The 56,624-nt window shown below is 71.0% G+C and carries 51 protein-coding genes and 1 pseudogene; 22 read left to right on the forward strand and 30 right to left on the reverse strand.

Going from position 1 to position 56,624, the window contains the following annotated elements; all coding sequences use genetic code 11:
- Nucleotides 1–41 precede the first annotated feature (41 nt).
- The 9 genes and pseudogenes from IE265_RS26500 to IE265_RS26540 all read right to left on the reverse strand — a co-directional run bounded on the left by IE265_RS26500 (nt 42) and on the right by IE265_RS26540 (nt 7,358).
- Complete coding sequence (locus IE265_RS26500) at nt 42–518, reverse strand: helix-turn-helix domain-containing protein (RefSeq protein WP_190038210.1); 477 nt, start codon at nt 516–518, stop codon at nt 42–44.
- Nucleotides 519–536: 18 nt separating this feature from the next.
- A complete protein-coding gene (locus IE265_RS26505) occupies nt 537–1,607 on the reverse strand; it encodes a zinc-dependent alcohol dehydrogenase family protein (protein ID WP_190038211.1) in 1,071 nt (356 codons plus the stop codon).
- 323 nt (nt 1,608–1,930) lie between these two features.
- On the reverse strand, nt 1,931–2,491 hold the full coding sequence (locus tag IE265_RS26510; protein WP_373303022.1) for a glyceraldehyde 3-phosphate dehydrogenase NAD-binding domain-containing protein: 561 nt from the start codon (nt 2,489–2,491) through the stop codon (nt 1,931–1,933).
- Between the two features lie 295 nt (nt 2,492–2,786).
- Entirely contained in the window at nt 2,787–3,665 is an 879-nt protein-coding gene (locus IE265_RS26515; RefSeq protein ID WP_190038212.1) for a universal stress protein, read from the reverse strand.
- A 5-nt stretch (nt 3,666–3,670) separates the two neighbouring features.
- The gene (locus IE265_RS26520; protein ID WP_190038213.1) at nt 3,671–4,693 is read right to left on the reverse strand and encodes a zinc-dependent alcohol dehydrogenase; all 1,023 of its coding nucleotides are present in this window, start codon (nt 4,691–4,693) and stop codon (nt 3,671–3,673) included.
- Between the two features lie 45 nt (nt 4,694–4,738).
- On the reverse strand, nt 4,739–5,644 hold the full coding sequence (locus tag IE265_RS26525) for a universal stress protein (RefSeq protein ID WP_190038214.1): 906 nt from the start codon (nt 5,642–5,644) through the stop codon (nt 4,739–4,741).
- Nucleotides 5,645–5,801: 157 nt separating this feature from the next.
- On the reverse strand, nt 5,802–6,431 hold the full coding sequence (locus IE265_RS26530) for a DoxX family membrane protein (protein WP_190038329.1): 630 nt from the start codon (nt 6,429–6,431) through the stop codon (nt 5,802–5,804).
- 157 nt (nt 6,432–6,588) lie between these two features.
- Nucleotides 6,589–6,732, reverse strand: a pseudogene (locus IE265_RS38575) (pyruvate formate lyase family protein); the annotation flags it as partial.
- 107 nt (nt 6,733–6,839) lie between these two features.
- Nucleotides 6,840–7,358, reverse strand: a complete 519-nt coding sequence (locus IE265_RS26540) for a hypothetical protein (RefSeq protein ID WP_229916549.1) — start codon at nt 7,356–7,358, stop codon at nt 6,840–6,842.
- 742 nt (nt 7,359–8,100) lie between these two features.
- On the opposite strand from IE265_RS26540, the gene IE265_RS26545 reads away from it, so the two are divergent.
- The 3 genes from IE265_RS26545 to IE265_RS26555 all read left to right on the forward strand — a co-directional run bounded on the left by IE265_RS26545 (nt 8,101) and on the right by IE265_RS26555 (nt 10,051).
- Entirely contained in the window at nt 8,101–8,565 is a 465-nt protein-coding gene (locus tag IE265_RS26545) for a cyclic nucleotide-binding domain-containing protein (RefSeq protein WP_190038216.1), read from the forward strand.
- A 51-nt stretch (nt 8,566–8,616) separates the two neighbouring features.
- Entirely contained in the window at nt 8,617–9,255 is a 639-nt protein-coding gene (locus IE265_RS26550; protein WP_190038217.1) for a CBS domain-containing protein, read from the forward strand.
- Between the two features lie 94 nt (nt 9,256–9,349).
- Complete coding sequence (locus IE265_RS26555) at nt 9,350–10,051, forward strand: response regulator (protein ID WP_190038218.1); 702 nt, start codon at nt 9,350–9,352, stop codon at nt 10,049–10,051.
- A gap of 564 nt (nt 10,052–10,615) precedes the next feature.
- Here IE265_RS26555 and IE265_RS26560 read toward each other — a convergent pair.
- Together IE265_RS26560 and IE265_RS26565 are read right to left on the reverse strand one after the other, a co-directional pair.
- On the reverse strand, nt 10,616–11,380 hold the full coding sequence (locus IE265_RS26560; protein ID WP_190038219.1) for an SDR family NAD(P)-dependent oxidoreductase: 765 nt from the start codon (nt 11,378–11,380) through the stop codon (nt 10,616–10,618).
- Between the two features lie 677 nt (nt 11,381–12,057).
- The gene (locus IE265_RS26565; protein WP_190038220.1) at nt 12,058–12,531 is read right to left on the reverse strand and encodes a VOC family protein; all 474 of its coding nucleotides are present in this window, start codon (nt 12,529–12,531) and stop codon (nt 12,058–12,060) included.
- A 289-nt stretch (nt 12,532–12,820) separates the two neighbouring features.
- Here IE265_RS26565 and IE265_RS26570 point away from each other — a divergent pair, with 289 nt between their 5' ends.
- Entirely contained in the window at nt 12,821–13,741 is a 921-nt protein-coding gene (locus tag IE265_RS26570) for an NADP-dependent oxidoreductase (RefSeq protein WP_190038221.1), read from the forward strand.
- Between the two features lie 134 nt (nt 13,742–13,875).
- Here the strand turns inward: IE265_RS26570 and IE265_RS26575 are convergent, their stop codons facing one another.
- The 4 genes from IE265_RS26575 to IE265_RS26590 form a co-directional block, all read right to left on the reverse strand.
- Complete coding sequence (locus tag IE265_RS26575; RefSeq protein WP_190038222.1) at nt 13,876–15,429, reverse strand: PTS transporter subunit EIIC; 1,554 nt, start codon at nt 15,427–15,429, stop codon at nt 13,876–13,878.
- Nucleotides 15,430–15,463: 34 nt separating this feature from the next.
- Entirely contained in the window at nt 15,464–16,405 is a 942-nt protein-coding gene (gene murQ, locus IE265_RS26580; protein ID WP_190038223.1) for an N-acetylmuramic acid 6-phosphate etherase, read from the reverse strand.
- A gap of 198 nt (nt 16,406–16,603) precedes the next feature.
- Complete coding sequence (locus tag IE265_RS26585) at nt 16,604–19,489, reverse strand: FAD-binding and (Fe-S)-binding domain-containing protein (RefSeq protein ID WP_190038224.1); 2,886 nt, start codon at nt 19,487–19,489, stop codon at nt 16,604–16,606.
- A 292-nt stretch (nt 19,490–19,781) separates the two neighbouring features.
- Nucleotides 19,782–20,711 carry a MurR/RpiR family transcriptional regulator gene (locus IE265_RS26590; protein ID WP_190038225.1) on the reverse strand — a complete coding sequence of 310 codons (930 nt, stop codon included), beginning with the start codon at nt 20,709–20,711 and terminating at the stop codon, nt 19,782–19,784.
- Between the two features lie 280 nt (nt 20,712–20,991).
- Here IE265_RS26590 and IE265_RS26595 point away from each other — a divergent pair, with 280 nt between their 5' ends.
- Nucleotides 20,992–21,363, forward strand: coding sequence for a hypothetical protein (locus tag IE265_RS26595; RefSeq protein WP_229916551.1), 372 nt, complete (start codon nt 20,992–20,994; stop codon nt 21,361–21,363).
- A 283-nt stretch (nt 21,364–21,646) separates the two neighbouring features.
- A complete protein-coding gene (locus IE265_RS26600; RefSeq protein WP_190038226.1) occupies nt 21,647–22,684 on the forward strand; it encodes a porin PorA family protein in 1,038 nt (345 codons plus the stop codon).
- Between the two features lie 84 nt (nt 22,685–22,768).
- On the opposite strand, the gene IE265_RS26605 is transcribed toward IE265_RS26600, so the two are convergent.
- The 4 genes from IE265_RS26605 to IE265_RS26620 form a co-directional block, all read right to left on the reverse strand.
- Nucleotides 22,769–23,245 carry a (2Fe-2S)-binding protein gene (locus IE265_RS26605; RefSeq protein ID WP_229916553.1) on the reverse strand — a complete coding sequence of 159 codons (477 nt, stop codon included), beginning with the start codon at nt 23,243–23,245 and terminating at the stop codon, nt 22,769–22,771.
- A gap of 37 nt (nt 23,246–23,282) precedes the next feature.
- Nucleotides 23,283–25,613, reverse strand: coding sequence for a molybdopterin cofactor-binding domain-containing protein (locus IE265_RS26610; protein WP_190038228.1), 2,331 nt, complete (start codon nt 25,611–25,613; stop codon nt 23,283–23,285).
- Between the two features lie 209 nt (nt 25,614–25,822).
- On the reverse strand, nt 25,823–27,046 hold the full coding sequence (locus IE265_RS26615; protein ID WP_190038229.1) for an oxygenase MpaB family protein: 1,224 nt from the start codon (nt 27,044–27,046) through the stop codon (nt 25,823–25,825).
- Nucleotides 27,047–27,161: 115 nt separating this feature from the next.
- Nucleotides 27,162–28,394, reverse strand: a complete 1,233-nt coding sequence (locus IE265_RS26620) for an oxygenase MpaB family protein (protein WP_190038230.1) — start codon at nt 28,392–28,394, stop codon at nt 27,162–27,164.
- Between the two features lie 328 nt (nt 28,395–28,722).
- Here IE265_RS26620 and IE265_RS26625 point away from each other — a divergent pair, with 328 nt between their 5' ends.
- The 5 genes from IE265_RS26625 (at nt 28,723) to IE265_RS26645 (ending at nt 34,840) form a co-directional block, all read left to right on the forward strand.
- Entirely contained in the window at nt 28,723–29,412 is a 690-nt protein-coding gene (locus tag IE265_RS26625) for a TetR/AcrR family transcriptional regulator (protein ID WP_229916555.1), read from the forward strand.
- 649 nt (nt 29,413–30,061) lie between these two features.
- Nucleotides 30,062–31,879, forward strand: a complete 1,818-nt coding sequence (locus IE265_RS26630; RefSeq protein WP_229916557.1) for an AMP-dependent synthetase/ligase — start codon at nt 30,062–30,064, stop codon at nt 31,877–31,879.
- A 124-nt stretch (nt 31,880–32,003) separates the two neighbouring features.
- The gene (locus IE265_RS26635) at nt 32,004–32,624 is read left to right on the forward strand and encodes a TetR/AcrR family transcriptional regulator (RefSeq protein WP_194687781.1); all 621 of its coding nucleotides are present in this window, start codon (nt 32,004–32,006) and stop codon (nt 32,622–32,624) included.
- An 86-nt stretch (nt 32,625–32,710) separates the two neighbouring features.
- Nucleotides 32,711–33,853, forward strand: a complete 1,143-nt coding sequence (locus IE265_RS26640) for an acyl-CoA dehydrogenase family protein (protein ID WP_190038232.1) — start codon at nt 32,711–32,713, stop codon at nt 33,851–33,853.
- A 9-nt stretch (nt 33,854–33,862) separates the two neighbouring features.
- The gene (locus IE265_RS26645) at nt 33,863–34,840 is read left to right on the forward strand and encodes an NAD(P)H-dependent flavin oxidoreductase (RefSeq protein ID WP_190038233.1); all 978 of its coding nucleotides are present in this window, start codon (nt 33,863–33,865) and stop codon (nt 34,838–34,840) included.
- 119 nt (nt 34,841–34,959) lie between these two features.
- Here the strand turns inward: IE265_RS26645 and IE265_RS26650 are convergent, their stop codons facing one another.
- Both IE265_RS26650 and IE265_RS26655 read right to left on the reverse strand, forming a co-directional pair.
- A complete protein-coding gene (locus IE265_RS26650) occupies nt 34,960–35,598 on the reverse strand; it encodes a transcriptional regulator (protein WP_190038234.1) in 639 nt (212 codons plus the stop codon).
- A 100-nt stretch (nt 35,599–35,698) separates the two neighbouring features.
- Nucleotides 35,699–36,160, reverse strand: a complete 462-nt coding sequence (locus IE265_RS26655) for a hypothetical protein (protein WP_190038235.1) — start codon at nt 36,158–36,160, stop codon at nt 35,699–35,701.
- A 370-nt stretch (nt 36,161–36,530) separates the two neighbouring features.
- Between IE265_RS26655 and IE265_RS26660 the strand changes: the two genes are divergently transcribed.
- Nucleotides 36,531–37,565 (forward strand): DUF6215 domain-containing protein, encoded by a 1,035-nt coding sequence (locus IE265_RS26660; protein WP_190038236.1) that lies wholly within the window; start codon nt 36,531–36,533, stop codon nt 37,563–37,565.
- A 244-nt stretch (nt 37,566–37,809) separates the two neighbouring features.
- Nucleotides 37,810–38,196: a hypothetical protein gene (locus tag IE265_RS26665; protein ID WP_190038237.1), complete on the forward strand. Its 387-nt coding sequence runs from the start codon at nt 37,810–37,812 to the stop codon at nt 38,194–38,196.
- 677 nt (nt 38,197–38,873) lie between these two features.
- Here IE265_RS26665 and IE265_RS26670 read toward each other — a convergent pair.
- The 3 genes from IE265_RS26670 to IE265_RS26680 form a co-directional block, all read right to left on the reverse strand.
- Complete coding sequence (locus tag IE265_RS26670; RefSeq protein WP_190038238.1) at nt 38,874–39,422, reverse strand: DUF1062 domain-containing protein; 549 nt, start codon at nt 39,420–39,422, stop codon at nt 38,874–38,876.
- A gap of 310 nt (nt 39,423–39,732) precedes the next feature.
- Nucleotides 39,733–40,329, reverse strand: coding sequence for a hypothetical protein (locus tag IE265_RS26675; RefSeq protein WP_190038239.1), 597 nt, complete (start codon nt 40,327–40,329; stop codon nt 39,733–39,735).
- Nucleotides 40,330–40,636: 307 nt separating this feature from the next.
- Nucleotides 40,637–41,221 (reverse strand): TerD family protein, encoded by a 585-nt coding sequence (locus tag IE265_RS26680; RefSeq protein ID WP_190038240.1) that lies wholly within the window; start codon nt 41,219–41,221, stop codon nt 40,637–40,639.
- Nucleotides 41,222–41,463: 242 nt separating this feature from the next.
- Between IE265_RS26680 and IE265_RS26685 the strand changes: the two genes are divergently transcribed.
- A complete protein-coding gene (locus IE265_RS26685) occupies nt 41,464–42,009 on the forward strand; it encodes a DUF4760 domain-containing protein (protein WP_190038241.1) in 546 nt (181 codons plus the stop codon).
- Nucleotides 42,010–42,075: 66 nt separating this feature from the next.
- Here IE265_RS26685 and IE265_RS26690 read toward each other — a convergent pair whose 3' ends face one another.
- Complete coding sequence (locus IE265_RS26690; RefSeq protein ID WP_190038242.1) at nt 42,076–43,185, reverse strand: FAD-dependent monooxygenase; 1,110 nt, start codon at nt 43,183–43,185, stop codon at nt 42,076–42,078.
- A 162-nt stretch (nt 43,186–43,347) separates the two neighbouring features.
- On the opposite strand from IE265_RS26690, the gene IE265_RS26695 reads away from it, so the two are divergent.
- The 3 genes from IE265_RS26695 (at nt 43,348) to IE265_RS26705 (ending at nt 45,546) form a co-directional block, all read left to right on the forward strand.
- Complete coding sequence (locus IE265_RS26695; protein WP_190038243.1) at nt 43,348–44,346, forward strand: TetR/AcrR family transcriptional regulator C-terminal domain-containing protein; 999 nt, start codon at nt 43,348–43,350, stop codon at nt 44,344–44,346.
- Between the two features lie 147 nt (nt 44,347–44,493).
- On the forward strand, nt 44,494–44,778 hold the full coding sequence (locus IE265_RS26700; RefSeq protein ID WP_229916559.1) for a hypothetical protein: 285 nt from the start codon (nt 44,494–44,496) through the stop codon (nt 44,776–44,778).
- 141 nt (nt 44,779–44,919) lie between these two features.
- Nucleotides 44,920–45,546, forward strand: coding sequence for a VOC family protein (locus tag IE265_RS26705; RefSeq protein WP_190038245.1), 627 nt, complete (start codon nt 44,920–44,922; stop codon nt 45,544–45,546).
- A 168-nt stretch (nt 45,547–45,714) separates the two neighbouring features.
- On the opposite strand, the gene IE265_RS26710 is transcribed toward IE265_RS26705, so the two are convergent.
- Nucleotides 45,715–46,905: an MFS transporter gene (locus IE265_RS26710; RefSeq protein WP_190038246.1), complete on the reverse strand. Its 1,191-nt coding sequence runs from the start codon at nt 46,903–46,905 to the stop codon at nt 45,715–45,717.
- Between the two features lie 170 nt (nt 46,906–47,075).
- Between IE265_RS26710 and IE265_RS26715 the strand changes: the two genes are divergently transcribed.
- Complete coding sequence (locus IE265_RS26715) at nt 47,076–48,689, forward strand: MFS transporter (RefSeq protein ID WP_190038247.1); 1,614 nt, start codon at nt 47,076–47,078, stop codon at nt 48,687–48,689.
- 73 nt (nt 48,690–48,762) lie between these two features.
- Nucleotides 48,763–49,431, forward strand: coding sequence for a 2'-5' RNA ligase family protein (locus IE265_RS26720; protein WP_229916560.1), 669 nt, complete (start codon nt 48,763–48,765; stop codon nt 49,429–49,431).
- A 59-nt stretch (nt 49,432–49,490) separates the two neighbouring features.
- Here the strand turns inward: IE265_RS26720 and IE265_RS26725 are convergent, their stop codons facing one another.
- Entirely contained in the window at nt 49,491–50,345 is an 855-nt protein-coding gene (locus IE265_RS26725) for a helix-turn-helix domain-containing protein (protein ID WP_190038248.1), read from the reverse strand.
- A gap of 148 nt (nt 50,346–50,493) precedes the next feature.
- Here IE265_RS26725 and IE265_RS26730 point away from each other — a divergent pair, with 148 nt between their 5' ends.
- The gene (locus IE265_RS26730; RefSeq protein WP_190038249.1) at nt 50,494–51,099 is read left to right on the forward strand and encodes an NADPH-dependent FMN reductase; all 606 of its coding nucleotides are present in this window, start codon (nt 50,494–50,496) and stop codon (nt 51,097–51,099) included.
- A gap of 106 nt (nt 51,100–51,205) precedes the next feature.
- On the opposite strand, the gene IE265_RS26735 is transcribed toward IE265_RS26730, so the two are convergent.
- Nucleotides 51,206–51,622, reverse strand: coding sequence for a universal stress protein (locus IE265_RS26735; RefSeq protein ID WP_190038250.1), 417 nt, complete (start codon nt 51,620–51,622; stop codon nt 51,206–51,208).
- Nucleotide 51,623: 1 nt separating this feature from the next.
- Entirely contained in the window at nt 51,624–53,117 is a 1,494-nt protein-coding gene (locus IE265_RS26740; protein WP_190038251.1) for an APC family permease, read from the reverse strand.
- A 366-nt stretch (nt 53,118–53,483) separates the two neighbouring features.
- Between IE265_RS26740 and IE265_RS26745 the strand changes: the two genes are divergently transcribed.
- Entirely contained in the window at nt 53,484–54,104 is a 621-nt protein-coding gene (locus tag IE265_RS26745) for a hypothetical protein (RefSeq protein WP_190038252.1), read from the forward strand.
- A gap of 162 nt (nt 54,105–54,266) precedes the next feature.
- Here the strand turns inward: IE265_RS26745 and IE265_RS26750 are convergent, their stop codons facing one another.
- Nucleotides 54,267–54,797 carry a lamin tail domain-containing protein gene (locus IE265_RS26750; protein WP_190038253.1) on the reverse strand — a complete coding sequence of 177 codons (531 nt, stop codon included), beginning with the start codon at nt 54,795–54,797 and terminating at the stop codon, nt 54,267–54,269.
- 721 nt (nt 54,798–55,518) lie between these two features.
- Between IE265_RS26750 and IE265_RS26755 the strand changes: the two genes are divergently transcribed.
- Nucleotides 55,519–56,490, forward strand: a complete 972-nt coding sequence (locus IE265_RS26755) for an STM4015 family protein (protein ID WP_190038254.1) — start codon at nt 55,519–55,521, stop codon at nt 56,488–56,490.
- Nucleotides 56,491–56,624: the final 134 nt, after the last annotated feature.

A 56,624-nucleotide genomic window follows, 5' to 3' on the forward strand; every position in this document is an offset into this window, starting at 1 on the left:
CCGCACACCAACTACGCTGGCACAAGCCGCATAACCCGTGTTCAGGATTCGGGGTCAAGGCCCGGCGTCGCGCCGGCGGCCGTCCGGAAGACGATCGCGCCGTCGATGACGTCGTAGTTGACGGGCACGACGAGCGGTCCGTCGTCGGCGGCCACCGCGATCCGCCCCACACCGTGGGTACCGAGCCGGGCCTGGCACTCGCCGGCGTCAAGCTCCGTGAACTCAGGTGCGCGGGCGGCCTGTTCGCGGCCGGGCGGAAGCTCGGCCGTGCCGCCGGCGAGCTCCGCCACCGTGGTCTCCAGTGCCGCGGCGAGGCTTCTCAGCGTGCCGCGGTCCGGTGCGGCGTCAGGATGTTCCTCCAGGTGGCTCAGGTAGCTGAGTGCCACGCCGGCCCGGTCGGCCGTCTCGCGCCGGCTCAGGCCCAGTCGTGCGCGGCGCGCTGAGACACGGCGGCCCAGGTCGCCCCGAGGGCGCTCCTCCACCGTTGCCCCCGCATCGGCCGGAGTCCGTTCGGACATGGTCGTCGCCTCCCTCCGTCAGGTCGTGCCCACTGCCACGACGTCGTGCCGTTCTCCTCCGAGTACGACCTTCAGGGCGCCGGTGTCGGCGGCGCGGGCGAAGACGTCGTACGCCTCTTCCATGCGGTCGAGCGGGAAGGTGTGGGTGACCAGCCGCGAGGTGGGCAGCCGTCCGGCGGCGGCCATGCGCAGCAGGGTCGGGGTGGAGTGGGTGTCGACCAGGCCGGTGGTGATGGTGATGTTCTTGATCCACAGGTCTTCGAGGTGCAGGGTCGCCGGCTTGCCGTGCACGCCGACATTGGCGACGTGACCGCCGGGACGGACCATGCGGGTGCAGAGTTCGAAGCTCTCCGGAACCCCGACGGCCTCAATGACGACATCCGCCCCGAGCCCGTCGGTGAGGTCGGCGACCAGTTGCTCAGGGGCCTCACGGGCGTCGGCCACGGCGTCGGCTCCGAGCTCGCGGGCAGCCTCCAGCCGGGCCGGGACCAGGTCGACGGCGACGATCCGCTCGGGGGAGAACAGCCGGGCCGTGCTGATCGCGGCGAGCCCGATGGGCCCGGCGCCGACCACGACGACGGTGTCCCCGGGCCGCACGTGGCCGTTGAGGACGCCCACCTCGTAGGAGGTGGGGAAGATGTCCGCCAGCAGGACGGCGTCGGCACTGTCCATGGCGGCCGGCAGCGCGTGCACCGACAGGTCCGCGTACGGCACGCGGACGTACTCGGCCTGGGTGCCGTCGATCAGATGGCCGAGGATCCAGCCCCCGCCGCCCCGGCACTGGCCGTAGGCGCCCTGACGGCAGTAGTCGCAGCGCCCGCAGGCGGTGATGCAGGAGACCAGGACCCGGTCCCCGGGACGCACCGTCCGAACGTCGCCGCCAACCTCGACGATCTCACCGACCGCCTCGTGGCCGAGCACGGTACCTGGGCGCACCTCGGGCACATCACCCTTGAGGATGTGCAGGTCAGTGCCGCAGATGGTGACCGAGTCGACGCGTACGACGGCGTCGGTGGGCTCTTTGACGGCCGGGTCCGGGACATCCTCCCAGGCGGACTGTCCGGCGCCGTGGAACACGAAGGCTTTCATGTCGCTCCTCACCCCAGTTCTCGTTCCTCTGCGGGGCCCGGGGACCGGCGGTGAGGTGTCGACGACCGGTCGGGGACCGGTGTCGCCCGCCCGCCGGAATCGCCCCGCATGTCAAGCCTGGCCCTCGTGCGCGGGTGCCGCTTGGGCCGGTTGGTCCCTGTTTTCCGGCCGGCCGGGATCGAGACGCCACCCGTCCCGAGGGGTGTCCCAGGACCGACCGGAAGGACCGAAGAGGGCCCGTTCGGCCCTTCCGGACGTGTGTCGAAGCGGCTTCCGACCGGACGAGGTCGGCGACGGCGGCACCCACTCCATCCGGACGGTGGTCAGCCATCGGCGACCAGGGCGGTGGGGTCGCGGAGGCGGTGCGTGTCACCCCATGCGTTGTCGTGCCGGCCGAAGACCTTCACGAGCGTGCCGTCGGCCTGGATGAGTGCCGGGTCGAGGACGCGTGAGGCGGGGTCGCCGATGACGTCACGGCTCGGGCGGCGCCCGAACTGGTCGGGACGATGCTCAGAACCGCCGAGCGGGCCCGGCGCAGTGCATGAGGCGGCGGACACGATCCGGCCGCCGTGACAGTTGTAGGTGTCGTCGTTGTCGTCGTTGACTCCCATGACGATGGTGGCGTCCGCGTTCTGGCCCGGGCGGACAGCAGCACCGCGCCGCCCGTCCACGGTGATTGAGTTGTCGTCGTGGGCGACGTCGCATCCGATGTGTCCGAACGTCGAGTCGTGCTCGAGCAGATGGGCGAGCGTGGCGGGCGAGGCGATGTCGTTGACCGCGACCACCCCGACGTCCTGGGTGCCCGCCTCGGCACGCTCCAGGGCGGCTCGCAGGTAGGTGCGGCCGAGCCGGCCGAAGCCGTTGATGCCGACGCGTACGGTCATGGCGGTGCCCCCCCTGCGGGGCAGGTGTCTCGGACATCGCCGGTTCATTCGGCTGCCTCGGGCTGGTCGGTACCGTGCGCGCGGGTCCGATTCGCGTGGCGGGTACGGGGTTCAACCATCCGTCGGCGTACGGCGGCGCGGACCGGGGGCCGTCTACGCGGTCGGTGACGACGTCCCACCTCAGACGATGGATTCTGCCGCGCCCTCCGTACCGCCTACCGTCGCGTGATCTGCAAGCCTGGCCATGTCTCCGACCGCACGGTGAGCGGCTGAGCTGAGCAGCCGGTCCTGCCGGTCACACCGGCTCGGGCACGATGACGACCGGGCAGGCGGAGTGGTGCAACACGCCGTGGGCGACCCGGCCCAGCTGGAGTCCGAAGTGGCGTTGCCGGCGGCGGGCCCCGAGGACCAGGAGGTCGGCGTCACGTGAGGCGTCCACCAGAACGGTCCGGGCGTGGTCCTCGACCGTACGACGGCGCACCTCGACCCCGGCCGGGACGTCCTCAAGCGCCTTCTCCAGGACCTCGACCGCCTGCAGCTCGTGCAGCCGGGCGGGTTCCCCGGCGAGCAGCGGATGGTCGGTGGTCTCGTGCGCGGGGCAGCGCCAGGCCCGCACGGCCTCCAGCTCGACCCCGCGCCGCCGTGCCTCCTCGGCGGCGAAGCGCACCGCCGCCGAGGCCACCGGCTGCTCACCCACGCCCACGACCACGCGGCCGTGGATGACGGGCAGTGCCCCGTTGTCGTGGCTGCCGCGCACGACGACCACGGGGCAGTGGGCATGCCCGGCCATCGTCAGGCTCACGGATCCCAGCAGCGCCTCGGCCATGCCACTGCGGCCTCGGGTGCCGGTCACCAGGAGGAAAGCGCTGCGGCTCTCTCGTACCAGCGCGTACTCCGGATCCTCGGGCTGCACGTCGGTGGAGACCCTCACCTCGGGCCGACGGTTCGTGGCCCGCCGGGCGGCATTTGCCACGACGTCCTCGGCCGCCACCTGCTCGGACGGCTTGCCCAGGTCCGCCGCCAGGTGGGCGCCCTCGTAGCGCTCCCACAGCGAGGCGTACACCAGCCGCAGCGGCAGCCCGCGTACGACTGCCTCGTCGGCCGCCCAGTCCACGGCCCGCAGAGCGGGCTCGGAGCCGTCGACGCCGACGACGATCGGCAGGTCCGTCATCATGGCTGTCACCGCCCCACGACCAGGTCGAGGACGATGCGCGCCCTGACCTCACCGCGCAGCACCTCGGCGATGCACTCGTTGACGGAGGTCAGCGGGCGGGTCTCGCTGATGACTCGGGTCCGGCCCGCCGCGTGCAGCTGGAAGACCTCTGCGAGATCCTGCTGGGTGCCGACGATCGAGCCGATCACGCTGGTGCCGTTGAGGACGGTGTCGAAGATCGGCACACGGACCGTGCCATGCGCGGGCAGCGCCACCATGACCAGCTTGCCACCGCGCCGCAGCCCGGCGTTCACGGCCTCGAACGCGGCGTCGTCGACGGCGAGCGCGATCGCGGCGTGTGCGCCGCCGTGCTGCTTCAGGACCGCGCCGACGTCGTCCTTTCGGGCGTCGATGAGGATGTCGGCACCCAGTTCGGCGGCGAGTTCGAGCTTCTCGTCGGTGACGTCGACGGCCGCGACGGTGGCCCCGGCGATCTTCGCGTACTGGACGGCCAGGTGACCGAGCCCGCCGATGCCGGAGACGGCCACGAGCTGCGCGGGCTTCACCTCGGCGACCTTGAGCGCCTTGTACGTCGTGACGCCGGCGCAGGTCAGTGGGGCGGCGTCGACGGCGCTGACGCCGTCCGGCACGGGCTGCGCGAAGTCGGCCCACGCGAGCATCCTCTCGGCGTAACCACCGTCGCAGCCGTAGCCGGTGTTGACCTGCTGCTCGCACAGCGTCTCCCAGCCCGACAGGCAGTGCTCGCACCGCCCGCAGGCCTTGCCGAGCCAGGGCACGGCCACCCGCTGCCCGACGCTGAGGTGGGTGACACCGTCGCCGAGCTTCTCGACCAGGCCGACGCCCTCGTGACCAGGCACGAAGGGCGGGGTCGGCTTGACGGGCCAGTCGCCCTGGGCGGCGTGGATGTCGGTGTGGCACAGCCCGGAGGCCTCGACGCGGATACGGACCTGGCCCGGGCCGGGCTCGAGGTCGGGGCGGTCCTCGATGACCAGGGGCTCGCCGAAGGCTCGTACGACCGCTGCCTTCATGGGGTTCAACTCCTCGGGTTCCAGGCGGTTTTCGGGGGCGGGGCGTCAGTCGTGGGGGACGACGGCGACGGGGGCGGTGGAGTGGTGCAGGACGGCGTGGGCGACCGGGCCGATGTGGGTGCCGAACGGGTTGCGGCGGATCCGGCGGCCCACGACGACCAGGCAGGCCTCGCGGGAGGCGTCGACGAGGTGGTTGCCGGGGGTGCCGTAGAGGGATTCCTCGATGACCTCGACGTCCGGGTGCTTCTCTCGCCACGGGTGCAGGAACTCGGTCAGGGCGACGGTCTCGCGGCGGGCGAGGGCGTTGTGGAGTTCGAGGTCGGTGGCGAGGCCGTAGGCGTAGTACGGGGGCGGGTTCCAGCCGTGCACGACCCGCAGGGACGTGCGGCGGCGGGCCGCTGCCGCGAAGGCGAACTCGATCAGGGTCTCGTCGGGGCTCTCGAGGTCGAGGCCGAGGACGACGGGCCGGAACGGGGTCGCGGCGGACGGGATGCCCACCTGGTCCATCTCGTGCTCGTCGGCGGCCTGTTCGCCGGCCCGGACAAGAACGACCGGCCGCTCCGCGCGCGCCACCGTCGACAGGCCGACCGAGCCGACCATGAAGCCGCCGAGGCCACTCATTCCCCGCGAGCCCAGCACCAGCAACTCGGCGTCCTTCACCGCGTGAGCCAGCACGTCGCCGGGGTGGCCGGACAGTTGTTCAGTGGTGACTTCCAGGCCGGGGTGACGCAGCCGGATGCCTGCGGCCGCCTCGCGCGGAACACGCTCGGTCCAGTGCTGTTGCGTCTCGGCGCCGAGCAGCGGTGCCTGCGCCGCGGGAGCCGGCACTGGCTCCCACACGTGCACGAGCTTCAGCGTGAGGCCCAGCAGCCCGGCCTCACGGGCCGCCCACTCGGCGGCGGCCAGGCTCTCCCTCGAACCGTCGAGGCCGACGGTGATGGTGCGGGTCATGATCTCCACCTCTTGTGTCGGGGCTCCGATTCGAGCCTCGTCCCCGGACGAGGCCCTCGGCAGGGGCCGCAGGTCCCCGCCAAGGGCCGACCGGCCCCATCGGCCGGTGTTGCGGTGCGGCGGATCCATGGGCCCGGTACGCCGCTCCTCTCGCGGATCAGCGCAGCCAGGGGCTGCGGCGGACGAGCGGGAGCTTCGCCCACAGCCGGCCGAGGCCGAGGGTGTCCCCGGCGGAAGCGGCGGCCAGGGCGATCAGAACGACGGCGTAGACGACGTGGTACTCGGCGAACGGGTTCGTCGACATGCTGGGCGAGCCGTCGGAGAGGTGCTGGGCGGGCGGCCACTCGGCGACCCACATCAGCGCCATCATCAACGTGCCGACGACGGCCGCGAAGCGCAGCGCCACACCGGCGATCAGCGCGACGCCGATCCCGAGCAGACCCAGCATGAACAGCCAGTCGGCCCACGCGGCCCCGGCCCAGTCGTGGAAGGTGGACTCCATCGGCCCGGCGGCGACACCGCTGAGGAAGCCCTTCGTGGGCGAGCCGCCGTCGATCCAGCCCTTGCCGGAGGAGGTGGCGTAGCCGAGGCCGAAGGTCTTGTCGAGGAACGCCCACAGGAAGACGAACCCGGTGAGCAGGCGCAGGGACGCGAGAACGTACGCCCGCGCGGTGTGCGTGTCGCTGAGTGTCGACGCGGCGGACTCGGAGGGGGAAGCGTTCCTGATCCTGCGGAAGGACAGCAGGTGGAGGCCCGAACTCCGGTGCGAGGGCTCGTGCACGGCCATGGCGGTGATCCCTTCGGTGAGGGTGGAGGTGGGGAGCGACTCGGTCACTGTCTGACGTCCCTCACTCTCGTCTTGTGACACCGCTGCCGCCGGATGCCGAAGGTCCGCGACCGTTGGGCCGAACGGCCCTGTCCTCCGGGCCCGTTGGGGTCCACGGCTCGGCCGCGGCCGAGTAGCCGAGGTGGAACCACTGCACGGCCTCGTGAGCGGTCGCGGCGGGACGGGAGACGTCACAGCCGTACGCGGCCGCCATCCGCGCCAGCTCGCCCAACGCTCGCGCCTGCTCCTTGAGTTCCTCCTGAACCCAGCACCTCCAACCCAGCCAGTACCCGGTTACACCCCGACATGACCGGGAGCCACCCACCGGCGGATTGCCAGGTCAGCCTCGCAAGGCCGGCACGCAGGAACTCAGCAGTCGTAGCGGTGGACCGTGGGCCAGTCGGGACAAGCACGGCAGACGAAGACGTAGACACCGCCCGCGTCGCCCATGTCCATCCCGTGGCTGTCGTCCCGCAGAGTGTCGGACACCTCCCAGCCGGAGCCAGGACGAGTCCGTTCCTCGACCGGGAGCCACCGCCCACACGACTCACTCGCCGAGATCGTCAGGAGGTGCTCCATTCGTTCGCCGCAGACACAGTGGGGCCAACTTGGAGCCTGGGTCCAGCCCGGATAGCCGCCGACCTTGCTCTGGTTGGTGGTGAACGCGTCGTAGTAGGAGATACCCGTGGTCTCCTCCAACTCGTCGCTCCACTCCCCGACGCGTTCGGACAGGTCCTCCGGCATGTCCCAGTTCGGGAACTCGGTGACCTCGGTGGGGTGCACCACGCAGGGCCGGGGCACGTACTCATCGTCGAACTCGTACGGCTGCGGCACCTCGTCCAGAAGCCGCCCGGACGCGACCTCGGCGGCGGAACGCCATCGGAGCACAGGCACAGGCGACCACTGATCGTGCTCAGAGTGAATCAGCGGGCACCAAAGCACCTGGAGTACTTCAGTGCCGGCTGGAAACGCCAGCGCCGGAACATCGCGAGCAAACAGCTGAAGCACCGGCACCATCGCCACGGGGTCCGGCCCCACCACCGCGCAGTCGCGCGCAGGGTTGTAGTGGTCGGGTGCGGCACGCGTCGGCCATGGTTCGTCAGCCGGCCACAGCAGCGGTCCCCCGAGCGAACTCTCCCGCCGGCCGGGAGAGCCGCCACGCGGGTACAGCAGAGTGGTGGACCGGGCATGCGAAAGAAGTTCCGGAAGGTGCTCCGCGATATCGAGCGGGGGTGGTGGAACGGTGAAACTCATGAGGCCTCCAAACCGCCGCATCGTAACGCGGGCCACAGACACCATCCGGGGGCCGCCCAGGAACAAGCCGAGCCTCAACACGCGCCCGATGAAGGCCAGCGGCACAGTTGGCATGAATGGCACACAAACAGGCCCTCAGGCTGGTCTCCACCATGCGCAGACCGCCGTTCGGATGATCGCGCGCTTGAGTGGGGCGTCGGTCTGCAGACCGACGATCAACTCCCTTCGTGGTCGATCCAGCCGGGGGCGTGCCTCGACCACGGCTCCTCGTGGGAGCCGAGCGGCCCGGCCGTAGGACCGAAAGGCCCATAGCCCCCCGCCGGGCATCGGACACACGCTGGTCATGTCAGTTCCACACCCATCAGGGAGGCCAGCCGTGATCCCCACTCCCACCCCCACCATGCTGCGAGCCCTGCCCGCGGAGCACCGGCAGCGGCTCATGCGCTTCGCCCGCGAGGTATCCGTCCCCCAGGGGACGCGCCTGTTCGAGGAGGGCGGAAAGGCCGACCGGTTCTGGATCATCCGCACCGGCACCGTCGAACTCGACATGCACGTGCCCGGGCGCCGCGCGGCCGTCGTCGAGACCCTCCGTCACAACGAACTCGTCGGCTGGTCCTGGCTGTTCGGGCCGCACGTCTGGCACATGGGCGCCGAGGCGACAACCCCGCTGCGGGCGTACGAGTTCGACGCCACGGCCGTACGGCTGATGTGCCAGGAGGATCCGGCCCTGGCCGGCACCATCACCCAGTGGGTCGGCGACGTGCTCGCCCACCGCCTGCGCTCCGCCCGGACGCGGCTCCTGGACCTGTACGCACCCTACGGCTCCGGCGCCCACGCCTGAGCCCGGCAGAGCACCGAGGACCGGAGACCGGGAGAGGCAGAGGGAACCACGATGCACGGCACCCCGCACGTCGTCGGCGACCCCATGACCCGACTGGTCACCGCGGTCGACCGCCGAACCACCTTCAAGGAGATCGTGCGGATGATGCAGGACTGGAAGGTCAGTGCCCTGCCCGTCCTGGAGGGTGAGGGGCGCGTCGTGGGACTCGTCTCCGAGGCCGACCTGCTGCCCAAGGAGGAATTCCGCGGCAGCGACCCCGACCGCCACACCCCACTGCGCCGACTGTCCGACCTCGCGAAGGCCGGCGCTGTCACGGCGGAAGAACTGATGACCGCCCCGGCGCTCACAACTCGCCCCGAAGCCACGCTCGCCGAGGAGGTCCGCCGCGAGGTCGTGTCCTACCTCTTCCCGCCACCGGAATCGGCGGTCCGCGTCCAGGTGCGCGACGGCGTGGTGAAGCTGACCGGCCGGGTCCGGGACACCTCCCTGGTCCCCGTGGCGGCCCGCCTGGTGCGCGCCGTCGAGGGCGTGGTGCACGGTTACCCCCGGTCACTTCGAGCCTGCCGCAGCCTCCGGCACCGTCGTGCGTCCGTCCCGGAAGAAGGCCGCTCGCGACCGGGCCCGGGTGCCGGACCGGGCCACGGGTCCGTGACCGCATGGGCGGCAGGGGTACGTCTCGAAACCCAGTAGGGCCGGTCGGCCCTAGCACATTCAGTTCCGGCGAGCGATGATCGTCGGCACGGGCGACCCGCAGCCCGTACGCCACCGGGGACGAGGGGCCGTCATGACCGAGACACGCACCTTCACGGAGCAGAGCCCGATCCGTGTCTTCCTGCTCGACGACCACGAGGTAGTACGACGCGGCATCACCGACCTGCTCGACGCCGAGCCGGACATCTCCGTGATCGGCGACGCCGACTCCGTCGAACGCACCCTGGTCCGCGCTCCGGCGCTGCGTCCGGATGTCGCCGTGCTCGACGTACGGCTCCCGGACGGCGACGGCATCACAGTCTGCCGGGAACTACGCAGCGCAATGCCGGAGCTGGCCTGTCTGATGCTGACCTCGTTCGACGACGAGGACGCCTTGCTGGACGCCATCATGGCCGGAGCCTCCGGCTATGTCCTCAAGCAGATCAGGGGGTCCGACCTGGTCTCGGCGGTCCGAACGGTCGCCTCGGGCCAGTCGATGCTGGACCCCGCGACAACCGCCCGGCTGATGCGATCGCTGCGCGCCGATCCCGCGGAGGCACCGGCGCTGGCGCCCGAGCTGGCGAGCCTGTCGCCCCGGGAGCGGGACATCCTGGCCCTGATCGGCGAGGGCCTCACGAACCGCGAGATCGGAAAGAAGCTCTACCTCTCCGAGAAGACCGTCAAGAACCACATCTCCCGCCTACTGGCCAAGCTCGGCGTCCAGCGCCGTGTCCAGGCCGCGGTCCTCGCCTCCCACCTGGAGCAGCCGGACACCGGCGGACACCCCAGTAGGTGAGTAGTCGGCGCAGGGACCGTCCGGAGCCGCGATCGGCAGTACGGCCCTGCTTCGTCTCCCACGCCGGTAGCCATCCTGAGAACGCCTCTCTCCGCGGACGTGACCGCTCCGCCGATCCGCCGATCCGCAACACCCGGCCTGGCGGCTGTGGCCCGCCCCGGTTGCATACGGATACCCCCCTCCCGCACCTCGGCCCGTCGGACCTCCTTGCCCGAGCTCCGGATCGCCGGCACCGCGACCCGGTCACTGAGGCGCGGCGTCGCCCTTTCGCACCTTGCCCGAACAAGGGCGCGGCATCGGTACCGGCACGGATGCCTGCGGCCCTCCGGCGGGCCTGTTGTTCGATGGCGATCCGGTGTGCGGCCAGGATGCTGATCGTGCGCGGCCCGGAGTGTGGGGCGCTCCGGAGCGTGCAGTCGGCGTGCCGGGGAGACGCATGGCGCACCCTGTGGCAGTCCGCAGTGGGGCAGACGACGGCTCAGATCCGGTCGGAACGACCGGCGGGTCCGTCAGGCTCCTCGGCTGCCGACAACAGGTGGAGGTGGGCACTGATGCGTGACGGGTTCACCAGGCACTCGCTCCGCCATCGACCGCGTAGTTGGCGCCGGTGATGAACGACGCCCGGTCGGACGCGAGGAAGGCGGCCAGTTCGACGATCTCCTCGGGCTGCGCGAAACGCTTGAGGAGCGTCTTGCTGGTGATGGCGTCCCTCATGGCCTGGTTGTCGCCCAGGTCGCGGTCGCTGGCGGGGGTCAGCACCGGGCCGGGGCTGATGGCGACAGCGCGGATTCCGTGGGCGGCGCCTTCGAGGGCGAGTTGCCGTGTCATCCCGATGACACCGGCGTTGGCCGCGGTGTGGGCGACCATCGGTGGCGTGGTGCCTGCGATCATGCCTGCCTCGGAGGCCACGTTGATGATGACTCCGCCGCCTCGGCGGACGAGGTGCGGCCAGGTGTACTTCGAGACGAAGAAGGGGATGTCGAGTTCGCCGGCCACTGTCGCCCGCCAGTCGTCGACGGAGAAGTCGGGCATGGGGCCGAAGCGCTGCAGCGCCGCGTTGTTGTAGACGACATCGAGCCCGTCGTACGCCGCGGCGGCGTCCTCGGCCATCCGGCGGACCTGGTCCGGGTCGGTCAGGTCGACCGGCGCGATGCTCGTCATGGCGCCGCCCGCCCGGCGCACGAGGCCGGCGGTCTCCTCATTGGCGTCGGCCTGGATCTCAACCCCGATGATCTTCGCGCCTTCCCGGGCGAAGACCTGCGCGGCGACGCGTCCCATGCCTCCTCCGGTGCCGGTGATGAGCACTACCTTGCTGTCGAGGATTCCCACGGTTCCCTCCTGCTTTCGGTACCTGTTCTGCGGGCCGGTGGATGTGAGACGCGTACGCGCCGGCAGCGGCCGACCGGAGCCACCGCCGGGCCGGGCCGTGAAGCGGAGCCACGTGGCGCCGGAAGCGGCAGGGCCGGGAGCCGGTGCGCCCCGGAGGTCTTCGAGGACCTGCCGAAGTACGGTCCGCGCCGCTCAGGTCCCGTGGACCGCCCCGTACGGACACCTTCCGGCCCGGCGAGTGACGGCTTCGGCGCCTTCCGCGGTTCGGTCGGGGACAGCCGTCCTGGAGGCCGTCGGACAGCGGCCCGCGATGCGTGCCTGGCCGGGCAGGTCGTGGTTGACGGTTCCGCGGGCGTGGTTGTGGAAGAGCACGCCCTTGTCGTCGTGGAAGGCCTCGCCGACCTCGACGCCCCGCTCCAGGAGCTCCCGGCGGGCCGCCTCGATGTCGGTGACGATGAGGTACCCCGGCTCGGCGGAGGTGAGGCCCTTGCCGAAGATGATCGACGCCTCGGATCCCGGCGGCGTGAGACGGACCGCGCTCCCGTCAGCGTCTTCGCGGCCTCGAACGGCACCTCAGCCGAACGCGGCCCCTCCCCGGTCACGGGCCCGCGCACACACCACCCGCACAGGGGCCGTACGCCATCTCTCACTCCGCCAGGCGGCGCCGGCGTGCGGGTTCAGCGGCCGGGGGCCCGCTGGGAGACCTCCTGCAGCACCCACCCGTTGCCGTCGGGGTCGCTGAAGGTGGCGAACGAGCCGTAGGAGGCCCGGTCGGGGTGCACGCCGGCCTGGCGTCCCTGCCCCGCCAGGTCGTGCACGATCTCGCCGCCCTCATGGCCGTGGAAGATCAGCCCGCCTCCGTCGTGGAACACCTCGCTCACCTCGATCCCGCGTTCCACGAGGTCCTTGCGCGAGGCCTCGATGTCGGGCACGACCAGGTACAGGCCCTGGCTGGAACCCGGCGCGGCCGCGGTGAGCCCCTTGCCGATCATGATCGCGCACTCGGATCCGGGCGGCGTGAGATGCACGGCCCTCCACTCGGCGGTGGCTTCGACGTCGAGGTCCAGACGGAACCCGACCTTCTCGTAGAACTCCTTCGCCCGGTCGACGTCAGAGACCGGCAGCACGAGGAGTTCGAGTTTGAGGTCCATACCTCCAGTCACTCTCCTGGCCCCGCTTCTCGCAACTGCAAGCACCTTCGATCCGACGGCCTCCCGCCTGCGGTTCGGTGCCGGCGTGCGGCGCCATGTCGGGTCCAGGTCCGGTGGACAGCGCTTGCGAGGAGCCAGGAGTGCCGGTAGACGCGGCAGCAGACCCCACTGCGGGCGGGCCCGTGCCGGGCATCCACGGGAGGCAGCGGGCCGACGCGATAAATAGGCTGGCGTGACAGGCGCGCGCATCCCTCGGACATTCATCGGACATTCGCGAAAAGGAACAGTTATGCAAGCCATCACCGCCTCGGACCGCGATGCCGGCGTCAGCGGGCTGGCCCTGACGGAGCTGCCGCATCCCCATGCCTCCGAGAACGACGTCGTCGTGCGGGTGCACGCCGCGGGATTCACGCGCGGTGAACTGGACTGGCCCGGGACGTGGTCCGACCGCGCGGGCCGCGACCGCGCTCCGAGCGTGCCGGGGCACGAGGTGTCGGGCGTCGTGACGGAACTCGGCTACGGGACCACCGGGCTCACAGTCGGCCAGCGGGTCTTCGGTCTCGCCGACTGGACCCGCAACGGCTCACTGGCCGAGTACGTCGCCGTGGAGGCCCGCAACCTCGCCCCGCTTCCGGCGGATGTCGACCACACGGCGGCGGCCGCGCTGTCGATCTCCGGACTGACCGCCTGGCAGGGACTGTTCGACCACGCGCGGATCGTGACCGGGCAGACCGTCCTGGTCCACGGCGCGGCGGGCGGTGTCGGCTCGGTGGCGGTGCAGCTCGCGGTGGAGGCGGGAGCACGTGTGATCGGCACCGGTCGGGCCGCCGACCGGGACTACGTCCTCTCGCTGGGCACGCACACGTTCCTGGACCTCTCGGGCGACTGGCCGGCGCGGACCGGTGAGGTCGACGTGGTGTTCGACGCGATCGGCGGTGACGTGCTGGACCGCTCGGCCGCCCTCGTTCGCGCCGGCGGCACCCTCGTCACGGTCGCCCAGCCGCCGACCGTCCGGCCCCGCGACGGACGGGCCCTGTTCTTCGTCGTGGAACCCGACCGTGCGCGCCTGCAGGACCTGGCGCAGCGGCTGCGGGACGGGCGGCTCACCGTGCGGGTGGGCGCGGTGCGCCCGCTTGCCGAGGCGGTCGCCGCCTTCACTCCCGGCCAGCGCGTCCCCGGACGGACGATCATCCGGGTCACCGAGGACTGAGGCGACCCCGGCACAGCGTCCCTGCGCCGGGGTCGGGGGCGGTCCCGATCCACCGGCGGTGGCCGTGCGAGGGGATACGGAAAGGAACACAGCTGCTGCCCCCGCCGTTACGGCGGGGGCAGCAGCTGTGTTGGTCAACCGGCCGAAGCACCTGCCGGCGCGGCCGGTGTCGTCGCCGGGGCCGTTCCGTCGACGGCCGGGGTGGAGGTGAGAACCGGCTCGGACGGTGCGGGCGCGACATTGAGTTCGGCGAGCATCGTCTTGGTGAAGCCGAAGTAGTACGTGGCGAGGAAGCCGCCGAGGTAGCCGACGAGGAGGCCCGCGGCGTAGACGGCAACCGTCCGGCCCAGGCCGTGGTCGCCGTCGAGCAGGGGGAAGAGCGCCCAGCCCGAGGGGCCGATCGCGGTGGAGCCGACGTCGGTGCCCAACTGGTTGAACAGTCCGACGAACGCGCCGCCGAGGGCTCCGCCGGTGCAGGCCGTGATGAACGGGCGGCCGAGCGGCAGCGAGACGCCGTAGATCAGCGGCTCGCCCACACCGAGGAACCCGGGCCACAGGGCCGACTTGATGGTGGTGCGGATCGAGGTGTTGCGGTGCAGGCGGAAGTACACGGCGATGGCCGCGCCGACCTGGCCCGCGCCGGCCATCGCGAGGATGGGCAGCAGCACGGTGTAGCCCTGCTGTTCGATCAGAGTCGTGTGGATCGGGATGAGCGCCTGGTGCAGGCCCAGCATGACCAGCGGCAGGAACAGGGCGCCCAGGATCAGTCCGGCGCCCGCGCCGCCGTGTGCGAGCAGCCAGTTGGCGCCTTCACCGATCTTCGCGGAGACCTCACCGGCGAGGAACATGAGCCCGAAGAGGGTGGCGAGGCCGGCCACGAGCACGGTGATCGTCGGGGTGACCAGGACGTCGATGGACACGGGGACCCAGCGACGGCACCACTTCTCGACCTGCACGGCGAGCCATGCCGCGCCCAGGGCGCCGAGGACTCCGCCCTGTCCCGGGGAGAGCTGCTGGCCGAAGGCTTCGACGTTGGCCACGCCCGCGTAGACGATGATGGCGGCGACGGCGCCGCCGAGGATGGGTGTGCCGCCGAACTCCTTGGCGGTGTTGTAGCCGACGAACACGGCGATCAGTGCCATGAATCCGGAGGCCATCGCGGCGAGGGCGGGGGTGATTCCGGGCAGCCAGCCGAGGTTCACCAGGAGGCCGTTGAGGCCCGCGATGATGCCGCAGCCGATGAGTGCGGGAATCAGCGGCACGAAGATGTTCGCGATCCGGCGCAGCAGCAGTTTGAAGGGGGTCGCGTTCTTCGCCTTGCGCTGGGCGCGCAGTGCCGCGCCCTGCGCGGCGAGTTCCTCGGCGGTCACGGGCTCGCCGCCGGCGTCGGGTGCGTTCCCGCCGCCGGGTGCGGGGGCCTCGGCGCGCTCCTGCTCGGCCAGGGCCTCGAACTCGGGGGTGACGCGGGCGACGGTGCCGGGTCCGAGGACGATCTGGTAGGTGTCGTCCTCGACGACGCCCATCACCGCGGGCAGTGCCTTGAGCTGTTCTTCCTGCACCAGGGACCGGTCGTGCAGGCCCAACCGGAGCCGGGTCATGCAGTGGGCCACCGACGCCACGTTCCGCGCACCTCCGACGAGGGGGAGGATGGCTGCCGCGGTGTCGCGGTACTTGTTCTCGTTCGCCATGAGATCGGCCTTGCTGTGAGTATCGGCTGGTGCGTCAGGCTGCTGCGGCTTCGAGGGCCTTGCGCAGATGTCCGTGCGCGTCCTCGAGAAGGTGCTCGGCCGTCCGTGCGTCGACAGCTCCGCGCAGGGTGAGGATGGCGTTCTTGACCTCGCCGCCGGTGGCGGTGAGGGCTTCGGCGATGGCCTCGTCGGAGGCGTCGGTGGCGAGGCCCACGATCCGGTGGGCCCGGGCCCGGAGCTTCTCGTTGGAGGCGCGCACGTCGACCATCAGGTTCCCGTAGGTCTTGCCGATCCGGATCATGGTGATCGTGGAGAACATGTTGAGCACCAGCTTCTGCGCGGTGCCCGCCTTGAGCCGGGTGGAGCCGGTCAGGGTCTCCGGGCCGACCACGATCTCGATGCCGTGCTCGGCGGCTGCGGCCAGCGCGCTGTCGGCGTTGCAGGACAGCCCCACCGTGAGCGCGCCGAGGGACCGTGCGTGGCGGACGGCCTCGACGGCGTACGGGGTGCGGCCGGAGGCCGAGATGCCGACGACGGTGTCCTCGGGGGACAGGCCGAGTGCGTCCAGGTCCTGGCGGGCCGCCTCCTCGGAGTCCTCGGCGCCCTCGACGGCCGTGACCATGGCGGCCGGCCCCCCGGCGATGAGGCCCACGACCTGTGAGGGGTCGGTGTTGAAGGTGGGCGGGCATTCGGAGGCGTCCAGGACTCCGAGCCGTCCGGCGGTGCCGGCGCCCGCGTAGATGAGGCGGCCGCCGCGGGCCATCCGCTCGGCGATGCCGTCGATCGCGGCGGCGATCTCGGGGAGTCGGCCTTCGACGGCGGTGGTGACGGTCGCGTCCTCGGCGTTCATGTGGCGGGCGAGGTCCAGCGTGGGGAGGCGGTCGATGTCCGCCAGTTCGGGGCGGTGTGCCTCGGTGGCCATGGTGGCCAGCTGGTCACGCAGTCGGCCGTTTCCCACGGCGTCTTGGGTGGACATGAACGTTCACGGCTCCTGTCGTGCGGACATTTCGGTGGCTTGGGTGGTTCTGTTGTGTTTCCGTCATACGTGACCGGGAGTGGTTCCGGCGGGCTCGTGTGACACGAGAGACAGTGACGAAACTTTCTTTCATCTTGCCCCGGCAAGATGAAACATATTTTCAGCCAGGTGGCTCGTCAAGCCCCCTTCGGCCGTGAATCAGTGCGCTTCGGCGCCCTCCCCGCCAGGAGAGGTCGCCTCGTCGAGGAGTTCGAGGATGTGCCGGTAGGGGCGCCCGGTGGCCCGGGTCATCCCGATCTCGCAGGTGCGGTTGCACGAGGCGTACGCGTCGTACGACCGTTCGTTGACCTCCGCGGCCTGGCGGGCCGTGGCCGCCGCGGTCACCTCCGGATGCAGCAGCCCCCGGTCCCCCGCGAAGGCGCAGCAGCCCCAGGAGTCGGGCACGACGACGTCCCCGCTGAGGGCGGCGGCCACCGTCCGCAGCGCGCCCTCGGCTCCCAGGTGGGTGGTCGAGCAGGTGGGATGCAGGGCCAGCGCTCCCAGTGGCCGCACGGCGGGCAGGGCGGGCAGCAGGCGTTCCGCGGTGAAGACCACACTGTCCACGAACCGCAGCGCCGCGTAGCGGGACCGTTCCGCCTCCGGCAGGACCTCGGCCAGCCGTTCCAGACCGTGCGTGCAGGAGGAGGCGTCGCAGACGACCGGCAGCCTCCCGTGCCCGGTCGCGTCCCACAGGGCGTCCAGCGTGCGGACCGCCATCGTCCGGTGGCCCTTCGTGTAGCCCTTGGACTGCCAGGGAGTACCGCAGCACAGGCCACCCAGCTCGTCCGGCACGGCCACGGGCACACCCGCCCGAGCGCACAGGCGCAGGAACGCGTTCGCCGATCCCGCGGTCCGGCCGGCGCCCTCCTCGGGTGCGAAGAGGCTGCCGACGCAGGCGGCGAAGAACACCGCCTCGGCCTCGGCGGGATGCCGCGGCGCGGGGCGGGCGGGGCCGCTGCGCGGCATGTCCTGGGTCCAGGACGGAACCAGTTCCCCGGCGCCCAGCCCGCGCACCGCCCGGGTCGCGGCGCGGGTGACGGGCAGCGGTAGGGCGTGGGCGGCGTCCAGCATCGTGCGCACGCCCGTGACCGCGCCCTGCCAGTGGCGTGCGACCCGGTCGGCGACGCCCTGCGCCACCTTGCCGTGCTGGTCGGCGCGCAGCCGTTTCATGACCTCGCCCGTGTCGATGTGGACGGGGCAGGCGGTGACGCACAGGCTGTCGACCGCGCAGCTGGCGACGGCCGCGTAGGCGTAGTCGTCCTCCAGGGCGCGCTGCCTGTCGGTGTCGCCCTCGGCCTCGGCGAGGGCGATCTCGCGCAGCAGCGCGATGCGCTGACGCGGTGTCGTGGTGGCGTCGGCCGTGGGGCATACGGGTTCGCAGTAGCCGCATTCGACGCACGCGTCCACGGCCGGGTCGACCTCCGGAACACTCTTGAGGTGACCGAGATGTGCCCGGGGGTCGTCGTCGAGCAGCACTCCGGGGCTCAGCACCTGGCCGGGGTCGCACAGCCGCTTCAGTTCGCGCATCACCCCGTAGAGCTCGTCGCCGTACTGGCGCCGGACGAAGGGCGCCATCGCGCGGCCCGTGCCGTGCTCGGCCTTGAGCGTCCCGCCGGCCTCCAGGACGAGGTCGACCATGTCGTCCGTGAAGCTCGCGTACCGGTCCAGTTCCCCGCCGGAGTCGAAGTCCTGGGTCAGCATGAAGTGCAGGTTCCCGTCGCGCGCGTGCCCGAAGATCACCGCGTCGTCGTAGCCGTGCCGGGCGAACAGGTCGATCAGGCCCTCGCTCGTGGTGGTGAGCCGTTCCATGGGCACGGCCACGTCCTCCAGCAGCGCCGTCGTACCGGGCCTGCGGGCTCCGGCGACCGCGGTGTAGAGCCCCTTGCGCAGCCGCCACAGCCGGCCGCGCTCGCCCGGGTCCCGCGTGAGCGCGGCGGGCGTCAGGGTGGGCAGGCGGCGCAGCGCCGGGAGGGCGGCGGCGACGGTGTGCTCGAGTTCCTCGGCACTGTCTTCCGCGAACTCGACGAGCAGCGCCGCGTGGCCGGTCACCGTGAGGCCGCGCAGGGCTTCCACCGGCTCGGCGGAGCGCTGTGCGACCCGCAGGGAAGCGGCGTCGAGGAGTTCCACGGTGCGGGCACCCGCGGCGACGAGCGCGGGCAGGGAGTCGGTGGCTTCGGCGAGCCCGGGCAGTACGAGGAGTCCCGTGGCGGTGTGCGGCAGGAGCGGGACAGTGCGGAAGACGGCCTCCGCGACGAAGCCGAGCGTGCCCTCGCTGCCGATCATGAGGTGGGCGAGGATGTCGGCCGGCGTGGAATGGTCGAGGAAGGAGTTCAGGCCGTACCCCATGGTGTTCTTCATCGCGAACAGCCGCTCCAACGTGGCCCGTGACGCGGCCGAACCGCGGACCTGCTCCCGCAGTCGCAGCAGCCCCGCGTGCAGGGCCGGCTCCCGCGCCCGCAGAGCCTGGTCGGCGTCGGCGTCCGCGGTGTCGACGACACTGCCGGAGGGCAGCACGAACCGCAGGGACTCGATGGTGCGGTAGGCGTTGTCCTGCGTGCCGCAGTTCATGCCGCTGGAGTTGTTGGCCACCAGGCCGCCGATGGTGCAGGCGCTCTCGCTCGCCGGGTCTGGGCCGATTCTGCGGCCGTACCGGGTGAGCCTGGCGTTGGCCTGGCGGACGGTCAGCCCCGGCCCGAGACGGATCCGGTGCCCGTCGTCGAGGATCTCCGCGGTGCGCCAGTGGGCGCGCACGTCGACCTGGATGCCGTCGCCTCCGGCCTGGCCCGCCAGGCTCGTGCCGCCCGAGCGCAGGGTCAGCGGGATGCCGGCCGCGCGGGCTCCGGCCATCAGCGCGCCGACCTCGCCCGCCGACGCGGCACGGACCACCGCGCGCGGGGTGAACAGGTAGGGGGACGCGTCGTGGGCGGCCGAGATCCGGCGGGGCAGCGCGGTCGACACCCGCGCCGGGTCGCTGACGCACGAGGCGAGCAGTTCGGCCAGGTCCTGGTCCGAGTCGGGTCGGTGAAGGGATGTGGGGTGGCTCATGGCTCCTCGGCGCCGCCGGTTCGGCGCGGGACGACGGTGATGGCGGGTCGCGGCGACGGGCTGCGCGACGGCACGGGGTTCCGGGGCCGCGCGGTCCGCGATCGGTGGTGCCGCGGCGTTCCGGGAGTATCCGGATCCGCGACACGGTATGTCAATAATTTACGCCTGAATACGTGAAGCGTAATTTAGTAACATTCACCGCTCGGACGTGCCCCGCCGAGGGCCGAGCAGGGAGCTGGGGACGGACCCGAGGACCGCTCGGCGCACGAACGGACCGCAGTCCCGAAGGGGACTAAGGGCGACGCCGACGGCGCCGCTGCACCGCCGTGTACGTCTCGTGGAGCGCCGCAGCGGAAGCCTCGTAGGAGCGCTGCGCCACCGCGACGAAAAGGCAGTCGACCAGCGCCAGCTGGGCGATCCGGCTGACCGTGGCGCCCGACCGCAGAGGGGTCTCTCGCGCCGAGGTGGTGAGGACGAGGTCGGCCGCCTCCGCCAGGGCGGACTGCGGGAAGTTCGTGAGCGCGACGGTCGTCGCTCCGCGGGCGGCTGCCGTCGCCAGCGGGTCGACCGTGTCCTCCGTCTCCCCCGAATGGGAGATGCCGATCGCCACGTCACCCGGACCGAGCAGCGCCGTCGCCGTCAGGGCGGCATGGACGTCCGTCCACACGAACGCGATCCGCCCGATCCGGTGCAGCTTCTGGTGAAGGTCCTGGCCCACGAAGGCGCTGGCCCCGACGCCGAAGATGTCGATGCGCCGGGCGGCGGCGATGGCGTCGACGGCTCTCCCGAGGACCGCGGGGTCCACGCTGCGCACCGTCTCCTCGAGTGCGCGAACCTCGTTGTAGATGACCTTCTCGACGACCTGGTCCAGCGTGTCGGCCGGATCGATGTCCGCCCCCAGTTCCGGCCGCCCTCCGCCGACAGCCCTGTCGTGCGCCACCGCGGCGGCCAGAGCGAGCCTCAGCTGGGGATAGCTGGCGAAACCGAGCGTTCGGCAGAAGCGCAGCACGGTGGCGGCCGAGGTCGACGCCCTGTCCGCCAGCACGCCGATCGACAGTTCGGAGCATCCGGCGGGGTCCGCGACCACGACCTCGGCGACCCGTCGCTCCGAGGGCGGCAGCGACGGCCGGGCAGCACGAATCCTGCTGAGGGCATCGATTCCCGCGCTGCCCGCCGGGTCCCGCTCGGGAGCTCGCCCCTCAAGTCCGGCCCTGCGGCTCATCGACCTACTCCTGCACGGCGCGAGAGGAAGGTGGGGCCGCCTGCGCCCGTCTTCCCGTCCATTGACAAGGGAACCATAAGGCACTTCCACGTCGTGGGGCCTGGCCGGGCAGGCCGTCGGGCCGTGGGCGGGAGCGGTCGCCTGCGGGTTCTGAGCACCATCGTCAGCCGGCAGCCCCGGGAGAGTCGGCGCGAAACAGGAACCGGCGGGTGGCCCCGCCTCGTGGGCCCGGTGCCGCTGTCCGGGACCACCCGGTCGGCCGAGGGGGGATGATCCCGCCATGGACAGGATGCTTGATCTTGACGAGGTGGCTGCGGTTCTGGCCGACCAAGCGGTGGGCTGGAGTGAGGCCGGCCTCGAAGTGGGCCGGGTGACCTGGAGGGACGGGAGGGCGCCGTGGCCCCAGCCCCTGGAGACCGACAGGGCCCGCGTCCATGACCCCGACTCGGTCGGCGTGGCCGTCTCCGGTCCGGGAGAGGCCGAGCTGTCGGTCGTGGTGTTCCGGGGCGGCTGGGCCGACGTGGACTTCATCGCCGACCTCGACGACGCGGGTTCCCTCCCCGCCTCGGACATCGCTTCGGCTTCGGATTTCGAGGCCAGGATGAGTCACTGGGTCGCTCGTGTCTTCGGGGTCCCCGGCGGCACTCGGTAGGTGCCGGCCGCCCGTCTCCGTTCGGCCGGCGGGCGGGCGAGTCAGCGCCGGTTCTCCGCGACTGCGGGTCACTTAGCGAGCGCTCGGTAACTGTCGGACACGCTGCCCCTGCAGGACGTCGGTCTCTGGCTCAATAGCCGTGAGAACAAAGGCTTTTGGAGTTCCCTTCCAGAGTATTGACCGTCCGTCACACTCCCTCTAACTTACTTAGCGTTCGCTAAGCAGAGGAGACCGGTCCCGGTCGAGCGGCAGCCCGTCAGCATCCCGCCCTGAGGAGAACGCCATGCGCAAGAGCAGCTGGATCCTGACCGGGACGGCCGTGGTCCTGGTGGCCGCGTCGGCGGTCACACGGTTCGGCGTCTATCCCGGCCTGCACCAGATACCGTCCGACGCGGACAGCACGTTCCACTACAAGGGCACCGCGTCCCTGCTCAACGCCCCCGCCCTTGAGGCCGGTGACCGCGCCGACGCCTTCCTCCGCGGGCTGCCGGTGACCCTGGACCGGCGCGTCGCCGTACGGGACACCAGCGGCCGGACGGCCGTCGTGCTCGACCACGCGGTGCTGCGGGGGCCGCAGGGCAAGCCGTTGAACAGCGCCAAGCACACCTGGGCGGTGGACCGGCGCACCCTCGTGGAGCGTCCGGCACCGGCCGGTTCCGGCGCGGAGAAGCACACGGGCCTGGTCGTCTCCTGGCCGCTGAACCCGGAGAAGCGCGAGTACCGCTTCTGGGACACCGGCATCCGCAAGGCGGTGCCCGCGCGGTACACGGGGCAGGAATCGGTGGCCGGCCGCGACGCCTACCGGTACGACGTCACAGCCACGGGCCCGCTCGCGGACCCCGCCACTGTCGAAGCACTGCCCGAGGTCCTCCCCCGCGGTGCGGTCGCGGCACTCACCGCGGCGCTGCCGGAGGCCCAGCGGCCCGACAAGGCCGCGCTGGCGGCCCTGCCGGATGCCGTGCCGCTCACGTACACCTCCACGACCGAGCGCACAGGCTGGGTCGACGCGAAGACCGGGCTGGCGCTGAACGGCTCGCTGCACCAGAGGGTGCTCGCGCAGACGAAGGGTGCGGACGGCCCGGTCACCCTCTTCCCCGTGACGGACATAGCCGTCAAGGGAGTTGCCGCCTCAGTGCGCGAACAGGCCCACGACGCCTCGGTCGCGCAACGCGCGTGGTGGTGGCTGAGCACCGGCGTCCCGCTCGGGCTGCTCGTCGTCGCGGCCCTGCTGACGGTCCTCTCGGTCCGGTTCGCCCGCCGCCCGGGCGGCGGCCGCCGTACGGCAGAGGACGAGCCCGAGGGCGCCCCGTCGGCCGCCTGAGAAGAAGGCAGGCCGGCGGACCCGTCCCGGTGACGGCTCCGCCGGCCTGCGTACGGCTTTCCCACAGGCCCCCTCCTCGCGGCCTCACATCCTCGTCGCGGCGTCCTTGACGGCTTGGCGGATACGAACGTAGGTGCCGCACCGGCAGATGTTGCGGATGCCGTCGAGGTCCTCCTCGGTCAGCTCGCGCCCTTCCCGCGCGACCCGACGCACGAGGGCGACGGCCGCCATGATCTGGCCCGGCTGGCAGTAGCCGCACTGGGACACGTCGTGGTCGAGCCACGCCTGCTGCATCGGGTGGAGGTCCGTGTCGACGGTGTCCGCGAGCCCCTCGATGGTGGTGACCTCGTCGGTCGGCTGCACGTCCCCCACGGGGATCGCGCAGGGGTTGACCGCCGTGCCGTTGAGATGGCTGGTGCACGCCTTGCAGACGTTGATGCCGCAGCCGTACTTGGGGCCGGTGACCCCCAGGATGTCGCGCAGGACCCACAGCAGCCGCATGTCGTCGGGGACGTCGACGGTGACCTGCTCGCCGTTGAGGCGGAATGTGCGCTCGGGCACGGAGACTCCTTGCATCGGTGGCCCGTCGGCAGACAGGTCAGTGGGCGTGGTCCAGGCCGTCCGTCGGCGACTGGGGAATCGGCGGCACGGTCGGCATGGGCACGAACGACAGCGTGCCGTGGTTGATGGGGAAGGCGGTGGGCATCGTGCCGGTGGCACGGCCGTACGCGCAGGCGACGGCTGCCATCGACGCGGCGACACCCAGTTCTCCGGCACCGCCGGGAGTGCCCGTGCTGGTCGGCATGACGAAGATCTCGAGTTCCGGTGGTGTGTTCCACTGCCGGGTGTAGAAGTAGTTGTCCCAACTGGCCTCCAGGAAGTACCCGTCGCGCAGGTGCAGGCTGGAGGTCAGGGTCTGGGCGATGCCGTCCATGAGGCAGCCCATCATCTGGGCCTCCAGGCCACGGGGGTTGACGGTGAGGCCCACGTCCACGGCGCAGACCGCTCGTGTGACCCGCGGTCCGGTCACACCGTCGCGGATGGGCCGGTTGACGGTCTCGGGCCGGCAGTCGATCTCCACCAGCACGGCGCTGACGGAGTGGTACTCGGAATGGAGGGCGATGCCCTGGGCGGTACCGCTCGGCATCGCCCGGCCCCACCGGCCTGCCGAGGCGACCTTGTCCAGCACGGCTCTGGTCCGCTCGTCCTTGAGGAAGGCGCGCCGGAACCTGTAGGGGTCCTTGCCCGTCTTCGACGCCAGTTTGTCGATGACGAGTTCACGGGCGCAGGTCACGTCGGGAGAGTAGACGTTGCGCATGCTGCCGGTGTTGAAGCCGCCGTCCGTCTCGTTGAGCAGCCGGCTGTCGGTCCCGAAGTCGTACGGCATCGACTGGGAGAGCACGAAGAAGGTCTCGGAGAAGCCGAGATCGGCCACCGGAAGCCTCGCGGCCAGGGCCGTCACGATCTCGCCGAAGCCGTGGCCGAGGTCGGTGGACACGCTGGTGTGCCGCTGGCGGTAGCCGAGGACGGCGTCTCCGAGGTGGTCGATGCGCACCCGGGAGGTGGCCATCGGATGGGCCCGCCCCTGGCGGGTGTCGTCGGCACGGTGCCACATGAGTTTGACCGGCTTGCCGGTCTTCCGGGAGATCTCGACGGCTTCCAGTGCGGCGTCGAAGAAGAGCTTGCGCCCGAAGGAACCACCGCCCTGGATGACATGCACGGTGACCGCGCCGAGCGGCAGGCCGAGCTTGGCGGCGATCGCCTGCTTGGCCACGATCGGGGATTTGAGGCTCGCCCAGATCTCGGCGCTGCCGGGCCGTACGTCGGCGATGGCGCAGTTGGTCTCCAGAGCGCTGTTGCCGCGGAAGTGGAAGGTGAATTTCGCCTCCACGCTCGGAGTCAGCGGCGGTGGCCCCATGGGAAGTTCCGCGGCTTCCAGCTCCTTGAGCACGGACTGGTCGGACTTGCCTTCCGCGGTGCCGGGCCTCCAGGACACCTTCAACGCGCGTACCGCGTCGATGCACTGGCCGAAGGTGCGGGCGCGCACCGCCACGCCGGTGGGGATCACCGTGACGTCGGTGACTCCGGGCATGGCGAGGACGGCGGCGGTGTTGGCCACCGAGCGGACCGTGCCGTTGAGGGTCGGCGGGCGGCACACCATGGTCGGGGCGGCGCCGGGGACGGCGAGGTCCATCGCGAACTTCTTGCGCCCGGTGACCGCGTCGAGGGCGTCGAGGCGGCTTCGGGGGGTGCCGATGACGGTGAACTGTCCGGGCGCCTTGAGGTCGGCGGTGACCCGCTGGGTGCGTACGGCCGCGGCTTTCACGGCCAGGTCGCCGAAGGCGACGTTCCTGCCCCCGGGTCCGGTGATGACACCGGCCTCTACGGCGAGTTCGTCGACGGCGGCGCCCAGTTCGGTCGCGGCGGCCGCCAGCAGGCGTGCCCGTGCGATGGCCGCGGCCACTCTGACCGGGGTGTATGTCGCAAGGGTCGTATTGGACGCGCCGGTGAGCTGGTTGAAGACGAGTTCCGGTCGCGCGTCGGCGAGTGTGATGCGTACCTGTTCGAGTGGTACGTCCAGCTCCTCGGCGATCAGCATGGCCGTCGAGGTGGTGATGCCCTGGCCGACCTCGGCCCGTGGCAGCGCGAAGGACACCGTGCCGTCCTGGTTGACCTGGACCGTGATGAGGCCGGCGGTCGGGGCCGTCGCCAGGGTCATCAGGTCGTTGAGGTCGACGATCTCGGTGAGGTCCGCCGAGGGCACGGCGGCCGTCGCGGTGTCGGCGGTGGCGGCGGAGGCCGGTGGGGCGGGCAGGAGTTCGGCGGCGGCCACCAGCGTGGGCGCCGCCAGTATGTAGCCGAGAAACCGCCGCCGGCCCGGGGTGGGGCCGTCGGCGGTCGGTTGGGGCTCACGGTGGGCGCCGTTCATCGGCGGCCTCCTCGGACGTTTTCCTGTGCCGGCGCTCTGGTCGGCGTCGTCGGTGTCTCCATGTGCGGGTCGGCTCCGGTGGTCGTGGCGTGTCGGAGGGGGGCTGCCAGGGGCGGCAGGGGATGGTCGCCCCTGGCAGCGGGGTCCGGCGCGATGTCGGCGCCGGTGGTCGGTGCGGTTTCAGGAGAGGGCGTCCGGGCGCGGGACGTTCAGGCGGGGCGGTTCATGTCCGGGATGGAGATGGAGATCGGTTGCGCCTCGTTGAGGAAGAGGAGGACGAACTGGCGCAGCGCCTCCTCCAGGGTCCAGGCGGCGGCCGGGATCACCGGCAGGGCGATCAGCCCTTCCCTGAAGGCCACCAGAAGGGGCCACGCGGCCGCGATCAGCGGTTCCAGGATCGGCTCCCGGGCGAGACCGATCATGTCGCCCACGCGGTCGCCGAGGGTGTACCTGGAGAACGCGCTGATCAGGGGCCGGGTCAGACCGAGGTCGAGCTCGGCCACGATGTCCAGGAGGACTTCGGTCAGCGCCCTGCCCTCGTAGGTGGAGGCCAGCACCGGGTCGAGGAGTTGCCTGGACTGGGCGTTGGCCGCGTCCCAGGTCGCCGGGATGTACTCGTCGCGCACCCCGAGCATGTGTGCGCTGACCTGCCACACGTGCAGGTACGCCTCCGCGTCGGCGGCGCTGACCCGGACACCCCACTCCCTCATCCTGCGCATGACGAACGTGGCGAGGCTGTGCCACGTGACGAGGATGTCCGCCTGGCTGATCGGCGACTTCTGGCCGCCGCTGGTCCGGGTCCAGTCCGGGGACTGCGGCAGCAGGTGGCGCACCGCCGCGTGCACCATGCGCGTCTTCACGCCGGTCACGATCATCGAGCCCTGCGGCAGATAGGCGTCCAGGGCCCCGATGTCGTAGCCGAGCTTCGCCGTCTTGGCGATGCGGTCCTTCATGTCCGCACCGCCCTTGGAGTAGTAGACGGCGCGTGACTCCCGGGGGATGGCGGTGCTCATGAGCCCGCTGCCCAGCCCGTAGAGCGCTCCGATGTAGATCCCCTTCTTCAGGTTGATCCGCGAGGCGCGGTCGAGTTTGTCCCTGTCCGCCCAGGACGGCATCCGGCGGGCGTGGTCCATGAACTCCCGCAGGTCTGCGGGGAGTCCTGCGGGCGGCGCCTGGTCGTTGCGGGTCCAGGTGGCCAGTTGGTCGTTGATCGCGCCGATTCCGCCGCGTTCGAGCACGGCCGCGAGTACGGGGTCGGCCTCCTCGTCCCACACCCACTGCGGGTCGATTCCCGCACCGGAGCCCGCCACCGAACTGCCCGGCGCCCACGTCCACAGGGACCGGGCGTTGGCCGGCGTGGCCAGGCCCAGCGCTCCGAGGGCCCCCAGGGCCCCGCCTGCCGTCAACACCTTGCGTCTGCTGAACCCGTCCATTGCTCCGAACTCCTCTGTGAGTCCTGTGTGAGGTGTGCTGCGGTCCCGTTCGCCGGGCCTCTCGAAGTGCTCGGCGGTGCGGGACGACCGGTGACGCATGCGGTGCCCCCACGCTTCAGCCGGTGCCGGGCCGGTTGGTGTCGGGGAGGCTGATCGTGGCGCCCCGGCCCTTGGTGAGGAACCACAGGATGTACTGGCGGATCGCCTCGTCGATCGTCCAGGCCAGGGGCGGCACCAGCGGCAGCGGCAGCAGCCCCTCGCGGAAGGCGACCAGTGGCGGCCACACGAGCTTGATCGTCTTCAGCCAGAACCGCTCTTCGGGGATGGCGTCGAGGTCGGCGACCCGGTCGCCGACCAGATAGCGGGCGAGCGCGTCGACGAGGGGGCGGTCGATGCCGCCGGGGCTGGTCTGCTCGGCGAGTTGGCCGAGGAGGATGTCGGTCAGTTCGACGCCTTCTCGCGTGGACGCCAGGACCGGGTCCAAGACCTGCTTGGACTGGGCCTCGGCCGCGTCCCAGGTGGCGGGGATGTACTCGTCGTGCGCCCCGAGCATGTGCACGCTGACCTGCCACACGTGGAGATACGCCGCCGACTCGGCCGGAGTCACGTTGATCTTCCACTCCAGCATCTTCTGCATCGCGTACGTGGCGAGACTGTGCCAGGTGACCATGATGTCGGCCTGGCTGATCGGTGTCTTCTGGCCGTCGCTGATCCGGGGCCAGGCCGGGGACTGCGGCAGCAGGTGCCGAACCGCCGCGTGCACCATGCGCGTCTTCACGGCCTGCACGATGACGTCGCCGTCGGGCCGGTAGGCGTCGAGCGCCCCGATGGCGAAGCCGAGCAGGCTCGTCTTGGCGACGCGGTCCTCCATGTCCGCGCCGCCCTTGGAGTGGTAGACGGAGCGCGCCTCCCGGGGGATGGCGGTACTGAGCATGCCGCCGCCGACGCCGTTGAGGAGGTTGAGGTAGAAGCCCCGGCCCTTGTTGAACGTGGCCGCAGCCTCCAGCTTGGCGCGGTCCGCCCACGGGGGCAGTTGGCGCGCGTGCTCCATGAAGTCCCGCAGTTCCGCGGGGAGTCCGGTCGGCACCGGCTGGTCGTTGCGGGTCCAGGTGGCCAGTCGTGCGTTGACCGCCGCGACCTCACCGCGCTCCAGCACGGCGGCGACCACCGGGTCGGCCTCCTCGTCCCACACCCATTGCGGGTCGATTCCCGCACCGGAGCCCGCCACCGAACTGCCCGGCGCCCACGTCCACAAGGACCGGGCGTTGGCGGGTGCGACGCCCAGCGCCGTGAAGGCGCCGAGAGCTCCGCCCGCCATCAACATCTTGCGCCTGCTGAGTCCGTCCATCGCGCTGAACTCCTCCTTGAGTCCTGTGGCTCGGGTCCCGGGCTCGTGACCCGGCGGCCGGGTGCGGCTCCGGCTCGTCGAATCCGGACGTGCGGGCTCTGTGGGCACTGTGGTTCCGGCCGTGCGGCCCTGTCGCTGAGGCCTCGTCGCCGCCGGCCCTGCGACCTCGTGACCCTGCGGTTCCGTCGGAGCGTCCGAGCCTGGATGCGCCAAGCCGGGATGCATCGCCCCCCTTGATACGATGAAACTGTTCGAGGCTCTCTGTATCACCAGGGGAGCACAGGCGGCGCGACAGCGCCAGAGTCTTCACCGAATCAGGGAGGCACTCGTGGAACCTGTGCCGCCGGGCCGCACAAGGCCTTCCGGCTCCCCCTCCATGCTCGAACTCGCCTTCAACGAAGCCGTATCGGGCAGCGAACCCGCCGACGGCGTGTCCGTGCGCCTGCTCGACGCCGCCCACGACCTGTTCTGCCGGATGGGGATCAAACGGACCACGATGGCGGACGTGGCACGGCTCGCGGGGGTCTCCCGGATCACCGTCTACCGACGCTTCGCCACCAAGGAGGCACTCGTCGAGCAGGTCGTGCGACGCGAGTTCCGGCGCTACTTCGACCAGTTCGTCGTCGAGATCCGGGCGGCCCGGACCGTGGCCGACCGCGTCGTCCTGGGATTCGTCGGCTCGCTGCGCGCCATCCGGCACAACCGGTTGATCGGCGGCCTGATGGCCGTCGAGCCCGATGCGCTCGTGCCGTCGATGACCGGCGACGACGGCCGCACCCTGCTCACGGTGCGGCAGTTCGTCGCCGAGCGGCTCCGCCGGGAGCAACTGGCCGGCCACGTGGCGGGCGGGGTGGACGTGGACCTGGTCGCCGAGATGATGGTCCGCGTCTCCGCGTCGTTCCTGGTCTTCCCGAGCCACCTCATCGACCTCGACGACGATGTGCGGATGAGCGCGGTGGCCCGGCAGTTCCTCGTCCCGATGCTCGGGCCGCCGCACTCGGTCCCGGCTCCCCCGTAGCGTTCACCCCTCTCCGCCTTCGCCGGCAGGGACGCGGGCGGTTCGAAGCACTGCCCGTACCGGACGGCCGGCTCACCTGTGCCGGCCACGAAGCGGGGCAGCCCGCCGGGGTGGCCGTTGACGTGCCGCAGGTCGCCGCCGGTCCACGGGGAACGCCGATGTCCGGGATCGGGCCGACGCCGACCTCCAGGCGTCCGGCGTCGCGGTGCGAACGGCGGCGCCGGTCGCCGACGAGCCCGGTCACCAGCGACGGCGGCTCGACGTGGTGCGGTGATCCGTTCCGGCCCCGTCCACGGGGAGTTCGGATCGCGTCGTGGATGAACGCTTCGGTCACTGCCTTCGCACTTCCTCTCCACCGGGGCGCGCACTGCCGAAGTCCCGCCCGCACCGGCAGCGAGGGCTCCAACCCGGCCGGCGCCGCGCTTCGGCGAGGACAGGTAAGAGCAGATATTGACTGCATGTCAATAGAACAACGCAGGCCTATTTCCTTGCAATGAACGGCAGTTGCGCGTCCACGACAGCGCAACGAGGCCCGCCACCGATCTACTGCGGGCCCCTTGCCCAACCTATTGACACTCCGCCAACAACGGGTTCAGTGTGGGGGCCGCTCAACCGGTCCGCACCTGGTTCGCGAGGGAGGGAGCCCGACGTGACCACAGCAGAGCCGCCGCACGACTACGTCGAGGGGCTGACGATCACAGAACTGCTGCGCCGCAACGCGCGGGAGTTCGCCGAGCGGCCCGCACTGACCACCGGCCCCGGCCCCCACGCGGGGACCCTGAACTGGACGCAGCTGCGCACCGAGGTCGCGGCCCTCACCCGGGGCCTGGCCGCGCTCGGCGTGACCCGGGGCGACCGCGTGCTCGTCGCCATGTCCCGGCGGGCCGAGCACTGGATCACGGACCTGGCCGCCGTACACCTGGGAGCCTTGTCGTGCAGCACGTACGACACGCTGAGCACCGAGCAGATCGGCGCCCTGGCCCGGCACAGTGCCGCCGGCCTCGTCGTCCTGGAGGGCGAGGAGCAACTGGCCCGCTGGCGACCGGTACTGGACGAGCTGCCGCACCTGCGCGTCGTCGTCCTCGACCCGGACGCCGTCCCGGCCGACGACCCGCGTTTCGTCGGCTACGCGACCGTACGCAACGCCGTGCCGCCCGACAACGACGCGTTCGAGGCGCTCACCGACGCCGCCACCCCCGACCGGCCGCTGGCCCTGGTGTACACCTCGGGCACCACCGGCGACCCCAAGGGCGTGGTGCTCTCCCACCGCAACGTGATCCACGAGTCCGCGATGCAGGAACGGCTCGTCCCCCTCCCTGACCATCCGCGCACGGTGGCCCATCTCCCGATGGGCCACATCGCCGAGCGGGTGCTCGGGATCTACATGCCCCTCTACACCGCCGGCCACGTCACCATCTGCCCGGACCCGGGCCAGTTCCTGCCCACGCTGCTCGCGGTGCGCCCGCAGGGGTTCTTCGGCGTCCCCCGTGTGTGGGAAAAGCTCGCCGCCGGCCTGCTGGCCCGGATCACCACCCTGCCGGCGGACCAGGCCGCGGCCGTCGCGCAGGCCCAGCAGACCGCTCTGGAGGTGTACCGCCTCCGCTCCGCGGGCAAGGAGGTCCCCACCGAAAAGGCCGCCGCGCTGGAGGAGTTCGACCGCCACGTGCTGCGGCCCGTGCGGACCACCGTCGGACTCGACTCGTGCCGGCGCGCATTCAGCGGAGCCGCGCCGCTCCCCACCGGCGTCCTGGAGTTCCTGGCGAGTGTGGGACTGCCGGTCTACGAGGTGTGGGGGCTGAGCGAGACCACCGGCGCCGCGACGGTCAGCACACCTGCGGCGTTCGCGCCCGGCTCCGTCGGGCAGCCCGGTCCGGGCATCGAGGTCAAGGAGGCCGAGGACGGCGAGCTCCTGGTCCGGGGCCCCGTCGTCTTCTCCGGCTACCTCCGGGCCGACGGACACGTGGAGCCCGCGACCGATGCGGAAGGCTGGCTGGCCACCGGGGACATCGGCACGGTCGACTCACGGGGCATCGTCACCGTCACCGACCGCAAGAAGGAGATCATCATCACCACCGGCGGCAAGAACATCGCCCCGGCGAGGATCGAGTCCCGGCTGCGGGCCCATCCCCTGGTCGCCCACGCCGTCGCGATCGGCGACCGGCGCCACCACGTCACCGCGCTCCTCGTCCTCGACGAGGAAACCGCCCCGCTCTGGGCCCGCACACACGGGATCGACGCCACCGACCTGGACGAACTGGCCCGCCACCCCAAGGTGCTGGCCGCCCTGGACACCGCGGTCGAGGAGACCAACGCGGCGCTCTCACGGCCGGAACAGGTCAAGCGCTACCGCGTCCTCGCGGGCCCGTGGACCGCGGAGTCCGGTGAGCTGACCCCGAAACTGAGTCTGCGTCGCAGGGCCATCGACGAGCGGCACGCCGCGACGATCGAGTCGATGTACGACACATAGGCGCCTGCCGCGGCCCCGCGCGGGACAGGCGGGCGGCAGGTCGTCGACGGAGCTGTCGGTGGCATCACGAGAGAACCCGGGACAGCCGAGACAGCCGAGAGAACCGAGAGAAGGCGAACGACGGATGGTCGGTCAGCGCCAGGCGCCACGACGCAGGATGGAGCCGGACGCCCGACGCGCGGAGATCCTCTCCGTCGCGCGCAGACTCTTCGGGGCGAACAGCTATGCCTCGGTGTCCACGTCGGACATCGCGGCCGAAGCCGGTGTGGCCCGCGCGCTGATCAACCACTACTTCGGCGGCAAGCGGCAGCTCTACCTGGAAGTGGTGCGCCAGATGATGGTCGTACCGGCCTCGGTGTCGGAGCGGCTGCCGCCGACCACGCCCGAGGAACGCCTGTCGATCTGCGTCGACCGCTGGCTCGAAGTCGTCGAACGCAACCGGGACATGTGGCTGTCCGCGATCGGTCTGGAATCCCTCGGCAACGACCCCGAGATCGACCAGATCATGCTCGAAGCCGATGAGATCGCGACCGACCGGATCCTCGAGGCAGCCATGATGACTGACATCACCGAGGGGCGGACCAAACTGCGGGCGATGATCCGTGCCCACAGCAGCATGCTCAAGGCCGCCTCCCGCGAGTGGCTGGTGCGCGGCACCCTCAGCCGCAGCGACCTGCACGTCATCCTCACCCGCACGGTGCTGCACCTGCTCAACACCGTCTTCCCGGCACTGCGGGAGAAGTGAGCACACTCCACGACCGAGCCGGCATCGAGCACGTCTCGGCGAAGGCGACACCGCGATCACGCCGAAGAGAGAGGAAGAGGGACACCATGCCCCGAGCCCTGTCGGACGAACGTCGCGACCTGGTCAAGGCGGTACGCGACTTCTGCCGCCGCGAGTGCGGCACGAAGGAACAGCGCGACAAGCTGACCGCCAACGGCCAGGAGCAGCACAACCAGCAGCTGTACGAGAAGATGGCGGGGCTGGGCTGGCTGGGCATCGCCGTACCGGAGACGTACGGCGGCGCGGGCCTCAGCATGGTCGACCTCTGCCTGTTCCTCCAGGAGACCTCCTACGGACAGGCACCCATCAGCGGCTTCGGGACCACCGTCATCGCCGCCGCCGCGTACGAGAGGTTCGGCACCGAGGAGCAGAAGCGCCTCGTCCTCGAAGGTGTGGCGAAGGGCCGGGTCGAGGCCATCTCGATGTCCGAACCGGGCGCCGGGTCGGACGTGGGCGCGCTCACCTGCCGAGCCGATCGCACCGACGGCGGATACCTCGTCAACGGCCAGAAGACCTGGTGCTCCAACGCGCACTTCGCCGACCACATCCTGCTCATCGCACGCACAGGGCGGGACGGGACCAAGCACGACGGACTCACCCAGTTCATGGTGCCGACCGACGCCGAGGGCCTGCGGATCAGCGGTATCGACACCATGGGCGGCAGGGACGTCAACGACCTCTACTTCACGGACACCTTCGTACCCGACTCCGCGGTCGTCGGCACCCCGGGACAAGCGTGGAACCAGTTGATGGCGGGGCTCAACCTGGAACGGATGATCCTCGGCGCGCTGATGCTGGGCGTGGCCCGGCGGGCCTTCGACGACACCCTCGCCTACGTCCGCCAACGCGAGCAGTTCGGCCGGCCGATCGGCTCCTTCCAGTCGCTCAAGCACCGTGTCGCCGACATGGCCACCGAACTCGCCTGCGCCGGGCTGCTCCTCGACGACGTCGCCGCCGCCATCGACGCCGAACCCGACCGCGTGTTCGCCCGGGAGGCGTCCATGGTCAAGCTCAAGTGCACCGAACTCGCCAAGCACGTGACCCTGGAGGGCATGCAGATGATGGGCGGATACGGCTACGCCACGGAGTACGGCATGGAGGCCATGCTGCGGCGGACGGTCGTCTCCACGGTCTACGGCGGCACCAGCGAGATCCAGCGCGACATCATCGGCAAGACCTACGGTCTGTAGGGGCGTACGGTGCTGACCACACGATTCAGTACGGCGTTCGGCGTCGAACACCCCATCGTCCAGGGCGGTATGCAGTGGGTGGGCGTGGCGGAGCTGGTCTCGGCGGTCGCGAACGCGGGCGCCCTCGGCTTCCTCACCGCGCTCACCCAGCCGACACCGGAGGCGCTGGTGAAGGAGATCGAACGCTGCCGGGAGATGACCGACAAGCCGTTCGGCGTGAATCTGACGATCCTGCCGACCATCACGCCGCCGCCCTACGACGAGTACCGGCGCGCGATCATCGAATCCGGTGTCACCGTCGTGGAGACGGCCGGCTCCAGTCCCGAGGCGCACCTGCCGGAGTTCCGCGCGCACAACGTCAAGGTGCTGCACAAGTGCACCAGCGTGCGGCACGCGGTGAAGGCCGAGGAGATCGGCGTCGACGCCGTGAGCATCGACGGGTTCGAGTGCGCCGGCCACCCCGGCGAGGACGACATCCCGGGACTGGTCCTGATCCCGGCGGCAGCACGCCGGCTCACCGTCCCCCTGATCGCCTCCGGCGGATTCACCGACGGCCGCGGCCTGGTCGCCGCGCTCGCCCTGGGGGCCGAGGGCATCAGCATGGGCACGCGCTTCCTGTGCACAGTGGAGTCACCGGTGCACCCCGGCGTCAAGGAGCGGATCGTCGCCAACACAGAACTCGACACCGAGCTGATCCTCCGCTCCCTGCGCAACACCGCGCGGGTCGCCAGCAACTCGGTCAGCCGCAAGGTCGTCGAGATCCTCGACGACGGCGGCGAGTTCGCGGACGTCCGGCAACTCGTCTCGGGCGCCCGGGGACGCACGGTCTTCGACAGCGGCGACGTGGAGGCGGGCATCTGGAGCGCCGGCTTGGCCCAAGGGCTCATCGACGACATCCCGACCGTCGACGATGTCGTGCGGCGCACCGTCGCCGAGGCCGACGACCTGATCTCCGGGCGGCTCACCGCCTTCCGCCGGGCGGCCTGAAGCGGGCCACGACCCGCCCCGCTCGTCCGGCGGGGACGCCGGCCCTCCGCGCGGACGCCGTCGGCGTGGAGAGGGCAGCGGCCGATGGTGCGACGCGGGCCCGTGCGGGGCCGCGCGGGCTACGACTCGGAACCGCGCGCGATGCCGAGGGTGGCCAGCAGGTCCTCGTGGAACTGGAACCACACGGTGTGGCAGGAGTCCTGGCCGACCGCGTCGACCCATCGCCGTTCGCCCCGTTCCACCCGGGCGATCGCCGCGGAGTAGCGGCCCGCGTAGCCGTCGAAGCGCGTCAGCGTTTCGGCGAGTCCGGTGCACAGGGCCGTCAGACGCCTGCCGAAGGAGCCAAGGCTGTCGATCACCCGGTCGTCCCAGCCGAAGTCGGTGTGGTCGTTGGCCGCCAGGGGATCGCCCGGAGCGGGCCGCACCTGCCAGCGGGTGACCGCCGCCTGGAAGCGGGCGTTGAGCGGCAGGAACGCGGCGTGGACCTCCATGACGGCCGGCCGCGCACCGCACGAGCTGAGCTCCGCGGCGAGCTGCCGCTCGTTCTCCGCCCGCCCCCGCTCGGTGAGACTCCAACCGCCCGTACCGGCGAAGTCCGCGCGGCGGACCCATCCGTACGACTCGTAGTCGAGCAGCAGCTCGGCGGCGGTTGCGGGGTCAAGGCCGAAGCGCGCGGCCGCCGAGCGTGCCTCGACCATGCCGCCCAGCCGCACGGCGTGCAGGACCAGCAGACCGGTGTCCGAGACGTGTGATGGCATACGTCCATGATCGCATCCGGCCCGGACACCGGCAGCCCCGGCTCAGGTTGGACATCCGTCCGCACGGGCGCTCGACCGGGAGGGCCGGCCGTGCGAGCCGCTAGCAGAACCGGGTGTCCGGGAGCACGTTGTCCGGGTAGTCGATGTAGTAACTGGCCATCCAGCCGTCGAAGTTGGGCGTGATGATGTAGACCCAGTACGGGTTGCCGCCCACGGTCTGGCTGCCGGTCCGCTGGCACCAGACCTCGAAGGACGTGCCCGGGTTCACCTGTCCCCGGATGTTCGGACAGTTGGCCGTGGACGGCGACATGCCACAGGTCGTGACGCTGGCGTTGTTGTGGCGCACGTTCACGTTCGTCGCCCAGGTGGTGAAGGCGCGCTGGATGGTGACATCGCCTTCGCCCTTGCCCGCGACGGCGGGCAGGGAGCCAGGTGCCACGGTGCCGACTGCTCCCGCGGGGACGCCGACCGCCGCGGACTCCAGTTGACTGGCGCCCGCGGACGGGGCCATCGCGAACACTGCCGCCAACGCCATCAGCGCGCCGAGAAATGCCTTGCGCATCACAACTCCTTGTCGATGGGACGACCTTGTCCAGCGCCGCCGCTCCTGACGAGCGCTCTCCGCTGCGGCCCGCCGGACCGGTAGGGGTCGCAGCGGGGAGCGACCCTGCCGACCCTGCGATTCGGCGTCGATCCCCCCGGGCATCGACGCAGTGCAGGGCCGGACAGCCTCCGTAGCGCCAGCGGGCCGCCGTATCCCGTGACGGGTTGCAGCGAGACTAGGAGCAGGCGGGCGGGCGGGGACCCTGACAGATGTCAGGACCCCGTGCCATGCCTCCCCGTGCATGGCCCCGCAGGGTGCACCCGAGGCACACACCCAGAACTCCGGTTTCCTTCTTGGCAAATATGATCTTGTCTGGTGAGATCACCGGATGATCGGTTTCATCATCCGTCGACTGCCCTTCTGGGTCCGTGAGCCGCTGCTCATCGTGGTCGGGTCCGTCCTCGGCGTACGCATCATGTATCTCGCCGTCCACGATCACGACCGGGTCGCCGCCGGTCTCGGCGTGGTGTTCCTCGTGTTCACCGCGATACGTGTCCATGTGGTGATCCGGGCCCTGCGCACGCGCCGCGATCCGGGTCCGGCGGCCCCCGCGGACGGAACGGCAGCCGATTCCGCTGCCCAGGCCCAACCCTCGGTCCAGGCCCAAACCCAGCTCCAGGCCCAGGTGCCCGAGCCCGGGCGGCGTCCTGGCCCGGCCACGCCGGAGAAGGAGCCCAACCCGTGGGGGCAGGCCTTCGCCGCGGTGGCCGTGTTCGGGGCACTCGGCGCCGCGGTGTGGTTCGGCCCGCGCTTCATGCCGTCCGACACCACTGCCCCACAACCCGTCTCGTGCTCGGACGAGGCGCACGGGAAGCTCCCGAAGGCCTACCGCGACACACCCCGGCCGGTGACCGGTGACGAGCTGTGCAAGGCGCTCAACCGGCCGGAACTGGCCGAACTCCTCGGGACGCCCGGCGAGAGCGCGACCTCTGTCTCCAGCGCCGACAACACCGCTCCCCTGACCGACGGGAAGGTCGCCCAGCCGGAGGCCGAGGTCGCGTTCGACACGTACACCGTGAACGTCTCGGCCACCTACAACCACCTCACCACCGACCAGTACGTGAAGCTCATGAGGTCCGGGAACGAGAGTGACGTCAAGACGCTCACGGTCCTCGGCCGCCCCGCGTTCCTCTCCTCGGACCACACCATGAGGATCGAGATCAACCTCGGGGGCGGCGGATCCGGTGGACCGGTCGAAGAGGGCCCCCTGGCCCGGACGCTGACCGTGGCGCTCGACCGCGACGACAAGGGCGGCTACTGCGAGATCACCGTGTGGAGCTCGTCCGGAGCCCTCCCGGACGACAGGGCCCTCCTCGACATCTCCGAGAAGGTGCTGCCCGGAATCCCCGGCCGGACCGCGTGACACCCACCGGCGGCCGCAGGCCGGCCACTGAGAAGCTTGCGAGCAACTCATGCCTAAAATAAGCAATTTGATGGGACGTCAAGTCGTGTACGCGTGACATCCTGTCCGGCGCGGACCGGGACACTCGACCGGAGCGGCGGGCATCATTCGGTGTGTACGCCGGGCCGTGCGTACACAGGCAGGGGTACGCACTCGGTGAGAGCGTCGCGCACGATGCGCACCCGGGCACCGCTCGAGGAGTGTCATGAGTCAGCAAGAGCTGAGGCAGGTCCTGCGTCCCCATCTGCGCGAGGAGACACTGAAGGCGGCACTGTCCGGGTACCTCGGTGCCGGGTTCCGCCGAGTCGTCCTCGGAGTGACCGACCGCCGAGTGCTCCTCGTGAGGAGTTCCTACTGGTCGATCAGCAACCAGGGACTCCTGTGGGCGGACCCGCTGGACGACCTCGCCCTCGGCCGCAGACCTCGCGAGCTTCACATGAACGGCTCCTACACCGGCAACACGTACGTGCGCATACGCCGGGCCGACGGCAGCACGTTCCGCCTCAATCCCCGTACGGGCTTCATCGGCGGGAGCGACGGCACCCACCGCAGCGTCGAGGCGCTGTACTCCTCGATAGAGGGCCGCTTCTGACCACCGCCGCCCAACCTCTCACTCGGCGTGGACTTTTCTACTCCAGGGCGTTCCAGTCCCGCAGGCGGCGCAGTCCTGTGGTCGGCTGGTCAGCCACTCTCTCGACCCGGGATGCCGTGCCTCCTGGGCGGCCACCCGCACCGACCTCACGAGCGGCTGCCGGCGGTCGTCCCACCCCCGCTCCTCCGTGCGCGGCCGCGTGTGCTCAAAGGGCGCTCGGGCGGCTCCACTTGCGGAGCCGCCCGAGGACCAGCCCCCGTCGCGCGGTCACCGGGAGCGGAAGGCGGTCCGGATGTCAGCGGGTTCGGATGGCGCTCGTCGTGAAGAATCCGGTGGCGGCGGCGGCGATGAGCGCGCAGACGGCGAACAGTGTGGTGCGACGCACGGAACGTCCTCTCTCGATGACAACGGTTTGCTGTCGTGCTCAACGCCGTTCATGCCCGCGGAGATTCGCCGGAGTCGCGGAAGCCACCTGCATGGACGCGACCGCACGTGGGACCGGCGCCGGTTCCGGGTACGGAGGCGGTGGCTGCCCGGCTCGACGGGCCCCGTCCGCCACGCGCCGCACGGAGTGCGCGGGACCTTCGGCCGACGGGCTTCAACCCCCGCCCGGGGTCCGCCCGGACGAAACCGCCGGGCGGACCCCGGACCCCTGAGTGGCGGGGTCCCGGAGGGGTTCAGCGCTTGAGGGTGAAGGTGAAGTCTCCTGAGAGCCTGCCGGTCAGGCGGACCGCCGAGACGAGTCGGCCCTCCGCCAGGTGTCTCTCGACCTCCGCCCGCGACAGACCGCACCCTTCGGCGATCAGTCGCACCGGCCGGACGGGTATCCGCGCCGCGAAGCGGACCGAGACGTCGACCACCTCACGGTCCAGGTGCTCCGATCCACCGGTGTCGAGGCGCCAGGCGCCGGTCCAGTCGAGGGCTGCCCGATTGCGCCCGAGTACGACCGGGTCCTGGAGCAGCTCAGCTGTCAGGACGGGGTCGTTGGCGTGCAGGCGGTCCAGCAGTTCGGGCCGTACTGAACGCACGTTCGCCCGCTCGAAGACGGTGAGCTTGGCCGTTTCCCCGCAGGCGGTGCAGAGCACGAGGAGCCAGGCGTCGAGGAGCTTGTGGTGTGCGTTGACGCGGAATCTGCGGCTCGCGCGGAAGCGGTCGGACGCGCAGACGTGGCAACGGCGGAGGACGAGTGGCAGGCAGGTGGGCACGACGGCCCAATCGATGAGCACAGGGGTACACCGGTTTCAGTGAGAGTCCGCAGCAAGAAGGAGCGCGGCGCACAGGCGCGACGCGCGACAGTTCAGCAATCGGGAGGTCTCACACGGTGTACAACGGCACGTCCTTACCCAGGCGACTCGGTTCGGCAGCACGGTAGCGGCGCGCGGCGGCGCCGTTCCACTGGTTTTCGGTCGGCTTCGACCGTTCGCTCCGCCGGGACGGCCCGCCCGGCACCCGTCCGGAGCGCAGACCTCGAACGATCAGCGCCGTACGGTCGTCACTGGGCCCCGGAGAGGGACCGGCGAGGGGTCGCGCCGGGCGTCAGCCCTCGCTCCAGCCGCACACATGGGCCTTCTGCACGGGCTCGGTGGAGACGGTCCCGTCGAAGCCCGTGACCATCTCGTACTCGATGGACACCGTGATCCGACCGCCGTAGAACGAGGCCTCACCGCTCATCAGGCTGTACTCGCCGCTGTACTGGCCGTCGTCCGAGGTCGCCTCCACGACCTGCTCCCACCGCGCGTAGCCGCGGCGGAGTTCGATGCTGCGGGTGCCGTCGGTGAAGGACTTGGGCGTCTGGTCGGACGCGGGCAGGGTGTACGAGGCGCAGTTGCCCACCGGTTCGTCGGCCGGCTCCGGGGAGTCGATACCACCGCCCGTGGTGCCGTAGGTATCGTCGCCGATGCCGTCCGAGCCCGAGGAGGTCCCGGAGGTGCCCGATCCCGAAGTGCTGGTTCCCGAGGTGGTGGACCCGGGCGTGCCCGTGCTCGAACCGCCCGACGTACCGGAGGTGCCGGATGTACCCGAGGTGTCGTCTCCCCCGCCCCCGCCCCCGCCCCCGCAGCCGCTCAGCAGGAACAGGGTGAGCAGGACCGCGACCGCCGGCCCGCGGGTGCGCGTGCGGTGCTTGTTCTCCATGGCTCCCCCAGGTCGGCCGTGCGGACAAGGTCCGTTCTACGTCCGCGCACGTCCACGCTGTGGCCGGTTGCCCGCCCGCGGGCCCAGAACCCCCTTCCGGATTCGAACGCCGTAGTCCGTTCGCCGCAGGCCGCCTCCCCACGTCACGAGGCCGCTCCGACCTGAATGTCGTACGCGACCCATGCGGCCCCTTGCCCGAGCCGGCACCGATCGGGGCCCGGATCCTCCCGCCGGGACAGGCATCCGCGGACGGGGGAACGAAAGCGGGGCGGGTCGGCTCACGCCGTCCCGCCCCGCCCGACAACTCCTACTTGCTCGCGGCGAACCGCATCAGGGCCTGCTCGTCACCCTGCTTGATCTTCCCGGTCTCATTGATGACCTGGAGCTTCCAACTGCCCCCGACCCGAATCGCCTTGGCGACCGCGCAGCCGTTGTCGTTGCTGAGGAGGCTCGGCCAGATGTCGGCGACCTGCTGCGTGGTGCCGCCCGTCGCGTCGTACACCTTGAAACTGATGTTGCGCGCCTTCTGGAAGGAACTGCTCTTCTTGTACGCGGCGGCGACGAAGACGATCGCCGTGATGTTGCCGGGCACACGGCCGAACTCGACGGTCACCGTCTCGTCGTCACCGTCGCCGCGCCCGGTCTGGTTGTCGCCGCTGTGCACCAGGGAGCCGTTGCCCAGCGGGTCCAGGGAGTCAAGTCCCGCGAGACGCACCGGGTCCGCACCCTGCATTGCGATGGCGATGAGGTCGAGGTCCGTGCCCGCCTTCTGGCGGAGCTTGCCGAGCAGCCCGCCGCTGCTGCCGACCGTGGGGTCCCAGGACACCCCGATGGACAGATGCGTCACTCCGTCCAGATCCGCCGGGCCGTCTTCCTTCGTAAGCGTGATCATGCCTGTTCCTCTTGATCGTGGGACTGCCTGTATGCAGTGTGCCTCGCTCTCCCCCGCCCCCATACCCCAGGGCCCCACAAAACCCACCAGAACCTGCCCTCTCATCGCACTCGGCGCGATCACGAGCACCCCGGCGGTGCGCCGGGGCCGCAGAACCCGGCTCCGCACGGCTCCCCGCGGCCGAGTGACTCCGGCCCGCCCGGGCCGGGGCGGTGGCCGGAATTCCGCCCTACGATCGGACGGTGGACCCGGCAACCTGGCTGAACGTCCTGGCCGTCGCGATCTCCGTGACCGCGGTGGTGGCCTCCATGTGGTTCGGCGCCCGCCAAGTACGCATCGCCCAGCATGCCAACCACCTGCCGGCCTTCATGGAACTCCTGGCGGAGTTCCGCGATCCGCGGATGCACGAGCAGTACGCCTATGTGTGCTCGGAGCTGGGGCGGCGGCACTCGCCCGACAACGGGCTGCGAGGCCTGCCGCCCGAGGCCAGGACAGCCGTGTACAGCATCGCGTACTTCTTCCAGACCCTGGCCGGCATGTACGCGGTCGGGGTGATCGACGAGACCACGGCCGTCATCATGGTCCGCGGCCGTGCGGCGAAGGTCTGGAGCGCCATCGAGCCCTACGTGGAACGTGAACGGCAGTACCCCGACGTGGACCCGGACCTGCTCTCTCTGCTGCAGGCTTTCGCCCGCATCTCCGCCACCTTCCACGGACCGACCGCCGAACAGCTCCTCGCGGCCCGCCGTCGACGCGCTGCCCGCGGCCTGCCGCTCCACCGGACCTGAGCCCGTGGCGGCACGCATTCCCGGACGGGGTCCGGACGCCGGGTGCCGTGAGGTCGCCCGGGGCGGTCAACCGTCGAGCGGGAGCGCGTTCTTGGCGGCCTCGACCGACTCCTCGGACGCGGGGCCTCCCGGGTTCTCGACGGCCAGTGCCTGGTTGAGGTCGACGAACGGGCGCATGCGCTGTTCGTATCGGGAGTACGCCGCGCGATGGTCGCCCGGCGCCTGGGCCAGGCAGTCGGCCAGTACGTAGGCGCCCACGAGGGCGAGGCTGGTGCCCTGACCCGAGAGCGGGGAGGGGCAGTACCCCGCGTCGCCGAGCAGCGCCACCCTGCCGCGCGACCAGTGTTCCATGCGGACCTGCGCCATCGCGTCGCAGTAGAAGTCGGGTGCCTCCTCGGCGGCCTTGGCGAGTCGCGCGCCCTCCCAGCGCAGGCCCGCGAGCCTGTCGACGACGAGCCTCTTCAGGGAGGCGTTGTCGCACGCTTCCTCGGGCAGCGGGCCGGACTCGAAGCCGAACGCGATCCGCAGCTCGGCGTTGTCGCGCACCGGCATGATGCCGAAGCCCGTGTCGCCGTCGCGCAGCCACACCTGCCAGTCGTCGAGTCCGAGGAAGTTGTCGGCGCCGAACACCGAGAGGTAGCTGCCGAGATGGTGCGTGAACCCGCTCTCTGGGCCGAAGGCCAGCCGCCGCACGGTCGAGTGCAGTCCGTCGGCGCCGACCACCAGGTCGAAGGTGCGCGACGCCCCGTGGAGGAAGTCCGCGCGCACTCCGGCCCCGGTCTCGGTGAGTGAGCGGACACTGTCACCGAATACGTACTCGACGTCGGCCCGCGTGTGTTCGTACACCAGGCGTACCAGGTCCTCGCGCAGCACCTCGATGTCGTCACTGTCGAGCCGGCCGCTGCTGTAGGTCGCCTCGGTGGAGCGGTGGACCTCGTTGCCCTCGGGGTCCAGGACCGACATGCCGCGCATGCGGGTCCGCAGACGGGCCGCCTGTGCCGACAGGCCTGTGCGCTCGACGACTTCGAGGGCGACGCCGCGGATGTCGACGGCCTGGCCGCCTGGGCGCGGGGTCCGAGCGCGTTCGACGACGGTGGGTACGAAGCCGTGGCGCCGCAGCCAGTGGGCGAGCACGGGACCGGCGATTCCGCCGCCGGAGATGAGGACGGTCTGCATCTGGGGAAGCTCCTTTCGTACGCTGTACGCATCGTGAACGTACGACGTACACGCAGGCTCTTCAACCGCCCCGATACGCTGCCTGATCTAGTACAGACGCCCGTCGACCGGTGTTCGGGCTGCTACCTTCTGGCCTAGTACAGATGAGGAGGTGGTGAGGACGTGACGAAGCCCACAGGCCCAGGCGCATCGGACGGTCCGCCCTATTTGCGGATCGTCGCCTCGATCCGGCGGCGCATCGAGGACGGCGAACTCGTGCCGGGCGACCGGGTTCCCTCGACCCGCGAGATCGCGCGGGACTGGGGCGTCGCCCTCGCCACGGCCACCAAGGCACTGACCACTCTCCGACTGGAGGGACTCGTCGAGGCGCGGCCCCGGATCGGAACGGTGGTCGCCGCGACGACGCCCGCCCGGCCGCCGCGCGCCTCCTCGCGGCCGGCGCCGGCGGCCGAGCGTGAGCTGACCCTCGACCGGATCGTGCGCACCGCCGTCGACATGGCCGACGCCGAGGGCCTCGCGGCGCTCTCCATGCGCGGGGTCGCGGCGAGGCTCGGCGTGGCCGCCATGTCGCCGTACCGGTACGTGCCGAGCAAGGAGGACCTCGTCCTGCTGATGGCCGAAGCCGCGTTCGGTGAGCAGGGATATCCGGCCGACGCCCCCCAAGAGTGGCGGCCCCGCGTGGAGTTGGGCGCCCGCACCCTCTGGGCCCTGTACCGCAGGCATCCTTGGCTGGCGCAACTCGGCTCCCTCACGCGCCCCTTGCTCGTGCCCAATCTGATGGTGCACGGCGAATGGATGCTCTCGGCGCTCGACGGGCACGGCCTCGACCCCGTCACACTGTTCGACATCCACGTGCTCCTCTACAGCCATGTCCAGGGCCTGGCCGTGCACTTGGAGTGGGAGGCGCACGCGGCGGCGTCCACGGGCCAGACCGACGACCAGTGGATGGACAGCCGCGCCCCCGCCCTGCGGAGCCTGGCGGAGTCCGGCCGCTTTCCGACCTTCACCAAGGTGGTCGGGTCCTTCGGTGACGGCTACGACATGCAGTTGGACGCCCTCTTCGAGTTCGGCCTCAGGGCACTCCTCGACGGGCTGACGTCCATCGTCGACGCCGCGGACGGCACCGGAGCCGCCGGCACCGCCAAGTCCGGGCGACGATAGGTCGGTTGTGGGGCCCGTACATCCGCACGACGAGCACCGGACCCGTACGGCGGACTCCGGCCCGCGGACCATAACCCTCCGGTGACGGCCGCATCACGAAGCACCCACCGCGCGTGGCCGACCGCGCCCGCGCTCGTTGGACCCTGCATGACGATGCGGGAGCAGAACGGGCCCCCGGCGCTCTTCACCGATGTGACGGACGCGTCCGGGCAGGCCGGCGACGGATACGACTGTCCGTGGTGCCGGATCCTCCTCACTCCCCTGCCCCCAGAGGAATCGTTCCTCGTGCGGGCGGGCGAGGAGGCCGGGCGGGGACGCCCGCCGGGCGCCGCCAGGTCCGCGGCCGTCCGGATCGCCGGGACCCGCGTCACGGCGTTCCCGGTCCTGATCCTCACCCTGCTGGCCACGCTGACCCTGCTGGCCGTGCGCTGAGGCCGCTCCAGCGGTCGGCGGTCGGCGGTCGGCGGTCGGCGGTCAAGGATTCGGGAGCGGCGAAGCCGGTCGGGAAACCGTTCCGGGACCGGTCAGGAATCGAGAAGCGTCCGGGGCGGGCCCAGGATTAGCGTGATGTTCATGGCATCCATCGAAACCGTCACCCTCGCCGTTGCCGACCCCACGGCCGCCCAGGACTTCTACAAGGCCGCGTTCGGTCTCGACACACAGCTCCGGCTGCGCGCCTCGGAGGAGCCCACCACCGGCTTCCGGGGGTTCACGCTCTCGCTCACGGTGTCCGGCCCGGCCACCGTCGACAGCCTCGTCGGCACCGCCCTCGACGCCGGTGCCACCGCGCTCAAGCCCGTCGCCAAGTCCTTCTGGGGCTACGGCGGCGTCGTACAGGCACCGGACGGGACGATCTGGAAGGTCGCGACGTCGGCGAAGAAGGACACCGGTCCCGCCACCCGGGACATCGACGAGATGGTGCTCCTGCTCGGCGTCGCGGACATCGCGGCGAGCAAGCGGTTCTACGTGGAGCAGGGCCTCACCGTGGGCAAGAGCTTCGGCCGGATGTACGTCGAGTTCGCCACCGGGTCGAGCCCCGTCAAGCTGGGCCTCTACCGCCGCCGCGCCCTCGCGAAGGACGTCGGTGTCCAGCCCGACGGCACCGGATCGCACCGGCTGGTGATCGGCGGCGACGCGGGGGCGTTCACCGACCCGGACGGGTTCGCCTGGGAGTCCTCGGCACCGGCGCGCACGGCCTGACGCCACGCCGGTCCCTGCGGGGCGCCCGGTCCGCCCGCTCGCCCGGCGCTCCTCGTCACCGGCCCCGTCACCTCCGCAGGCGGACGGGGCCGGACGACCGCGCCCCGCCCGGCCGTCCCTCACGGCACTGGTCGGCACCCGGGCCGCGGCTGCCGTACCGGGCGCACGTCACACGCTGACCCGTACCGCCCGCCGGAGCAGGTAGACACCCGCGATCGTCGCCAGGAGGGCCATGCACGCGATGAACACCAGGCCCGCCTCCTCCAGGCCGATCGAGGTCGTCAGCACTCCGACACCGATGACCGGCAGGGAGATACCGGTGTAGGCCACCACGAAGAGCGACGAGACGACGGACGCGCGGGACTCGGGCGGCGCCGCACCGGCGACCGCGGACAGCGCGCCGCGAAAGGCCAGTCCCTGCCCGAACCCGCCGACCAGCGCGCTCATGACGACCAGCCACAGCAGGTCCCACCGCAGCGCGCCCGCGAGCAGCGCGAGCCCGGCGAAGAGCCCGGCGCAGCCCAGCGGCAGGGACCGGTCGGTGCCGAAGCGGCCGACGGCGAGCTGTCCCCCGGTCGAGGAGAAGAAGGCCAGCGCGACGATCGCGCCCGTCACGGCGTGGTTGTGCACGTCCAGGGACTCGGTGAGGAACGCGGGACTGACGGACGTGAAGACCCCGAGCAGCGCGAACCCGACGAACGCGGCGATCGCCGCCGGCGCGAACACCGCCCGTACCTGCGGCGGCAGTCCGGGCCGCTGCGGCCGCACGGTGTTCACCGGGTGCCGCTCGCGCACGGTCTCGGGCAGCCGGAGCAGGACTGCCGCGGAGCCGGCCACCAGCACGAGGTGGACGATGAACGGCAGGTACAGCGGCCAGGGCGCGTACTCGGCGAGCAGCCCGGCGAGGAGCGGACCGCAGCCGAGGCCGCCCAGGTTGGCCGCGGTCGCCACGAAGGTGGCCCGTGAGACTCCGCCCTCGGGCGCCAGGTTCATCACGTACACGGTGGCGGCGCCGGTGAACAGACCGGCGGACAGGCCCGAGAGCAGGCGCCCCGTGTACAGCCATCCCAGCCCGGTGGCGCACAGGAAGCACACGGCGCTCAGGGCGGCGAATCCCAGGCCCACGAAGAGCACGGGCCGCCGGCCCACGACGTCCGAGGCGTTGCCCGCGAGCAGCAGTACGCCGATGACCCCGAAGGCGTAGACGGCGTACACGACCGTCACCGTCAACTCGGAGAACCCGAACTTCTCCTGGTAGAGGCCGTAGAGCGGGGTCGGCAGCGTGGTGCCGGCCATGCACACGGCGAACACCGCCCCGGCGAGCAGGCACTCACGCCACTTCCGGCGGTCACCGTCCATGGCGCCGACGCTAACCCTCCGAGCCTGGGCGCACCCGTCCGATGCGCACCGCGCAAGGCCCGTACGGGTGCCGACGGCCGGTGCGGACTGGGCCGAAGGGGTGACAGCCACCCCCTGCCCCGCACGGTCTCGGACATGCGCGGTTCCTCCTGCGGGGTCAGACTTCGACCATGAGCGACAAAACGGGGAGTTCTGCGCCCGGGGGGGCCGATGTCGGGTCCACCCCGCCCAACCAGACCGTGGCTCTCGCAGCGATGCTGTTCGCCGTGTCGATGACGTTCATCGACCAGACGATCGTCTCCATCGCGGCCCCGAGCATCGTGGACGAGCTGGACCTGTCGGCCTCCGGGATGCAGTGGGTCGTCAACGCCTATCTGCTGTCCCTGGCAGCGTTCTTCGCGCTCGGCGGGCGGCTCGCCGACATCCTCGGGCACCGGCGGATGATGGTCATCGGCACCCTGGTCTTCGTCATCTCCTCGGCGCTGTGCGGCTGCGTCCCCGACAACAGTTTCGCCCAGAGCTGGTTGATCATCTTCCGCGCCACCCAGGGACTGGGCGCCGCCCTGATGTTCCCCGCCGCGCTCGCCGTCGTCGTCGCTGTCTTCCCCGTCGAGAAGCGCGGCCGTGCCCTGGCCCTCTTCTTCGGTCTGTCCGGTGCGCTCACGGCGCTCGGTCCGCTCCTCGGCGGCTGGCTCACCTCCTGGACCTGGCGCGCGATCTTCTGGGTCAACGTGCCGGTCGCGATCATCGCGCTCGTCCTCACCGCGCTCGCGCACATCCCCCACCGGCCCCGCCGCGAACGTCTCGACGTACCCGGCGCCGTGCTGGTCGCCCTGGGCATGGGCCTGAGCGTGCTCGGTCTCCAGCAGGCCTCCGCCTGGGGCTGGAGCAGCGTCGCCACCTGGGCCTGTGTCATCGGCGGGCTGGCGATCCTGGTCGTGTTCTGCCTCTACGAACTCCGGGTCGAGCAGCCTCTCATCAAGCTGCAGGTCTTCCGCGACAAGGCGTTCGCCGTCGACTGCGCCGTCCTGTTCTTCTCGATGCTCGCCTTCGTGCCGGTGTTCTTCTTCGCGTCGGTGTACGCCCAGGTCTCGCTCAGTGCCTCGCCGAACCAGGCCGCGCTGTTCCTCCTGTACTTCTTCATCGGCTTCGCCATCGCCTCGCAGTGGGGCGGCCGGATTCTCGACAATCGAGGCGCACGGCCCGCGATGAAACTGGGCACGGCCCTCGGCGCGGTCGGTTTCGCGCTCTGGGCGGGCAAGTTGACGGACCTCTCCATGCACGACCAGTGGCCCTACGCGGCCCTCGCCGGCGCGGGCATCGGGTTCCTGCTGTCGCCCGCCTCGACGGACGCCGTCAACCGCTCCATCGACGCCTCGTACGGCGAGGTCACGGGCATCACGCAGACCGTGCGCAACTACGCGGCGGCCATCGGTCTCGCGGTCTTCGGCACGATCCTGACGCACGTCACCACCGACAAGGTCGTGGAGACGCTCGAGTCCAAGGGAGTGCCGGCGGATCAGGCGCGGGAGGCCGCCCGCGACATCGCGGAGGCGGTCACCGGCCAGCCCGACGCCAAGAGCCCCGACGGGGAGGGCGCCGTCGCCACCACGATGCGCGAGGCGATGTCCACCATCCGGCTGGACTTCGCCCAGGCCAACCAGTGGGTGTTCTACGGCATGGCCATCGCTCTCGGCATCGCCTTCCTGTGCGCGCTGATGCACCCCGGGACGCGGGTCACCGAGGACGCGAGTACGACGGGCCGGAAGCCCGCCGACGACTGACGGCCGACCGCTGCCCGGGGCCGATCCGTCCCCCCTTGATCGCGGGACGTCCGGTCTGTGATCATGCCGTGTGGTGATCGCGGAGGACGGCTCGGCCGGCTACGAGCAGGACGGACCGGCCGTGAACGGGCAGGACCGGCAGGATACGGACCGGTGGCCGGACGTGCCCGGGGACACGGCTCTCACCATCAAGGTCCCCGAGGCCGATCCGCTGGTCCGGGCCGGCTTCCCGGCCCATGTGACCGTGCTGTACCCGTTCGTCCACACGAGCCGCCTCGACGCCCGGTTCCACAGCGAGCTGACCGGACTCCTCGCCGCCCACGACGCGTTCACGCTCACGTTCGCCGGGTTCGCCCGGTACCCCGGTGTGCTGTACCTCGACCCCAGGCCGCACGACCCCGTCAAGGCCCTCACTGTCGGCCTCACTTCGCGCTGGCCCGAACTTCGGCCCTACCGGGGGCTCTTCGGCGCCGGGCTCGACCCCCATCTGACGATCGCGAACAGTGAGGGCCCGGAGACCCAGGACGCCGCCTACGACGCGTTGCAGGCCGAACTCGCGCCCCGGTTGCCGCTGCAGTGCCGGGTCCGCGAGATCCACCTCGTCGTCTGGGACGGCGAACGCTGGCGGGACCGGGAGGTCTACCGGCTCGCCGGCGGACGCACGACCCGGCGCCGCGGGCAGTCAGGGGGCTCCGGTGCGGCACCCGCCGGCGTCACCCTCGCGCACCTGCGCAGCGACTGACCCGTCCGCCGGGCAGGGCCGCGGCAGTCATGACCGCGGGTCCGGCGGTACGTCCGGCGTCAGCCGGACAGCACACGCAGGGCGCCCGGACGGCGGCCGTTCAGATGGTCGAGCGCGGTGGACGTGGCGTCGTCGGCAGGCAGATGCACGATCAGTCGCTGATCGTCGTCGGCAGGCAGTTCGAGGGTCTCGTACGCCAGCCGCAGCTCGCCCACCTCCGGGTGCACCAGCCGTACGACACCGCTGGACTCCGGAAGCCCGGGCAGCCTCTCCACACGCCCGCTGAATTCCTCACCGGCCGTCACCGTCAACTCGTCGGCGAGCACCGCGACATGTCTGTCCGCCCGGAACGGCCCCTGTTTGAGGGCGGCGACCTGCTCGTCGGCGACACGGTCCCAGTCGGGATACGCGGTACGCGCCCGGGCGTCGGTGAACACGAAGCGGGCGAGGTTCGGCGGGCCGCCGTCGAGCAGGCCGACCGGTCCCGCGACACGCTCGTATCCCTCGGTGCGGGCGAGGACTTCGCTCAACCGGTTGAGCAGTACGGCGGGTGCGGGTTCCAGCCGGGCCAGCAGCCCCCGCACGGTGGGACGCACCGTGCGGGCCGGCGTGGCGCCCCCCATGCAGGTGAAGCCGCCCTCGGCGGACTTGCTCAGCCGGTGCAGGTGGACCCGCTCGCTCGGAGTCATCCGCAGCGCCTCGGCCAGGGCCGAGAGGACCGGCGGCGACGGACGGCGGTCGCGCCCCTGCTCCAGACGGGTCACGTACTCGACGCTCACGCCCGCGAGTGTGGCCAGCTCGGCCCGGCGCAGGCCCGGTGTGCGACGGCGGGGTCCGGTGGGCAGGCCCACGTCCGCGGGAGTCACGCCCTCCCGGCGGATGCGCAGGAACATGCCCAACTCGTTGTCGCTCACCCGGTGAACGTAGCAGCGGCGGTGCACTCTGTCGTGGCCCTGTCCCTACCAGCATCGGCTCGGCCTTCCTCGCCGCCGTGCCGCCCGGCAGGTTGACGGGACGCGGCCCACTTCGGCCGCCCCCTGATGTCGGACAAGGAGTTCAGCCATGCCCAGCAGCAACCTCACACTCGCGGTGGTCGTCGGCAGTGTCAGGGAGGGCCGGTTCGCCCCGGTGGTGGCCGACTGGTTCGTCGAGCAGGCCGAGCGGCACGGTCTGTTCTCCGTGGACCTCGTCGACCTGGCGGACACACCGCTGCCCCTCGAACTGCCACCCGTGCCGCCGGCCATGGAGCCCGACATGGCCCGTCCGGCCACGATGGCGGACCTCACCCGGCGGCTCGGGGCGGCCGACGCGTTCGTCGTCGTGACCCCCGAGTACAACCGCAGCTTCCCGGCCTCGCTCAAGGCCGCCGTCGACTGGCACTACACGGAGTGGCAGGCGAAGCCGATCGGCTTCGTCGGGTACAGCGGGGCGAGCGGCGGACTCCTGGCGATCGAGCAACTGCGCCAGGTCTTCAACGAGTTGCACGCCCACACAGTGCGCGACTACGTCTCATTCCCCCGCTACTACGAGCTGTTCGGCCCCGACGGGCGCCTCAAGGACCCCGAAGGCCCGGACGCCGCCGCGAAGGTGCTCCTGGACCAACTCCTGTGGTGGGGCTCGCTCCTCCGCGACGCCCGCCGCGACCACCCGTACACGGCTGCCCCGTAGGACTGCGCAGGACGGGCCGGCCGCGGCGCGCCGTACGAGTCGGCGCCGCGGACAACTCACTGCCGCACGGGCCGTCATGTCCCGTGCGGCAGTCAGCCCTTCGTGTTCAGTGCTCGATCGGGACGCAGAGGACCGGGGTGCTCGACAGGTGCAGGAGTTTGTGCGGGGTGGAGCCCAGGAGAACCCCGCGCATCGGGCTCTCGCCCCATGTGCCCACGACGATGAAACGGGCGTCATGACGTGAGGCCGCGTCGATGAGCGCCTGTGCCGGTTTCCGGTCGATGATCTCCACCGTCGCGGGCACCCCGGCCTGCTCGGCCTCCTGGAGCGCGTGGTCGAGTGCGACACGTCCGGCCTGGTGAAGGGCGTCCCGGTGCGCCTGGTACTCCTCGCCGAGGGACCCCGGAGCGGCAGCCCCGTAGACCAGCACGAGCGGCTCCCCGAACGAGGCCGCCACCTCGATCGCCACGCTCAACGCCCGTCTCGCACCCGGTGATTCGTCGTACCCGAGGACGATCGACATCTCAGGACTCCTTGCCGTGGACCAGATCGGGATCGGCGACGCCGGGGCGCTCCGACCAGAAGGAGGGTGCGACGAAACGCCGGACGACCATGAGGACCACCCCGGTCAAGGCGATACCGATCCCGATCACGAGGGGCGGACCGAGCCCGAACCACGAGACCCCGCTGTAGGAGTTCGCGGGATCGGACATGTCGGAGACCGATTCCACCAGGAGCCAGGCCAGCAGTCCCGCGCCGACGAGCGGGCCGAGCCCGATCAGGAGGAAGAAGCGGAGGCTCTCCGTCAGATGGCGCCGGTAGTAGACGGCGCAGGCCACGCCCGTGAGCGCGTAGTAGAAGCCGATCAGCAGCGACAGCGCGGTGAGCGAGTCGAACAGGGCGTTGCTGCTGATCTGGTTGACGACGATGTACCAGCCGATCGCGATGGCGGCGACCCACCAGGTGCTCACGTCGGGTGTGCGGAATCGCGGGTGGATGTGCGCAAAGTGGGTGGGCAGTGCCTGCCTGCGGGCCATGGACAGCGCGGTGCGCGACGCCGGAATGATCGTCGTCTGCGTCGACGCGAGTGCGGACGTGGACACGGCCAGCAGCACCACCCAGTCCCAGCTGCCCATCACCTCGTCGGCCAGCAGGGCGAAGACGTACTCCTCCTCGCCCGCGTTCTCGGCGAGGAAGGTGACACCGGCGTACGCGACGACGGCGATGCCGACCGACACGTAGGTGATCAGCAGGACGACCGTCGACCAGACACCCGCCTTGCCCGGTGCGGTGGCCGAGTCCTCGACCTCCTCGGTGAGGTTGACCGCCGACTCCCAGCCCCAGTAGATGAACACACCCAGCAGCAGGGCTCCGGTCAGTGTCGAGCCGCCGGACCCGAAGGGGTTGAGCCAGCTGATCGACGGTTCGACGGAGTCGGACATGGCGGTGCCCGCGTACACGCGGTAGAGCGCCACCGCGACGAAGATGAGCAGGCAGGCGACCTGGGCCAGGATCAGCACGTTCTGGACCTTGGACGACACCTCGGTGCCGATGACGCACACGGCCGTCATCACGATGATCAGCAGGACCGCGAGCAACTGGCGTACGAACTCGTTCTCGACCCAGCTGTCCAGGCCGACGGCCAGCAGCGCGAAGCTCACGGCCACGTCCGCCAGCGATCCGACCACCAGGACACCGGTCATGGCGATGGCCCAGCCGCCGAGCCACCCGGCCCAGGGGCCCATGGCGCGGGTCACCCAGGAGAAGGTCGTGCCGCAGTCCTGGTCGACCTTGTTGAGGTAGTAGAACGCCGAGGCGATCATCAGCATCGGCACGAACGACGCGATCATGACGCCGGGGGCGTAGACACCGACGAGCGCCACGATCGGACCGATGACCGCGGCCAGCGAGTACGCCGGGGAGGTCGCGTTGAGTCCGATGACGAGCGCGTCGACGAATCCGATCGCGTTGGCCTTCAGTGAGTCAGGGGGGCGTGCGTCCTCGGTGTCGTTGGCCATGTCCCTCGCTCCGGTTGTACGTGAGCCCATACAACACCGGCGGATCGGCACTGGGCCGTCGCCGTGCTTCCGTGCCGTCCGTATCACCTGAACGCCGCTGCTCAGGGCCTCAGTGGCTGCCAGTGTCCCGAAGCCGTCCGGCGAGGGGAAGGGCCGGGTGCACACCGACCTGGAGGGCGTGAAACGGACAAAGAGTTGACTCGGCGCAGGAACATTCGGTTCCACTCGTGCGTACTATCCCTGAACGGCCGCAGATCGCGGCAGTTGTGCCCAGCGGGACGACACGACGAGCACGCGCCCCTCAACCCGTACGCGGACGCCGTGATGCATCGACTTGTCACCCGTGCACGCAGAGAGGCATCCTCCATGTCCGACGTGAACTCGACAGCAACCGAACTCGCTTCCCAGTACATCGCCCAGGTGACGGGCGACCTGGAGCGGAACACCACCGAGCAGGCTCGCGTCACCGCGGATCTCGAAGCCCTCCAGGAGCAGTTGCTGACACTGCGGCGGGACCAGGCCGTGCTGCTGACCATGCGGGAGGCGCTGGGCGGATCACTCCCGGCCGACTCCCCCGGTCCGGCGGCCGTGCCCGCGCAGGCGACCTCCAAGTCACCGAAGGCCAGGCCGAAGAAAGTGTCCGCCACCTCGAAGAGGCCGGCTTCCGTCGCGGCGACCACCTCGACAACCGCTCCGGAGGCTCAGGCCGCTCCTGAGGCTCCGGCCAAGGAGGACGACAGCGCGACCGAGTCGTCGTCGGGCACCCGGCCGACGCTCGTCGAACTCGTCCGCAGCCACCTGGGCCCGGCGAACGAGCCGCGCTCCGCCGCCGAGATCACCGCGGCGCTCACCGACGCCCACCCCGACCGGACCATCAAGACCACGGTCGTACGCACCACCCTGGAGGGACTGGTCGCCAAGAGCCGTGCCCAGCGCACCAAGCAGGGTTCCTCGGTCTTCTACACCTCGGTCGCCCCTACCGCTTGAGGCCTGCGCCGACGCCAGGCCCCTGACGTGGCTGACGACAGGGCCGACAGGACGGACGGCTGACCAGGAGCATCCCCGGGCTTGTCGTGCGGGTGCGGACATGACGGTGCGGTGTGCCGGTTCGGTCGGCACACCGCACGTCAGCCGGGGTGATGCGGTGGGTCAGTGGCGGTTGCCGGGGCGGTCGTTGCCGCGGCCGTCGTGACCGCGTCCGTCGCCCGGACGGCCGTGGCGGCCCCACGAGGCGTCGTCGACGAACCGGCCCCGCTGGTTGGTGAGCGTCGCGGTGCCCGACCGGTTGTCCCACACATAGGTGCGGCGGTCCTGGAACACGTCACGATGCGTGTCACGGCCGACCCCGGTGTGGACACGGACCGTGGACCGGCCGTCCAGCCGGAAGTGACGGAACGTGAACGTGTGCCCCGCCCGGTCCGACAGCTTCCACCCGCTCAGGTTCACCGCGTGCCGACCCCGGTTGGTGACGTCCACCCACTCACGGTTCAGCGAACGGTTCGAACCGTTGTCGAAGCCCGGCGAGTCGTACTGCACCGCACTGATCACCACACGCGAACGGTCACGGTCGCGGTCACGACCGGGACCGTCGGCGGCGGTCGCCGGCAGCGCCGCCGCCCCCACCACGGCACCCACCGCGAGCGTCACGGCCACCGAACGACGGATGGAACGAGAAGACATGGAACCGTCCTCCAGGTACTGGCCCACCACACCCGCCCCCGGCCCTGACCGGCGGCAGTACAGCAGGCGATGTGCGAACCCCGGCTTCGTGCCGAGGACCCACAGCCTCCGCCACCACCCCGCCCCCGCACGACATGTCCCACTTGCAGTTACCGTATGCGGACATTTCAGTGACGAACCACCACCCCCACCCACCACCCCCACCCACCACTACTCCGGGTTACACGGCCACTACACCCACCCCGCAACCCCAACCCCACAACCGCTTACCCCACCCGGAAAGCCACCCCCACCGCACCCCGCCCCGATGGGACGAAATGCGTAACAGACAAGAATCCCTGTTTTTAGAACATGCGTCAGAAAGCAGCCGAACAGTACGTATTACCGACAGCCCGATACCCTTGGGCCAGTCGGGCTGCTCCCGCGGCAGAAGGCTGAAGGACGCCACCGCGCAGATGCCGATGCTCTCCTGCCGCTCACGGATCCGATGACCGCCGCGTCGTTCCCACCCCAGCGGTTGACGCTGGTCTCCCCAATGCCCCGTACCCGCTTCGCCGATGCGGCCCCGGCAACCGGACGCAGGTCCAAGGCCCTTCGACCGCGATGGCCGGGGCCGCCGCTCGCGATGTCGGTGGCCGTTGGTAGAAAGGGCGCCTCACGGGCCGACGTTGGCGCCGACGGCGCCTCGCCGGCCGCGGTCCGAGTGCGGAAGGCTCTTTCCTTGACCATTGGGCACATAGAAGAACTGCACGGTCTGCCCGTCCACGAATTCCCCCGGCCCGGGACGGAGAACAGCCCCTTACCGGAAGTGGAGACGGTCGCCTGGAAACTGTCCAGGGACCCGTTCATCAGTGAGGACGAGGCCTTCGACGACTGCTGGGATCGCTTCCTCGACACGGTGGATGCCACACGGGTGCGGGCGCTGGTGCTGGGCGCGGGCGCCTACGGCACCGAGGACGCCGCCAGCCCCGACGAGACCACCGCGCGACTCGTGGCCGCCGCCGGCCGGCTGACCGGACTCAGGGCGCTCTACCTCGCCGATCTCAACTTCGAGGAATCCGAGCTGTCCTGGATCGTGCAGAACGACGTGGCACCGGTACTGGCCGCCTACCCCCGTCTGGAGGAACTCGCGGTACGGGGGTCCAACGGCGGCTTCGGCGACGAACCGGGGCTGCGGTTCTCGCCGCTGCGCCACGAGAACCTGCGCATCCTCCGCTTCGAGAACGGCGGACTCCCCCGGGAGGTCGTCCAGGGCCTGGCGGCCTGCGACCTGCCCCGCCTCGAACGCCTCGACCTGTGGCTCGGAGCCGAGTGGTACGGCCGGAGCACCACCGTCGACGACCTCGCTCCCATCCTCCAGGGCACCGGACTGCCGGCCCTGCGGCACCTCGGACTCAAGAACAGCGACATCCAGGACGAGGTCGCCGCCGCGGTGGCCGGCGCTCCCGTGGTCGCCCGGCTCTCCTCGCTCCACCTCGGCCTGGGCACCCTCGGCGACACCGGCGCGGAAGCCCTCCTCGGCGGCCAGCCCCTGACCCACTTGGAGGAGCTCGACCTCGACCACCACTACCTCTCGGACGCGATGATGGGCCGTGTGCGCGAGACCCTGGAGCCGGCCGGGGTGAAGGTCAACCTGTCGGGACAGGAATCGGCAACCAGCGAGGACAGCCGGTACGTGGCAGCGGGCGAATGAGTCCGGAACGCCGGCCCGGGTGACCCGGAAGGGCCGCCCGGGCTTCCGCACGCCCGGGCCGCCTGAGGTACCACCCCGGCTCCCGCACGGGTGAGCCGGTCGTGGCCGATGCCCGGCGGAACCCGGTCGGGGAA

Origin of the sequence: Streptomyces fructofermentans, assembly GCF_014651055.1 — a bacterium.
In the GTDB taxonomy this organism is placed as follows: Bacteria; Actinomycetota; Actinomycetes; order Streptomycetales; family Streptomycetaceae; genus Streptomyces; species Streptomyces fructofermentans.

What these genes read in the sequence shown, in the direction of transcription:
- IE265_RS26500 (WP_190038210.1), bottom strand. Translation starts at nt 518, where the DNA reads ATGTCCGAACGGACTCCGGCCGATGCGGGGGCAACGGTGGAGGAGCGC.
- IE265_RS26505 (WP_190038211.1), bottom strand. Translation starts at nt 1,607, where the DNA reads ATGAAAGCCTTCGTGTTCCACGGCGCCGGACAGTCCGCCTGGGAGGAT.
- IE265_RS26510 (WP_373303022.1), bottom strand. Translation starts at nt 2,491, where the DNA reads ATGACCGTACGCGTCGGCATCAACGGCTTCGGCCGGCTCGGCCGCACC.
- IE265_RS26515 (WP_190038212.1), bottom strand. Translation starts at nt 3,665, where the DNA reads ATGATGACGGACCTGCCGATCGTCGTCGGCGTCGACGGCTCCGAGCCC.
- IE265_RS26520 (WP_190038213.1), bottom strand. Translation starts at nt 4,693, where the DNA reads ATGAAGGCAGCGGTCGTACGAGCCTTCGGCGAGCCCCTGGTCATCGAG.
- IE265_RS26525 (WP_190038214.1), bottom strand. Translation starts at nt 5,644, where the DNA reads ATGACCCGCACCATCACCGTCGGCCTCGACGGTTCGAGGGAGAGCCTG.
- IE265_RS26530 (WP_190038329.1), bottom strand. Translation starts at nt 6,431, where the DNA reads ATGGCCGTGCACGAGCCCTCGCACCGGAGTTCGGGCCTCCACCTGCTG.
- IE265_RS26550 (WP_190038217.1), top strand. Translation starts at nt 8,617, where the DNA reads ATGCACGGCACCCCGCACGTCGTCGGCGACCCCATGACCCGACTGGTC.
- IE265_RS26555 (WP_190038218.1), top strand. Translation starts at nt 9,350, where the DNA reads ATGACCGAGACACGCACCTTCACGGAGCAGAGCCCGATCCGTGTCTTC.
- IE265_RS26565 (WP_190038220.1), bottom strand. Translation starts at nt 12,531, where the DNA reads ATGGACCTCAAACTCGAACTCCTCGTGCTGCCGGTCTCTGACGTCGAC.
- IE265_RS26570 (WP_190038221.1), top strand. Translation starts at nt 12,821, where the DNA reads ATGCAAGCCATCACCGCCTCGGACCGCGATGCCGGCGTCAGCGGGCTG.
- IE265_RS26575 (WP_190038222.1), bottom strand. Translation starts at nt 15,429, where the DNA reads ATGGCGAACGAGAACAAGTACCGCGACACCGCGGCAGCCATCCTCCCC.
- murQ (WP_190038223.1), bottom strand. Translation starts at nt 16,405, where the DNA reads ATGTCCACCCAAGACGCCGTGGGAAACGGCCGACTGCGTGACCAGCTG.
- IE265_RS26585 (WP_190038224.1), bottom strand. Translation starts at nt 19,489, where the DNA reads ATGAGCCACCCCACATCCCTTCACCGACCCGACTCGGACCAGGACCTG.
- IE265_RS26590 (WP_190038225.1), bottom strand. Translation starts at nt 20,711, where the DNA reads ATGAGCCGCAGGGCCGGACTTGAGGGGCGAGCTCCCGAGCGGGACCCG.
- IE265_RS26595 (WP_229916551.1), top strand. Translation starts at nt 20,992, where the DNA reads ATGGACAGGATGCTTGATCTTGACGAGGTGGCTGCGGTTCTGGCCGAC.
- IE265_RS26600 (WP_190038226.1), top strand. Translation starts at nt 21,647, where the DNA reads ATGCGCAAGAGCAGCTGGATCCTGACCGGGACGGCCGTGGTCCTGGTG.
- IE265_RS26610 (WP_190038228.1), bottom strand. Translation starts at nt 25,613, where the DNA reads ATGAACGGCGCCCACCGTGAGCCCCAACCGACCGCCGACGGCCCCACC.
- IE265_RS26615 (WP_190038229.1), bottom strand. Translation starts at nt 27,046, where the DNA reads ATGGACGGGTTCAGCAGACGCAAGGTGTTGACGGCAGGCGGGGCCCTG.
- IE265_RS26620 (WP_190038230.1), bottom strand. Translation starts at nt 28,394, where the DNA reads ATGGACGGACTCAGCAGGCGCAAGATGTTGATGGCGGGCGGAGCTCTC.
- IE265_RS26635 (WP_194687781.1), top strand. Translation starts at nt 32,004, where the DNA reads ATGGTCGGTCAGCGCCAGGCGCCACGACGCAGGATGGAGCCGGACGCC.
- IE265_RS26640 (WP_190038232.1), top strand. Translation starts at nt 32,711, where the DNA reads ATGCCCCGAGCCCTGTCGGACGAACGTCGCGACCTGGTCAAGGCGGTA.
- IE265_RS26650 (WP_190038234.1), bottom strand. Translation starts at nt 35,598, where the DNA reads ATGCCATCACACGTCTCGGACACCGGTCTGCTGGTCCTGCACGCCGTG.
- IE265_RS26655 (WP_190038235.1), bottom strand. Translation starts at nt 36,160, where the DNA reads ATGCGCAAGGCATTTCTCGGCGCGCTGATGGCGTTGGCGGCAGTGTTC.
- IE265_RS26660 (WP_190038236.1), top strand. Translation starts at nt 36,531, where the DNA reads ATGATCGGTTTCATCATCCGTCGACTGCCCTTCTGGGTCCGTGAGCCG.
- IE265_RS26665 (WP_190038237.1), top strand. Translation starts at nt 37,810, where the DNA reads ATGAGTCAGCAAGAGCTGAGGCAGGTCCTGCGTCCCCATCTGCGCGAG.
- IE265_RS26675 (WP_190038239.1), bottom strand. Translation starts at nt 40,329, where the DNA reads ATGGAGAACAAGCACCGCACGCGCACCCGCGGGCCGGCGGTCGCGGTC.
- IE265_RS26680 (WP_190038240.1), bottom strand. Translation starts at nt 41,221, where the DNA reads ATGATCACGCTTACGAAGGAAGACGGCCCGGCGGATCTGGACGGAGTG.
- IE265_RS26690 (WP_190038242.1), bottom strand. Translation starts at nt 43,185, where the DNA reads ATGCAGACCGTCCTCATCTCCGGCGGCGGAATCGCCGGTCCCGTGCTC.
- IE265_RS26700 (WP_229916559.1), top strand. Translation starts at nt 44,494, where the DNA reads ATGACGATGCGGGAGCAGAACGGGCCCCCGGCGCTCTTCACCGATGTG.
- IE265_RS26705 (WP_190038245.1), top strand. Translation starts at nt 44,920, where the DNA reads ATGGCATCCATCGAAACCGTCACCCTCGCCGTTGCCGACCCCACGGCC.
- IE265_RS26710 (WP_190038246.1), bottom strand. Translation starts at nt 46,905, where the DNA reads ATGGACGGTGACCGCCGGAAGTGGCGTGAGTGCCTGCTCGCCGGGGCG.
- IE265_RS26715 (WP_190038247.1), top strand. Translation starts at nt 47,076, where the DNA reads ATGAGCGACAAAACGGGGAGTTCTGCGCCCGGGGGGGCCGATGTCGGG.
- IE265_RS26730 (WP_190038249.1), top strand. Translation starts at nt 50,494, where the DNA reads ATGCCCAGCAGCAACCTCACACTCGCGGTGGTCGTCGGCAGTGTCAGG.
- IE265_RS26735 (WP_190038250.1), bottom strand. Translation starts at nt 51,622, where the DNA reads ATGTCGATCGTCCTCGGGTACGACGAATCACCGGGTGCGAGACGGGCG.
- IE265_RS26740 (WP_190038251.1), bottom strand. Translation starts at nt 53,117, where the DNA reads ATGGCCAACGACACCGAGGACGCACGCCCCCCTGACTCACTGAAGGCC.
- IE265_RS26745 (WP_190038252.1), top strand. Translation starts at nt 53,484, where the DNA reads ATGTCCGACGTGAACTCGACAGCAACCGAACTCGCTTCCCAGTACATC.
- IE265_RS26750 (WP_190038253.1), bottom strand. Translation starts at nt 54,797, where the DNA reads ATGTCTTCTCGTTCCATCCGTCGTTCGGTGGCCGTGACGCTCGCGGTG.